38 protein-coding genes and 1 pseudogene (1 of these 39 running past the window's edge) are annotated in these 57,671 nt (G+C 38.0%); 35 read left to right on the forward strand and 4 right to left on the reverse strand.

Translation table 11 applies throughout. The features are described 5' to 3' along the window. The first annotated feature begins 129 nt into the window (after positions 1–129). The 3 genes from H6G68_RS27885 (at position 130) to H6G68_RS09980 (ending at position 5,119) form a co-directional block, all read left to right on the forward strand. Complete coding sequence (locus H6G68_RS27885; protein ID WP_422595860.1) at positions 130–396, forward strand: helix-turn-helix domain-containing protein; 267 nt, start codon at positions 130–132, stop codon at positions 394–396. Between the two features lie 676 nt (positions 397–1,072). Next, positions 1,073–4,576 carry an SBBP repeat-containing protein gene (locus H6G68_RS09975; protein ID WP_190906506.1) on the forward strand — a complete coding sequence of 1,168 codons (3,504 nt, stop codon included), beginning with the start codon at positions 1,073–1,075 and terminating at the stop codon, positions 4,574–4,576. A 30-nt stretch (positions 4,577–4,606) separates the two neighbouring features. Beyond that, entirely contained in the window at positions 4,607–5,119 is a 513-nt protein-coding gene (locus H6G68_RS09980) for a hypothetical protein (protein ID WP_190906507.1), read from the forward strand. A 108-nt stretch (positions 5,120–5,227) separates the two neighbouring features. On the opposite strand, the gene H6G68_RS09985 is transcribed toward H6G68_RS09980, so the two are convergent. Further along, positions 5,228–6,565, reverse strand: coding sequence for a helix-turn-helix domain-containing protein (locus H6G68_RS09985; RefSeq protein ID WP_190906508.1), 1,338 nt, complete (start codon positions 6,563–6,565; stop codon positions 5,228–5,230). A 446-nt stretch (positions 6,566–7,011) separates the two neighbouring features. Between H6G68_RS09985 and H6G68_RS26875 the strand changes: the two genes are divergently transcribed. The 7 genes and pseudogenes from H6G68_RS26875 (at position 7,012) to H6G68_RS10020 (ending at position 18,701) form a co-directional block, all read left to right on the forward strand. Next, the gene (locus H6G68_RS26875) at positions 7,012–9,729 is read left to right on the forward strand and encodes a Calx-beta domain-containing protein (RefSeq protein WP_199332561.1); all 2,718 of its coding nucleotides are present in this window, start codon (positions 7,012–7,014) and stop codon (positions 9,727–9,729) included. Positions 9,730–9,981: 252 nt separating this feature from the next. Continuing rightward, a complete protein-coding gene (locus tag H6G68_RS09995; RefSeq protein ID WP_190906509.1) occupies positions 9,982–11,238 on the forward strand; it encodes a vWA domain-containing protein in 1,257 nt (418 codons plus the stop codon). Then, positions 11,235–12,515 (forward strand): vWA domain-containing protein, encoded by a 1,281-nt coding sequence (locus H6G68_RS10000; RefSeq protein ID WP_190906510.1) that lies wholly within the window; start codon positions 11,235–11,237, stop codon positions 12,513–12,515. The genes H6G68_RS09995 and H6G68_RS10000 overlap by 4 nt, the downstream gene beginning before the upstream one ends. A 135-nt stretch (positions 12,516–12,650) precedes the next feature. Continuing rightward, positions 12,651–13,031 (forward strand): annotated as a pseudogene (gene gloA2, locus H6G68_RS10005) (SMU1112c/YaeR family gloxylase I-like metalloprotein); the annotation flags it as partial. 48 nt (positions 13,032–13,079) lie between these two features. Continuing rightward, complete coding sequence (locus H6G68_RS10010) at positions 13,080–13,505, forward strand: GNAT family N-acetyltransferase (protein WP_190906588.1); 426 nt, start codon at positions 13,080–13,082, stop codon at positions 13,503–13,505. Between the two features lie 321 nt (positions 13,506–13,826). Next, positions 13,827–13,982: a hypothetical protein gene (locus H6G68_RS10015; RefSeq protein WP_190906511.1), complete on the forward strand. Its 156-nt coding sequence runs from the start codon at positions 13,827–13,829 to the stop codon at positions 13,980–13,982. A 21-nt stretch (positions 13,983–14,003) separates the two neighbouring features. Next, positions 14,004–18,701: an nSTAND1 domain-containing NTPase gene (locus H6G68_RS10020; protein WP_190906512.1), complete on the forward strand. Its 4,698-nt coding sequence runs from the start codon at positions 14,004–14,006 to the stop codon at positions 18,699–18,701. Between the two features lie 98 nt (positions 18,702–18,799). On the opposite strand, the gene H6G68_RS10025 is transcribed toward H6G68_RS10020, so the two are convergent. Then, positions 18,800–19,936: a LysM peptidoglycan-binding domain-containing protein gene (locus tag H6G68_RS10025; RefSeq protein ID WP_242045211.1), complete on the reverse strand. Its 1,137-nt coding sequence runs from the start codon at positions 19,934–19,936 to the stop codon at positions 18,800–18,802. Positions 19,937–20,104: 168 nt separating this feature from the next. Next, positions 20,105–20,596, reverse strand: coding sequence for a CAP domain-containing protein (locus H6G68_RS10030; protein WP_190906513.1), 492 nt, complete (start codon positions 20,594–20,596; stop codon positions 20,105–20,107). A 657-nt stretch (positions 20,597–21,253) separates the two neighbouring features. On the opposite strand from H6G68_RS10030, the gene H6G68_RS10035 reads away from it, so the two are divergent. The 8 genes from H6G68_RS10035 (at position 21,254) to H6G68_RS10070 (ending at position 35,360) form a co-directional block, all read left to right on the forward strand. After that, the gene (locus H6G68_RS10035; RefSeq protein WP_190906514.1) at positions 21,254–22,765 is read left to right on the forward strand and encodes a hypothetical protein; all 1,512 of its coding nucleotides are present in this window, start codon (positions 21,254–21,256) and stop codon (positions 22,763–22,765) included. A 70-nt stretch (positions 22,766–22,835) separates the two neighbouring features. Continuing rightward, positions 22,836–23,948 carry a DUF1822 family protein gene (locus H6G68_RS10040; protein ID WP_190906515.1) on the forward strand — a complete coding sequence of 371 codons (1,113 nt, stop codon included), beginning with the start codon at positions 22,836–22,838 and terminating at the stop codon, positions 23,946–23,948. A 333-nt stretch (positions 23,949–24,281) separates the two neighbouring features. Next, positions 24,282–25,463 (forward strand): DUF4159 domain-containing protein, encoded by a 1,182-nt coding sequence (locus H6G68_RS10045; protein ID WP_190906516.1) that lies wholly within the window; start codon positions 24,282–24,284, stop codon positions 25,461–25,463. A gap of 163 nt (positions 25,464–25,626) precedes the next feature. Further along, the gene (locus H6G68_RS10050; RefSeq protein ID WP_190906517.1) at positions 25,627–27,999 is read left to right on the forward strand and encodes a WD40 repeat domain-containing protein; all 2,373 of its coding nucleotides are present in this window, start codon (positions 25,627–25,629) and stop codon (positions 27,997–27,999) included. Next, positions 27,983–30,790 carry a hypothetical protein gene (locus tag H6G68_RS10055; protein WP_190906518.1) on the forward strand — a complete coding sequence of 936 codons (2,808 nt, stop codon included), beginning with the start codon at positions 27,983–27,985 and terminating at the stop codon, positions 30,788–30,790. Before H6G68_RS10050 ends, H6G68_RS10055 begins: the two co-directional genes overlap by 17 nt. 59 nt (positions 30,791–30,849) lie before the next feature. Next, complete coding sequence (locus tag H6G68_RS10060; protein WP_190906519.1) at positions 30,850–32,850, forward strand: ATP-binding protein; 2,001 nt, start codon at positions 30,850–30,852, stop codon at positions 32,848–32,850. A gap of 49 nt (positions 32,851–32,899) precedes the next feature. After that, positions 32,900–34,033 (forward strand): glycosyltransferase, encoded by a 1,134-nt coding sequence (locus H6G68_RS10065; RefSeq protein WP_190906520.1) that lies wholly within the window; start codon positions 32,900–32,902, stop codon positions 34,031–34,033. Positions 34,034–34,355: 322 nt separating this feature from the next. Continuing rightward, positions 34,356–35,360 (forward strand): eCIS core domain-containing protein, encoded by a 1,005-nt coding sequence (locus H6G68_RS10070; RefSeq protein ID WP_199332562.1) that lies wholly within the window; start codon positions 34,356–34,358, stop codon positions 35,358–35,360. A 204-nt stretch (positions 35,361–35,564) separates the two neighbouring features. On the opposite strand, the gene H6G68_RS10075 is transcribed toward H6G68_RS10070, so the two are convergent. Further along, positions 35,565–36,902 carry a Pvc16 family protein gene (locus H6G68_RS10075; protein WP_190906521.1) on the reverse strand — a complete coding sequence of 446 codons (1,338 nt, stop codon included), beginning with the start codon at positions 36,900–36,902 and terminating at the stop codon, positions 35,565–35,567. A gap of 521 nt (positions 36,903–37,423) precedes the next feature. On the opposite strand from H6G68_RS10075, the gene H6G68_RS10080 reads away from it, so the two are divergent. The 17 genes from H6G68_RS10080 to H6G68_RS10160 all read left to right on the forward strand — a co-directional run. Continuing rightward, entirely contained in the window at positions 37,424–39,082 is a 1,659-nt protein-coding gene (locus H6G68_RS10080) for a phage tail sheath family protein (protein WP_190906522.1), read from the forward strand. A gap of 387 nt (positions 39,083–39,469) precedes the next feature. Continuing rightward, positions 39,470–39,940 (forward strand): phage tail protein, encoded by a 471-nt coding sequence (locus tag H6G68_RS10085; RefSeq protein ID WP_190906523.1) that lies wholly within the window; start codon positions 39,470–39,472, stop codon positions 39,938–39,940. Between the two features lie 79 nt (positions 39,941–40,019). After that, entirely contained in the window at positions 40,020–40,511 is a 492-nt protein-coding gene (locus H6G68_RS10090) for a phage tail protein (RefSeq protein ID WP_190906524.1), read from the forward strand. Between the two features lie 15 nt (positions 40,512–40,526). Further along, on the forward strand, positions 40,527–40,874 hold the full coding sequence (locus tag H6G68_RS10095; protein ID WP_190906525.1) for a hypothetical protein: 348 nt from the start codon (positions 40,527–40,529) through the stop codon (positions 40,872–40,874). 140 nt (positions 40,875–41,014) lie between these two features. Continuing rightward, positions 41,015–43,414, forward strand: a complete 2,400-nt coding sequence (locus tag H6G68_RS10100) for a substrate-binding domain-containing protein (RefSeq protein ID WP_190906526.1) — start codon at positions 41,015–41,017, stop codon at positions 43,412–43,414. Between the two features lie 21 nt (positions 43,415–43,435). Further along, the gene (locus tag H6G68_RS10105) at positions 43,436–43,582 is read left to right on the forward strand and encodes a hypothetical protein (RefSeq protein ID WP_190906527.1); all 147 of its coding nucleotides are present in this window, start codon (positions 43,436–43,438) and stop codon (positions 43,580–43,582) included. A gap of 5 nt (positions 43,583–43,587) precedes the next feature. After that, a complete protein-coding gene (locus tag H6G68_RS10110; RefSeq protein WP_190906528.1) occupies positions 43,588–44,088 on the forward strand; it encodes a phage tail protein in 501 nt (166 codons plus the stop codon). Positions 44,089–44,174: 86 nt separating this feature from the next. Continuing rightward, entirely contained in the window at positions 44,175–47,870 is a 3,696-nt protein-coding gene (locus H6G68_RS10115) for a hypothetical protein (RefSeq protein ID WP_190906529.1), read from the forward strand. 41 nt (positions 47,871–47,911) lie between these two features. Then, positions 47,912–48,562: a CIS tube protein gene (locus tag H6G68_RS10120; RefSeq protein ID WP_190906530.1), complete on the forward strand. Its 651-nt coding sequence runs from the start codon at positions 47,912–47,914 to the stop codon at positions 48,560–48,562. Positions 48,563–48,645: 83 nt separating this feature from the next. Continuing rightward, a complete protein-coding gene (locus tag H6G68_RS10125; RefSeq protein WP_190906531.1) occupies positions 48,646–50,568 on the forward strand; it encodes a VgrG-related protein in 1,923 nt (640 codons plus the stop codon). A 205-nt stretch (positions 50,569–50,773) separates the two neighbouring features. Beyond that, entirely contained in the window at positions 50,774–51,211 is a 438-nt protein-coding gene (locus tag H6G68_RS10130) for a GPW/gp25 family protein (protein WP_190906532.1), read from the forward strand. 44 nt (positions 51,212–51,255) lie between these two features. After that, a complete protein-coding gene (locus H6G68_RS10135) occupies positions 51,256–53,487 on the forward strand; it encodes a putative baseplate assembly protein (protein WP_190906533.1) in 2,232 nt (743 codons plus the stop codon). 22 nt (positions 53,488–53,509) lie between these two features. Next, positions 53,510–54,505 carry a phage tail protein gene (locus H6G68_RS10140; RefSeq protein ID WP_190906534.1) on the forward strand — a complete coding sequence of 332 codons (996 nt, stop codon included), beginning with the start codon at positions 53,510–53,512 and terminating at the stop codon, positions 54,503–54,505. Positions 54,506–54,751: 246 nt separating this feature from the next. Then, on the forward strand, positions 54,752–55,180 hold the full coding sequence (locus tag H6G68_RS10145) for a lipocalin-like domain-containing protein (protein WP_190906535.1): 429 nt from the start codon (positions 54,752–54,754) through the stop codon (positions 55,178–55,180). 202 nt (positions 55,181–55,382) lie between these two features. Continuing rightward, entirely contained in the window at positions 55,383–56,627 is a 1,245-nt protein-coding gene (locus H6G68_RS10150; RefSeq protein WP_190906536.1) for a cytochrome P450, read from the forward strand. Between the two features lie 173 nt (positions 56,628–56,800). Then, positions 56,801–57,550 carry an SDR family oxidoreductase gene (locus tag H6G68_RS10155; RefSeq protein WP_190906537.1) on the forward strand — a complete coding sequence of 250 codons (750 nt, stop codon included), beginning with the start codon at positions 56,801–56,803 and terminating at the stop codon, positions 57,548–57,550. Positions 57,551–57,560: 10 nt separating this feature from the next. After that, on the forward strand, positions 57,561–57,671 hold the 5' portion of the coding sequence (locus H6G68_RS10160) for a hypothetical protein (RefSeq protein ID WP_190906538.1). The gene runs 57 nt beyond the window's last position; 111 of the gene's 168 nt are visible here — the first part of the coding sequence; the start codon lies at positions 57,561–57,563; the stop codon falls past the right edge of the window.

Consider the following 57,671-nt stretch of genomic DNA (forward strand, 5'->3'; position numbering starts at 1 on the left):
GTGAGGATTGCTCTGAATATATTCAAATATACTGCCCATAACGTCTTACCAAAAAATACACTTTTATATTCTTATACCATAATTTAATTCTTTTTCGGAGATGTCTATTTTAATAAAGAAGTAGCAAAAATTCTAGAAATCCGTGAACATCAAATTACAACTTCTTTAAAGTTATGGGGTAAAACGCCTAAGCAAATTTATTATCAACAATGTCTAGAAAAGGCAAAATATTTGTTGATAACTACATCTGAAAGCATAGCAATAATTACAGGTTTATGTGGGTTCAATGATGCGGTTTCTTTCTCAAAAGCATTCAAAACTCAAGTAGGGCTAAGTCCCAACAAATTTAGGCAAAAATATGGCTCCAAAAAAATCTATATTGATTTACAGGCGTGATTGAGGTGTTGCTGTTGGGGACTTGCAATTTAATAATGTACCAATTTGTAGTATTGGTGTAGGGGTCTAGCACTGCTAAAAAAATTGGATAATTTATTTTTTGGTACTCCCTAACGCACATTCCGCAGTTGCATAGAGGAAAAAATAATTATGCCCAAAAGCCATTTTTTGCAAGGTTTTTCGCTATATTAGCTCAAATGAACTAATATCCCTCTATTAGGAATTTATCTCATTTATTGAGAATATTTATTGAGAAAAGTTTGTACAATCCTCAATCCTTCCTGATAATTATTTATTCTGAAGTGGATTTAATCTGCGGAATGTGGGACATAACCGAAAAAGTCGAAAAAATACAAGTACGAAGTCGGAAAAGTACTTGTGCATTTTCTTAGTATTCGGCTATGTTGTTTAACAAGTTAATTTTAGACATAGAATTGCTGCGTGGGGAGTAAGAAATACATACTCTGTATGTGGAAGTTCAGGTTTGAACATCTCCAGGACAGAATGTAGATATGTTGCATCCAGCATCTTTACAAGAGTTCCACATAATGCATATTTAATTTTCACTCCCACGTCTATTGCTATAATTCGTCTCTTTCTCAGACGAATCGCATGATTTTTGACTAGCTTTGACTTTTAAAACATCCTCTAAAAGCGAAATACTAGGAGTTTACTAATGCTTATTAATCAAGATTTGAATAATCAGGATCATATGAATCCTCTTTCTGGATTGGGTAATCATAATTTGGGAAATCCTATTCAACCCGATTGGATAGGATTCGGTTCACAAAAACTTTTTACCTTAGCAGATGAAAGACTAATCAGCAGACGGGAAAACTATACTGATTCAATTCCAGTATTGACTTACACTCCTGAGAGTGTTTTCCGAACTGTTAATATAGTTAATCAGGCAATTGATACTTTTCCTAATCTCACGGAACAATGGAAAAGACAACTAGGAACTTCTAATAATGATTATACCTATGATGTAGCTAATGACCAGAATGGTAATATCTATTTAACTGGTTCTACTGAAGGAAATTTAGGCGGTACTAATGTTGGTGGTTATGATGCTTGGGTCGCTAAATATAATAGTAGTGGTACTTTGCAATGGAAAAAGCAACTAGGTACTGTGAATAACGATGAAGCTTATAACATAGCTATTGATAGTAATAGTAATGTTTATTTAACAGGTTATACCACAGGAAATTTAAGTGGTACTAATGTTGGTGAATATGATGCTTGGGTCGCTAAATATGATACTAGCGGCACATTACAATGGAAACAACAAATAGGTACTCCTAGTTATGACAGTTCTATGGGTATAGCTATTGATAGTAATAGCAATTTTTATTTAACAGGTTATACCTATGGAAATTTAGGAGGAACTAATGCTGGTAGTTATGATGCTTGGGTCGCTAAATATAATAGTAGCGGTACTTTACAGTGGAAACAACAATTAGGTACTAGTGGGGATGATTCCACTTATGGTATAGCAGTTGATGTTAATAGCAATATTTATCTAACAGGTTATACCCAAGGAAATTTAGGAGGGACTAATGCTGGTGATTATGATGCTTGGGTAGCTAAATATAACAATAGCGGTACTTTACAGTGGAAACAACAATTAGGTAGTGATAGTTTTGATGCAGCTTATGATTTGGATTTAGATAGTAGTGGGAATATTTATTTAACGGGGGAAACTTACGGAAATTTAGGAGGAACTAATGCAGGTATTGATGATGCTTGGATAGCTAAATATAGCAATAGCGGCACATTACAGTGGAAAGAACAATTAGGTACTCCTAGTTATGATTATAGCAATGATATAGCAATTGATAATAGTGGTTATATCTATATAACAGGTAGTACAAATGGAAATTTAGGTGATACTAGTTTTGGTAATTATGATGGATGGATTGCTAGGTATGATAGCAGTGGAACACTTTTAGGTAAAGAACAAATCGGTACTGCTGATTCTGATGGCTCATCTGCAATCACAATTGATGCTAATAATAATATCTACTTAACAGGTGTTACTTATGGTGATTTTGGTGGTACTAATGCTGGGGTCTGGGATGCTTGGTTACTAAAATATCAAAATGCAAGTATTTTACCTACTATTACCATTAATGCTACAGATGCGAATGCAGCAGAAACTAATACTGGAATTACAGCGAATCCTGGTAAGTTTACAATTACTCGCACAGGTAGTACAGCTTCAGCATTAACAGTTAATTACACAGTAGCTGGTACTGCTACCAAGGGAACAGATTATAACAACTTAACGGGTAGCGTAGTTTTTGCTGCGGGTGCAAGTACTGCCTTCATTAATATTAATCCCATTAACGATGCTTTAGTTGAAACCAATGAAACTGTCATCCTAAATTTATCTGCAAATAATGCTTATACTTTAGGAACAAATAAAGCAGCAACGGTGATAATTGCTGATAATGACAATCTAACTAAACCAACAATTACCATTAATGCTACAGATGCGAATGCAGCAGAAACTAATACTGGAATTACAGCGAATCCTGGTAAATTCACAATTACTCGCACAGGTAGTACAACTTCCGCATTAACAGTTAATTACACAGTAGCTGGTACTGCTACCAAAGGAACAGATTATAACAACTTAACGGGTAATGTAGTTTTTGCTGCGGGTGCATCAACGGCAGTTATTAACATCAATCCCATTAATGATAGTTTCGTTGAAACCAATGAAACTGTCATCCTCACTTTAGCAGCCAATAATGCTTATACTTTGGGAACAAATAAAGCTGCAACGGTGATAATTGCTGACAATGACAATCCCACTAAACCAACAATTACCATTAATGCCACAGATGCGAATGCAGCAGAAACTAATACTGGAATTACAGCGAATCCTGGTAAATTCACAATTACTCGCACAGGTAGTACAACTTCCGCATTAACAGTTAATTACACAGTAGCTGGTACTGCTACCAAAGGAACAGATTATAACAACTTAACGGGTAATGTAGTTTTTGCTGCGGGTGCATCAACGGCAGTTATTAACATCAATCCTATTAATGATAGTTTAGTTGAAACCAATGAAACTGTCATCCTCACTTTAGCAGCCAATAATGCTTATACTTTGGGAACAAATAAAGCTGCAACGGTGATAATTGCTGACAATGACAATCCCACTAAACCAACAATTACCATTAATGCCACAGATGCGAATGCAGCAGAAACTAATACTGGAATTACAGCTAATCCTGGGAAGTTTACAATTACTCGCACTGGTAGTACAACTTCAGCATTAACAGTTAATTATACAGTGGCTGGTACTGCTACAAAAGGAACAGATTATAACAATTTAACAGGTAGCGTGGTTTTTGCTGCGGGTGCATCAACGGCAGCGATTAATATTAATCCCATTAATGATAGTTTCGTTGAAACCAATGAAACTGTTATCCTGACTTTAGCAACTAATAATGCTTATACTCTAGGAACAAGTAAAGCCGCAACGGTGACAATTGCTGATAATGACACAGTTTCTGACTATACTTTTATTTATGGAGATAACAATAATAACTTTCTTAATCTAAGTATTGCTCCATATGACAAATATCACATCTACGGATTTGGTGGAGATGATAAAATATGGGGATCATACCAGAACGACATCATTGAAGGAGGAGATGGTAATGACATATTAGGAGGATATCGCGGTAATGACATCATTGAGGGAGGGAGTGGCAACGATACGATTGTTGGGTATCGTTATTCTGATTTAGATGGATCTGGTGATGGCGAAATTGACACATTAACGGGAGGAACTGGTGCAGATTTATATATACTCACATACCGTGCTATAGGTGGACTATATGTACCTTACAGAACGGGCGTAAATGATGACAACAAGGACTATGCTCTAATTACTGATTTTACAATTGCTGAGGGCGATTTAATTCAACTACGGCAACCTAGTAATGGCATTGTATCAAGCTATGCTTACGAGATTACCGCTTCTCCAGCAGGGCTACCAACTGGCACCGCAATTTATGCCGGTCGTTCTGGTGATCTAGGGTTGATAGCGATTGTTCAAGGTGACGCATTACCATACGGCTTATACACGGCAAACAATTCTAATAATAGCCCTGCACCTGCTGGAATTACCTATACACAAACACCGTATTCTGATTTTTAATGTTTCTTCAGCTTTATTCAAAGGGTGTAGGTGAAGAAATTCTCGCAACCCACACCCTATTTTTGCATTGAAAACCTTGTTCAAGCGGTTTTCCGTAGCCCGGAAGCTACCTCTGGTGGTTGGGGTGGTCCAAGGATAGGTGGCTGGAATGCAACAGACCCCCTTACAAAAGTGGGAATGTTGACCATAAATGCTCAAGTAAGCTGGACTGATTCATACTTGTATTCAGCTATTTCCCATGAATTAGGTCATGTTCTGGGACTGTTAGGGTTAAATTCACAAAGTAGTGAACTAATTGATGATAGCAGTCCAACAACAGCAGTTTTTAGAGGTGAGTACGCGAGGGTTGCTAATGGTGGTTCTTATATTCCACTTCAATCTCAAGATGGACCGAATCCTATAACAAATGAGTATGATTATTTCCATCCTGCTGGTAATGTAAATTCGATCATGTCTTATGGTAACTTAGCTACTGCACCTACTAATATTGATTTTGCAATGTTAGCAGATAGTGGCTATCGAGTTTACGGTGTTAATGCTTGATTTCAGTCTTCGGAAAACATTAAATTCTCATACCATTTCTTGATGAAGATGCGCTTTATTTCTGACGGTAGAGAGGTTAAATATAATAACCTCTCTACTTCCCGATCTTCAACAATTCTCTGATAGCTTATTGACAAAAGACTTTTGAATTAGTGGCTGAAGAGTAAACATAAATTCGCCGTGTTCAAGATTTTTCTCAATGAGCGATCGCATGACTAAAGACTCCAGAACTGTTATTATTTGGGACTTAGATATATTTTTTTGCTCTAAATATACACATAACTGAGCAAATTTTACAGGTTCTTTTATATTAGCTAAACAGTAAAGTAGTTGGATTTCTAAATCAGATAATCGCAAGAATTGTTTATCTAAAATTTCAGCAATTTGACCAATAAATATAGTATTCTCTGCCAAAAAATCACTGACCTTACCATTAAATAATTCTAAAATCATAGTCGCCACTATTTTTAATGCTAAAGGATTACCGCGATATAAGTTGATTAACTTTTCCCAATCTTCTTCTTCAGTTAATGCTCTGTTGCGGAGTATTTGTTTAGCTTGCTGAATTGCTAAACCTTGAAGAGGCAATAAGCGTACAGGACTATGATTGCCTACTAAAAAAATAACTTCTCTAGGAATTTCGATACTTGTTAATAATAAACAACTTTGATGTTGAGATGTACTAATTTGTTTGAATAAATTGCTATATGATTCATAACCCTGAAGATATTTACCTGCTAAACTATCTTTAGCGAAGATATTTTCTACAGCATCAAAAATAATTAAATAGCGATCAGATCGCAACTTATCCAGCAGATTGTCAATAGACGGAACTAAATTTTGTTGAGGTGAAAGCAAATCAATAATTTCTGTCAAAATACTTTCTAATGTTGGGGCATTTTTCAACGAAAGCCAGATAATATTTGCAAATTTCGTCTCTTGATTACTCGCCAAATTTTTCAAAAGATTTGCAGTTAATGTGGTTTTACCCATTCCTCCCATTCCCAAAATTGCCACCAAGCGACATTTATCTTGTAAAACCCACTTTTGTAAAGTTGCCAATTCCTCACCACGTCCAAATATTTCTAAATCGGACATATTTTGCCAATTTTGGGCAAAACTACTATTAGCTGATCCTTTTTTATGAACAAATTCCCTGGGAGTTTCTAACTTTGTTGACAACTTCTCCCGTTCTAAATTATACAACACTACCCGTAAATTCTTTTTTCCTACAGTCACTCCTAAAACCTTAGAGATTTTTTTCCACAATTCTGGTGCAATATTAGTCTTAACGTAAGCAGAAGAATAGCCAGCGATTTTCATATCTTTATATTCTCTACCTTCCCAGCTTTGACGAATAATCTCTTGTTCAAGAGGAGTCAAGGGCATATCGTACTTAGTAGTAAATAGGTTACATACCAAGCTTAATGCTTCTTCACTATTCATAGCTAAACTTTTACCCTGTGCTGAAATCTGTTATTTATATTAATTTTATACACATATATGTATTAATGCCTGAACTTTCTGTATTTACTCATAAATATGTTTGTGATTATGATGGGTTGGACACGTAAGTGTACACGGGCAAAAACACAATCAATAGGAATTACACACACAATATCCAACAATATTACTGTTTGAAACACCTACTCTGAGCCAGAGTACGTAACTCCTTTTAGATCAAATGTACATAAATTAAAAATCTGTATCCAGAGTCTGGATCTGACACCAGTACAGAATTATGTAGCATTTATGCTCAATAGAATATAGTGTCACAAAAATAATTTAAGTGAAATTGTGACATTAATGCCTGCTGGCAACAATTCTAAAACCAATACAAATTCATTGCAATTTGACTTCTCAGACAACCATTTACCCAATTATTCAAGTCTATGAATAGAATCATCAAACCATTGCTCGATTTGACCCATGACCAACTCAGCAAATTTGCGAATTTAGAAGACTTTGGGCAGCAGTTCAACACCGTATTTGGTACACAATACGACCGTACAGTTGCCGTAGATCTGCGTTCTCAGTCGCAAGCGAGTGATTTTAGTCAACTTCCTGAAGTGGAGATTCTTGGCAACGCAAATGGGGCTGATGCCAGTAACAGTAATAATAAGATTTATCTCTTAGATAACTTTGTTGCCTCTGGTACCCCGGAAGCAAATATTGTTCCTTCCAGTGGGACCATAAGTAAATCAGGAGATAACCGCATTGATTCCCTTGTTGGCGGATATAGACTATTTTCTAGTGGTAGTGCCAATGTTACCTTTAGTTTTGTTAATAGTACCACGGCCTCCTCTTATGTAGGACAAGGTGAACTTGTTTCTGAGCTAAGTGATACCATTAAAAATGATGTGCGTACCATCCTCAAAAATTTGATGGAACCTTTGTTCGGCGTTACTTTTACTGAAGTCACAGAAACTTCAGGTAACTACGGGCAACTTCGTTATATGTTCTCCAATATGGGAGGAGATGGTAGTTATGCTTATGCTTATGATCCCGCATCAGATAGCACTACTAGCGTAGCCAGTGATGTCCATTTCAGTAATGCCTTCATCGATCCACTCTATAATACCAATAATAACTTTGCATCTGGTCCTGGTAGTCATGGATTTACAACTCTGATTCATGAAACTGCTCATGCTTTAGGCTTAAAGCATCCTGGCAATTACAATGGTACTAGTGGTACTGCGGATGGTCCATACCTTCCTTACAATCAGGACAACTTAGACAACACGGTGATGAGTTACAACCTTCCAGGTAATTCTCCTGCAACCCTGATGCCTTATGACATAGCCGCGTTGAGGTATATCTATGGTTCCAAGAGCTTTAATTCTGGTAGCACGTCCTATAATTTTACGTCTACTTATGCATTCACCACAGATGGTAACTCTCCGACAACTTGGGGAGGAGCAGCAAATCAAAAAATAACCCTTGTTGATGACGGTGGTATCGACACATTAAATTTCTCAGCCTTGCCGTCTAACGCATCAGGCTATCGTTTTGATATGAATCCAGGTGGTGTGTTCACAGCCCAAAATGATTACAATGCTAGTTCATACAACGCCATTAACGATACTAGTGGCGAAACTCTGTATGCTACAACCAAAGGTACTTGGATTGCTCTTGACGCAACGATTGAGAATTTCATTAACTCTTCCAGTGATGATGACATAATTTCCAACTCTGCGGCAAATGTGTTCGGTGGTTACGGTTTTCTAACTACAACAGGTAATGACACCATAGAAGGAGCAAATAATCTAGATACCCTAGACTTATCAGCTTTTACTTCTGCTAGTGTTACCCAAACCCAAAGCGGAAATAACCTATTGCTGGGACTGGGATCTGGACGTTCTGTAACAGTCAAAGATTACTACGTTGTACCTGCTAGTAGCCGTATCAACCTTCAGTTTTCTAGTTTGGGGACGCTATCCATCCTCAAAACCACAGATGGAGCAGAAACAGGACTAGTTGGCAGCGTCTTTACCCTCACTCGCACAGGCGATCTGACAGCAGCTTTAAACGTCAGTTATAGTCTTGGTGGTACAGCCACAGTTGGCTCAGACTATACCGACTCTAGTGCAGGAACAGCCACCTTTGCCGCAGGTTCAGCCACAGCTACCATCACCTTACCAACCATTGATGATGCTGTTGTCGATCCTAACGAAACCATCATCGCCACGATTACTGCTCCCACTGGCTATACTATCAGTGGTTCAACTAGTGCTACTGCCACCATTACTGATAATGATTCTTTGACGACATCCGTCACCCTAGCGGTAGGTCCTAAGAGTGTACTAGAAGATGGAACAACCAACCTGGTTTATACCTTCACCCGTACAGGAGACACTACCAATGCCCTAAGCGTGAACTATATAGTTGGGGGTACAGCTACCTTCAATACCGACTATACCCAAACTGGTGGACAAATTTCCACATCAACTTTCACGACCCCAAGAGGTACCATTACTTTTGCGGCTGGTGCAAATACAGCAAATCTGACTATTAACCCCACAGCAGACACTACCATTGAAAGTAATGAAACTGTGTCTTTAAGACTAGCTAAAGGATTGGGTTATGACATTGGGACCGCAACTGCTGTTGTGGGAACTATCATCAACGATGATTTGAATGATTCTTTGAAGGCATCAGTCACCCTAGCAGTCGGTCCCAGCAGTGTCACTGAAGATGGAACAACCAATCTGGTTTATACCTTCACCCGCACAGGAGATACTACCAATGCCCTAACTGCGAACTATGCAGTTGGGGGTACAGCCATCTTCAACAGCGACTATACCCAAACTGGTGCAACAAGTTTTGCCTCAACAAACGGTAGCATTACTTTTGCTGCTGGTGTAAATACAGCCAATATCATTATTGACCCCACCGCAGACTCCATCATTGAAAGTAATGAAACCGTTGCTGTCAGACTAGTTGCAGGAACTGGTTATAGCATTGGGACGACGACTGCTAAAATTGGAACTATCATTAATGATGATTTTTCATCTGTATTAACGTCATCTAGCGTATTTGGTAGTGATCAATCTCTGTTTCAAAGTGCTGGACTCTTGACCAGTCCTAGGGATTTGAGTTTGGTTGCGTAGTTTGTTGACGGGGAATGGGGAAAAGGAGTTTTTGCATTTTTCCCCAATTACCGATTAGCAATTACCAGTCTCAACTAGATAACTAGCAAAGTAGCAAAAAATAGCTGTAGTCAAAGGGTGTAGGTGAAGAAATTCCTGCATCCTGTTTTTTTTTGCTGACAACCTTGAGAAAACTGTTTTCCGTAGCCCTAAAGCTGCGTTTTGAAGTTATTTATAAATAGATATAGATATCTTTGATAGGAAACTTGGCTTATGAAGGTTAATTTGCAGCCTACTCTTAATGATGCTAATGTAGACGCGCATCAACCAAGCAGTCAACGCCAGTTAGCGATTTCGATTTCCGCAATTGGGGAAACTCTGGATCGGGCTGTACCACTAAATTTATGCTTAATTCTTGATCATAGCGGTTCGATGAAGGGGCGATCGCTGGAAACTGTGAAAAAAGCAGCCTGTTTGTTGGTTGATAGACTCAGTTCTGAAGATCGTCTTAGTATCGTCGTTTTTGACCACCGGGCTGAGATTTTAGTCCCAAATCAGGTGATTTCAGATCGAAACCACATCAAAAAGCAAATTAATCTCCTGACTGCGGATGGTGGGACTGCGATTGATGAAGGCTTGCGTTTAGGGATTGAGGAATTAGCCAAGGGTAAAAAAGAAACTATCTCCCAAGCCTTTTTGTTAACTGATGGGGAAAATGAACATGGTGATAACAATCGCTGTTTGAAATTTGCCCAATTAGCAGCCAGCTATAATTTGACTTTGAACACATTGGGTTTTGGTGACAATTGGAATCAGGATATTTTAGAAAAAATAGCTGATGCTGGACTGGGGAATTTGTCTCATATTGAACAACCAGATCAAGCTATGGATAAGTTCGGTCGCTTGTTCAGCCGGATGCAAACAGTGGGATTGACTAATGCTTATCTGATATTTTCACTGTTACCGAATGTGCGTTTAGCTGAACTCAAACCGATTGCCCAAGTAGCTCCAGACACCATTGAATTACCAGTGCAACCAGACGCTGATGGACGGTTTTTGGTGCGATTGGGAGATTTAATGAAAGATGTAGAACGGGTGATTTTGGCTAATATTTATTTGGGACAGTTGCCAGAAGGTAAACAGGCGATCGCTAATGTGCAAGTCCGCTACGATGACCCCGCCCAAAACCAAACCGGATTATTTTCCCTAAATATGCCAGTTTATGCCGATGTTAACCAGCTTTACCAACCAACTGCCAATCCCCAAGTCCAACAGTCGATTTTGGCTTTAGCCAAGTATCGTCAAACCCAGTTAGCCGAAGCAAAATTACAACAGGGTGATCGGGCTGGGGCAGCGACAATGCTACAAACGGCAGCGAAAACGGCTTTGCAAATGGGAGATAAAGGTGCAGCAACGGTATTGCAAACCAACGCCACGCGCTTACAGGCTGGGGAAGAGTTATCCGAAAGCGATCGCAAAAAAACCAGAATTGTCTCAAAAACCGTGTTGCAGGATGCTCCTCCTAAATGAAAGTTGAATTACTGTCGGCACTAAATGATACTAATGTTGATGCCGCTCAATCGAGTAACCAACGTCAACTAGCAATTTCCATTTCGTCCCTTGCCAATGAGCTTGACCAAAGTTTACCGCTGAATTTATGCCTGATGCTGGATAAAAGTGGTTCCATGCATGGGGAACCCATGAAAACCGTGATTCAGGCAGTAGAACAATTATTAGCTCAACTTAATCCAGGCGATCGCATCTCCATTGTCGCTTTTGCGGGGACTGCTGAGGTAATTATCCCCAACCAAATCGTCAAAGACCCCGAAAGCATCAAATCTCAGTTACACAAAAAACTGAAGGCTGGTGGTGGCACAGTCATTGCTGAAGGGTTATCTCTGGGAATCACAGAATTACTCAAAGGCACAAAAGGCGCTGTTTCCCAAGCCTTTCTACTCACAGATGGGCGTGGTGACAACGGGTTAAAAATCTGGAAATGGCAAATTGGCCCCAATGACCACAAGCGCTGTCTAGAACTTGCCCAAAAAGCCACCAGAGTAAACCTAACAATCAACACCTTCGGCTTTGGTAATGACTGGAATCAGGATTTGCTGGAAAAAATTGCCGATGCTGGTGGTGGTACTCTCGCTTATATTGAGCGTCCAGAACAAGCCGTAGACCAATTTAGCCGCTTGTTTAAGCGCATTCAGTCTGTGGGGTTAACCAATGCCCATCTGTTGATCTCTCTAGTACCGGGTGTGCGACTAGCAGAACTGAAACCCATCGCCCAAGTCGCCCCAGAAACCATTGAGTTACCAGTGGAAATAGAAGCCAATGGTAGCTTTATTGTTCGATTGGGAGATTTAATGAAGGATGTAGAACGGGTAGTTTTGGCGAATATTTATCTGGGACAGTTACCAGAAGGAGAACAAGTAATTGGACATATCCAAGTTCGCTATGATGATCCTGCTGAAAACAAAGAGGGTTTATTTTCCCCCCTGTTACCGATATATGCCCATATCTCCAAGACTTATCAACCGGCTGTGAATCCCCAGGTGTTACAGTCGATTTTAGTATTAGCTAAGTATCGCCAAACTCAAATAGCAGAGGCAAAATTGTCACAGGGCGATCGCGCTGGTGCGGTGACAATGCTGCAAACAGCTGCTAAAACCGCCTTGCAAATCGGTGACACCAATGCAGCCACGGTGTTACAAGTCTCTGCCACTCGCTTGCAAGCTGGTGAAGAACTAACGGAGAGCGATCGCAAAAAAACCAGGATTGCATCAAAGACTATTTTACGGGAATAATTAATTAGGGGTTTAGCAATCTTAAACCCCTACTAAAAAACCTAATAAGTAATACTTAGATACCCGACTTTTCCCATAATTCGGGTATCTATCTCTTAATTAATTAAATATTAACAATTAACAATTAACAAATTTATGAAAATTTCCGGTGTTCATCATGTTGCTATTATTTGTTCTGATTACCAAAAATCTAAACATTTTTATGTGGAAATTTTAGGACTTGACATTATTCACGAGACATTCCGCAGCGAAAGAAATTCTTATAAATTAGATTTAAAAGTAGGAAATACTCAAATTGAGCTTTTTTCCTTTCCCAACCCTCCCCAAAGATTTAGTAATCCAGAAGCCTGTGGTTTAAGACATTTAGCTTTTGTCGTTGAGGATATGGAAAAAAGTGTTAATTACTTAAAATCTCATCATATCGAAGTTGAAAATATCAGAGTTGATGAAATTACAGGTAAAAAATTTACCTTTTTTAAAGATCCTGACAATTTGCCATTAGAAATTTATGAATCAAGTACATTGAATCTCAACATCAGAGAATATAGCTCATCTGACACTGAGATGATCATGAAATTGTTTTATGATACAGTTCATGAAATCAATATTCGTGATTACACCCAAGAACAAGTTAATGCTTGGGCTGTGGAAACGATGGATTATGAATTTTGGCAGAAAAGATTACAAAACAAATCACCATATATTGCTGAAAATAACGGTGAAATCGTTGGATTTGGAGAATTAGACCCTGATGGACATATTGATTGTTTTTATTGTCACAGCCAATACCAAAGAAAGGGGATTGGTTCAAAACTTTTAAAGCACATAGAAAATATGGCTAAATCACAAGAAATTAAGCGACTATATGCAGAGGTTAGCATTACCGCAAAATCATTTTTTCAACATCATGGATTCACCATAGTTAAGGAACAACAAGTAGAACGTCGAGGCGTTTTATTTACAAACTATTTAATGGAAAAATACTTATAATTTACACAGGACTTACGCAACTGGCACAGCGATAGCGAAGCGCTGCTGCAAGCAGTTCGCTAAAAACCACAGCAACAGTTATGCTCACATTGTGGTAAGAAATTATTGCATAAAGATAAGTAGCCATCATGAACTGCGTACACCAGAACACATGAAAAAACTTCTTATTCCCCTCCTCGCAAGCGGTGAACCAGCGCTGTAGGCGGGTTTCCCACCGTAGGCGACTGGTGTATCCCTTACGGGAGCCGGAGGCATCACCCGAAGGGGGAGGGATTAGGGGTGGGGTCTTATTTTCAAGTCAGTTGACAGAATAAATAAAAAATGTATTGTTTAACTATCAAGCAGTATGCAATTATCTGCTCTGTGACAGGCGAGCAAGAACATCCAGATTATGGACAACTGCTATACGTCGTAGGTCAAAGAGATTTTTGCGCGTGGCAAGGTAATGATCGGTATCACCTTGCCACCGACCAATAGCGAAATTATCTAGGGTGTCTTATGGAAATATGGGTAAACTTAGAGTTGGGCGATGGGAATTTTGAGCGCGGATTTGGCAAAACTCAACTAAAAGTGAACATACCAAATGCACAGGGGAACATCACACAGATAGAAGTTCAATTACCCGCAGACAAAGAAATTCCAGGTTTTTATCAACGATGGAAAGAACAATACTACTCCTTACTTAATAATTCCAGAGGTGGGTTTAAAAATAACCAGATAACTCATATATCGAAAACAGATTGTGGCGATCATGCAGAGTCTTTACGCCATCGACTTCATCAGTGGCTTTACCCTATCCAGTCAAAATTAGAGCAAGTATTGCTACCATACCCTAACCCCGAAATTCGTCTAGTTATCCACACAGAAAAAATTAGATCAGAAGCAACCAAAGATATCTTACATCGACTACCTTGGCAAGAATGGAATTTGTTTGCTGGAAATTCTGCCTGTGAAGCAGCTGTTTGTTTTAACACTTCCGATGTTACTCATACAACCTCTGAACAATCATTGACTGTTAGTAAAATTAGAAGAGCAAGAATTATCAGTATTTTCGGAGACAGTACCAATATTGATACTAATATAGATCAAGAATTACTCAAACAATTGCAGAAACGAGCAGCAGAACTTATAGTGCTTACAGAACCAAATCGTTCTGATTTTAATGCCCTGTGGGAAGAAGCTTATGATATCCTATTTTTTGCCGGTCATAGCGAAACTAAAGGTAATGGTCAAACAGGTATAGTTAATATTAATCCCGATGATAGTTTAAGCTTGGCAGAAATTAAAATAACTCTCAATGCAGCAATTAATAAAGGTTTAAAATTAGCAATTTTCAATTCCTGTGATGGACTAGGTTTAGCCAGACAATTAGCAGATTTAAATCTTCCCTACATTATTGTCTGGCGTGAAGTTGTTCCTGATAAATCAGCACAAAAATTTCTCCAGTATTTTTTAAGTTCTTTTTCCCAAGGAGAATCTTTATTTAATTCAGTTAGACAAGCAAGAGATAGACTCAAAGAACTTGCTAATCACAAAGATATTGAAAAGCAGCTACCGGGGGTCAGCTGGTTGCCAATTATTTGTCAAAATACTATATCCCCTCCACCAAATTGGGAAGATTTGGGAGGACTATCAGGTGAACTTCCTGAGTGTCCATATCAAGGTTTATCTGCATTTCATCAAGAAAATGCAGATTTCTTTTTTGGTAGAGAAAAGTTTATTAATAAATTATTGGCAGCAGTAAATAGCAATCCACTAGTACCTATAATTGGTGCATCTGGTAGCGGAAAATCTTCTGTGGTTTTTGCAGGGTTGCTTCCTCGGTTACAAACTGCGGATAATGTAGAAATAGTTAATTTTCGTCCAGGTAAAAATCCGTTTGATGCTTTGGCAATCGCATTAAGTAAATATTGTCATGCTTTGTCACCAAAACCTACAAAAGTATCAGAAAAAAATGCTGTCAGATTAAATGAAATTGAATTTGAAGTCAACTTGCGACATAATGAGAAAGTGTTATCTCATCTTGTCGGAAATATTATTAAGTCTGCCAAATATCATCATTTTGTATTAGTAGCAGATCAATTTGAAGAACTTTACACTCTTACCAACGAAGCCGAATGTCACAGCTTTTTAAAAGCACTGTTGTTTGCAGTCAATCATGCACCTAACTTTACCTTAGTGCTAACCTTGCGAGCCGATTTTTTAGGTATTGCCCTTGATTATCCACCAATGGGGAAGGCTTTGCAACAATACACCCCCTTGTTATTAACTCCAATGGAAAAGGAAGAATTACAAGAGGCAATTGAACAACCAGCTTTAAAAATGAAAGTAGAATTAGAGGAGGGATTAACTAGCAAACTAATTGATGATATGGACAATCATCCCGGTCGTTTACCTTTGATAGAATTTGCACTAACACAGCTTTGGTATAAACAAAAAAATTGGTATTTAACTCACCAAGCTTATCAAGAAATTGGCGGTTTAGAAAAAGCTTTAGCACAACAAGCAGATCAAGTTTTCCAATCCCTATCTACAAATGAGAAACAACAAGCCGAAAGAATATTTATTCAGTTAGTACGTCCAGGAGAAGGAACAGAAGACACCAGACGTATAGCGACTCGCATTGAAATCAGAGAAGAAAATTGGAGTTTAGTAAAACGTTTAGCGGATGAACGCTTATTGGTAACAGGATGGGATGAAATTGAGAAAATAGAAACAGTAGAAATTGTTCATGAAGCATTAATTAGAGAATGGGTAACTTTGCGCGAATGGATAGAAGTTAACCGCGAATTTCGCATTTGGCAAGAAATAATCAAACCAGAAGTCCGTGATTGGGAAAAAAGTAATTACAATCCCGATGCCTTATTGCAAGGAACACGGCTAGATATAGCAAAATATTGGTATCAGCAACGAGGAGAACAATTAACACAATCTGAGCAAAATTTTATTACAGCCAGTACAGCACGGCAACAACAGCAGCAATACCAACAAAAACGTAGACAAAAACTAATTATTTCAGGACTTAGTGGTGGTTTAATATTAACTTTAATACTCGCTGGCGCAGCTTGGTTTCAATCACAAAATGCGCGTTTGAATGAAATTAAAGCTATCAGTTTATCAAGCAAAGCTCTTTTAGCTTCAGGTCAAGATTTTGATGCCTTAATAGAAGGTCTAAAAGCATCTATAAAACTGAAGCAAGTAACCAAAAATTTAATACATAGACCAAAAGAAAAAAAAGAACTTCAAAATCAGATTAATATTGTTTTACAGGAGGCATTATATAAAGTTAGTGAACATAATAGATTAGAAATACATAAAGAAGAAGTAACAGACATTAGTTTTAGTCCTAATAGTAAAATTATTGCTACTGCCAGTAAGGACAAAACTGTGAAGCTTTGGGGTTTGGATGGAAAAGAAATTACAACTCTGCAAGGACATCAAGATTTAGTCAGTAGTGTAAAATTTAGTCCCACAGGCCAGATAATTGCCACAGCTAGTTGGGATGGAAATGTTAAACTTTGGACATGGGAAGGTCAATTAATTATTACCCTAACAGGGAATAAGACAAAAGTTAATAGTGTTATTTTTAGTCCTAATGGAAAGATCATTGCTACGGCTGATGCCAACGGATACATTAAACTATGGACTCAAAAAGGTCAATTAATCAGAACCTTCAAAGGACATGATAAACCTGTTTTGAAGATAAATTTCAGTCCCAATAGTAATACTATTGCCACTGCTAGTCAGGATGGAACAGCTAAATTATGGAGTCTAGAGGGAAAATTACTACAAATTTTAAATGGAAAAAATGGACATAAAGATTGGATTTGGAGTGTTAATTTTAGTCCAGATGGGCAGAAAATAGCTACTGCCAGTCGAGATCATACAGCTAAAATTTGGAGCCTTGATGGTAAGTTAATAAAAACCTTAAAAGCTCATAAAAATTCCGTTACTAATGTGATTTTTATTCCAGAAAGTAAACTTATTGCTACCTCCAGTGCAGATAAAACAGTCAAATTTTGGAATGAATCTGGAGATGAGTCTGGAGAAGAAATTCAAACTTTCCAAGGACATCAAGATTGGATTTGGGGTCTTAGTTTTAGTCCAGATGGAAAAATGATGGCCACTGCTAGTAAAGATGGTACAGCTAAAATTTGGCAATTAAGAGGCAAGAAAAATCAAATCTATCAATCTCATATTGGTGCGATTTATAGTATTAGTTTTAGCCGTTATGGGAAGGAGTATGCTACCGCTAGTCAAGATAAAACTGTGAAAATATGGCAGCGTTCAGGTGAATTAATTAAAACTTTTGAATGGGATAAAAGTAAGTTTAAAAAAAGCACCGATCACTTTTTCACCCATGTAAATTTTAATCCCAATGGACAAATAATTGCTACTGCTACTAGCGATGGAAATGTCATACTTTGGAATCGGCAAGGAAAGGAAATCACAACTTTTCAAGGACATGATAAAAAATGGATTTGGCAAGTAAGTTTTAGCCCAGATAGTAACACTATTGCCACTGCTGGACATGATGGTACTATTGAGATTCGCAACTTGGAAGGCAAATTAATCCAAAGTATTAATGCACATAAAAAATATAAAGATGAAGATGAAGATGGGGAGGGCGTTAATAGCGTCATATTTAGCCCAGATGGAAAAATTATGGCATCTGCTGGTTGGGACAAAACAGTTAAACTTTGGACGATTGAAGGCAAATTAACTAAAATCCTTGAGGGGCATAATGATGGAGTTCATAGTGTCAGTTTTAGGCCAGATAGCCAAATGATTGCGACTGCTAGTGAAGATAAAACAGTCAAACTTTGGACGCGGGAAGGTAAACTGATTAGAACCATTGAGGGGCATAATGCCGGAGTATTTCGTGTGAGATTTAGTCCAGATGGTAGAACAATTGCCACTGCAAGTTTAGATAAAACAGTTAAACTTTGGAGTTTAGAGGGTAAGGAACTGAAAACCTATCAAGGACACGATGATTCCGTTTGGAGTCTAGATTTTAGTCCTGATGGTCAGACTCTTGTATCAGCAGACAATACTGGAAAATTAATTCTGCGGGATTTGAATTTGCAGTCTAATCAGCTACTAGTTAATGCTTGCGATTGGGTGCGCGATTATCTGCAAAATAATATTACAGTAAATGAGAGTGATCGCACTTTATGTACAAGAGTTTTAAACTAAAAATATTCAATAGACATCTCCAGAAAAAGCGTAGGGACAATTCATGAATTGTCCCTACAAAGGGTTTCAGGTAATGCAAATTTAATTGTCAGAGATGTCTAATCAAAAGGAGTTCTGAATCCCCCAAATTCATTTAAGTAAGTAAAAATTGAAGTGCCATTTTCATCCCGATTATCTCGATCAAACAGTAGCATTTCCGCAGCTGCTCTTGGCCCACGTAGATGAGCAGCAGCCAGCAGTCCAGAACTAGTTATAACTATTCCTCTTTGTCTGCGTCCAATAAAATCTCTAGTGGAACTTCCTCTCTGTTGGAGTTCCCCGTTAAGACGACTCCATTTCAAACTCATAGCCTCGCTAATCGCCTTTTCTTGCACATTTTTCTTGTTATTTAAAAAATCTTGCTTGCTCCCAACTTCGTTTTTTCTTGTCCATTGACCGAGCCAATAATTCTTGGCAACACCAGGTTGTCCGTAGTAAGTATTAGCTGTGTAATATCCAAGGTCAATTAATAGAGCTTCACCGAATTGATACTTGCCAATAAAACCTAACGGGTTCTCAATATTGTAAGGAGGGTTTTGTTGTCCTGTTTCCCTTCGTCCCAGAGCTAGTAGCATATCCTGAAAACTTCCTCTGGGAGAAACAGTAACGGGCTGAGACTGATTAATTCCAGGTATAACTAGTACCATCCCAGCCTTTAGTTGAGTAGGATCTGGTCCAATGGCAGACCGATTAGCCTCATAAATTCTTCTCCATGAAGCTTCACTACCATCACGATAAAATCTCTCAGCAATATTTGATAAAAAATCACCAGCTTGTATTGTATATCGAGTTCCTTGAGAACTTCCTGGGTTAGAAATAGGAGTAGACGGAGCCTGATTAATTCCAGGTATAACTAGTACCATCCCCGCCCTTAGTTGAGTAGGATCTGGTCCAATGGCAGACCGATTAGCCTGATAAATTCTTCTCCAGGAAGCTTCGCTACCATCACGATAAAATCTCTCAGCAATATTTGATAAAAAATCACCAGCTTGCACTGTATATCGAGTTTCATTACTCTGTTGTGCTTGTGCGACAGAATCGCTTTTTTGCAAAACAACATCGCTCAATTCAGGTAATAGAAATGATGTAGTGAAAGACGAGAAGATTATTAGCCCAATAGCAGATATGTTACTGATTTTTCCTGGGACTAATTTTTTGGTTAGTAATGAAAGCATGAAATTTTTTAAATTAGACATGATTTGTTCTCCTGATTTAGAGCAAAAACAGTGTGTATCCCAATACTGCTCGGTTAAGAGGGAAAGGGAAAAGTAGGAAGAAAAACCTTTACCCTTTAACTTTTCCTCAAACCAATTTACAACTTTCAGGTTCTTAAACAACAAGTACACTTGTGCAAGCTAATTGATTTAACGTCTACCGTAAACCATTGTCCAATACAACTTATTATCACGACCTTGAACAGCACTGACACCACCTTCGTTATAATTTGGATTCATAATGTTCTTGCAATGGCCAGGACTATTTAGCCACCCTTGAACTACAGCATTTGCAGATTTGTAACCAACAGCCACGTTCTCAGCAATACCTCTCCATTGATATCCTGCTTGCTTTGCGCGCTTTCCAACAGAACTGCCATTAGAACCTGTATGACTCATTTGTCTCCTTCCAGCCATGTCTGCACTATGAACCTGTGCAGCACGAGTCAAGCTACCATTTGCAGATAATGGTCGTGCAGAAGCAAATCTCTGATTACCACACACACGCCCTTGAGACCTAGCTTGATTAACTAATTGAATTACTTCGTTGTCAACAGAAGCTTGTGCTTGTTGTGCAACACCAACATTAAGCAAAATAATAGCGGCAGATAGCAAGCCTGTTGTGACTGTGAATTTAGTCATGTTTTTATTTCCTTTGTACTAATGACAGGTAGAATATTTTCCAAATTCAAGAAAGAAATTGGGCATGGTACTGTACTTATAAAAACTAAAAAATTAGTTATTATAAGACTCCATATTTTATGCCTGTAGGTAGCCAGATTTAGTCCACATAGATGTAGACTGCACCTTAATATCCTGTGGGTCAAAATTTGAATGCACAACTGTGAAATTTTACCAAGGAATAAAAAATAAATTTTTATCCTGATTTTGTGTGAGCTTATTGAGGAGAATCAAATTTTTGATTCACTTCTCTACTACTCGTAGATAGATGCGGGAAAAAATTACTTATACACTTCTGACTTGAACCTGTTTACCAACTTTATTTTATATAAATATCTCTGTACTAATACCTCAGCTATGTGAATCCTGATATTTTAACCAACATAGGACTTACGCAAGATGTGACTGAAAACCTTATTCCTGTGTAGCGGTAATTCATGAATTACCGCTACTTTAGTTCTGTTTTGCGTAAGTCCTACAACAGCATCTGTATAAGTTCAAAAAACTGCAATCTATATATAGATGTAGCTTTCCAAAAGATTAATCAAAACGGTCTGTGGTGAAATATCTGTGTTGTTGATATCATGTTTGATGAAAAACGAGCTAATTTGAGGAACTATGCTAATTCCATCAAGATACTGGACAATTCAGGTAATTGATTCTCCCATAGTCCAACAAAACAAGCTAAGAGGCGGCTACAAAGTTAGGAACATCAATCAAGCACAGGAGTTTTTTAGGATAAATTTTCCCAAATTAGTCAGCAAACCCACACTATCGTCAGAAGAAAACAAACATATTCAAGCTGTGCTGTGGGAAATTTTTCATTCTGCTGCCGATATCTACCAACGCGCCTGCGCTGGACTTTCTTTGAGATGCTATATTTCTGAGACAATTCTTATCGTCTGTAAAAAAATCGCTCAAACTCATAAACCTAAAGTTGAGGAACTGCTTTTCACCTATATTGATTTGCTGCCATTCGTTTTAAATGATGATGGTAAAACACTTGTGATTTTCGATAGTACGGGACAAACTCAGCAAATATTAAATAATGACGGCACAACTCAACCACTTGCTAAAGAAGGAGAGTTATTTACTGTTGAAATTTTGCGAACATTTAATCCTAATTTAAATTCTAGCGAAAGCTTAGATAATTGGACTTGGAGACTCACAAAACAAAATCATAATTTAACTTTATTTCTCTGGGAATTCGGGATACACACTCCCAGTGATTGGGGGTTATTATGTAGGGAGATTCCCCATTCTATCAAACCGCGTCTTGAAAAAGGAGACTATGAAATTGTAGAGGTGTTTCATGCAGTCTACCGTCGAGATAGACGTAAGTCAAACGACAAAGGACGTTGTTCTGAACCAAAAATCACCCAACTGCAAGAAATGATGGTTTTGTTGCAGCAAAAAAATATGATGTTGAATTCTTATAGAGAACTCATTAATCATCTGCAAAGAATTGCCGAAATCTTGCGTCAGGATAAACTTTACCAAAAAACAGGTATTCTGAAAACAATACCTACAGAAGTTTATGATACATCAATTAATGATTATGTCCCTAATCGAGAATTACCTTATCATACTGACCCAGATCCAGAGGAGATTGAATTACAGCAATTACAAGGTGTGTGTAATGCCTTGTTTGAAAAGATTTTATATCAAGCAATAGCAGAAGTTATTTCTCAACATTTTGAATATTTAAAAAACAGCAAAGGTTACAAAAGTTTTGCCCAACAATTATATGGAGGTTTGCAGCTTTACTACCGAGACAATATGTCTTTAGGAGAGATTGCTAAAGTATGGGAAATACCTTGGTGTAAAGCTAGACGTATATTTAAATTAGAAAACCTTCTCGATAATGTTCAGTATCGCACAGAAGAGAACTTTCTTGGAGAAATTTCTAAAGTTTCAAGCACATCGGATTTAATAACTAGGTTAAAGACAATTTCTAGCGACCCAGACTATTTAAAAAACCTGGCTGAAGAAATTAGAAATTATGCCTTGAATAAAACTTTCTTAGAAGCACGTGCAGAAATACAAAGCGGTAAGAAAAAGAGTAAAAACAGCTTATTTGCTCAACTTTTATGCCGCTATATCAATGATTCAATTAACAACGTAGCATAAGTAAATTACGGTTATCAACATCATAATATGACTTATCACAGTTTACCAAATCAGCAGGAGATTGGATATAATGAATACCTTAGTTTATTCACAATACTGGAGATGTAAATTGTCACCCAAATTTATTTGGCTAGAACCAGAACATTTTGAGGAAGCTAAAAAAATTAGCGCACATAACTTAAACGAAGCGCACCAGTGGAAAATTTATTTAAATGCACTAGCATTACTAGGCTTTGAACAATGGGTAAGCGAAAGAACTCGAAGCATTAAGATTAGTCGAGATCATTGCTCTATATTTCACCCCGAAAATGCAAATGTAACTGATGTTGTTTCTAATTTAAAATTAGGGTATTTTAACCTCTGTTTAATTACTGTAGATAACCTAATTGATGATTTTATTGCTATCCCAAAAGAATTCATTAATTCACCAAAATTACCACCCCATTTTTATGTTTTATTAGAAGTATTAGAAGAAGAGGAAAAATTAAATATTTATGGTTTTTTTCGTCAAGATAAAATAATTGAATATTGCCAGTTGACTCATTTAAAAAATCAGAATGATGATTGTTATTTATTACCTTTTGCTTGGTTAGACCCCGAAATAAATAACCTTTTGTTATCTGCTCGTTTCTTGGACGTAGCAGCAATTCCTTTAGCTGCAACAGTTACAGGTAATAACGCAGTTGTCTTGACTCTTAATCACGCCAAAGATGCAGTTAGTAAAACAATAGTAAACCTGAATGACTGGTTAAGTGGAGTTTTTGCAGAAGGTTGGCAATCTACAGAAATCATTTGGAAGACGCTGCCAATTAACTTAGATGTGGGTTTTGCCAGGAGCGTAAACAAGTCAAATAATTATGAAGTATCAGGAACTAAAATATTTGATTTTGGGCTAATGCTAAATGGCGAAAATTTTGCTTTAATTATCAACCAAAAAAGGGAAGAAAATAATGAAAAAGATATCCTTGTGCAAGTTCTTCCTCAAGATAAACCATATCTACCACCTGGTTTGAAACTAAAAGTTACCCTGAATCCCAATACCTTGGAGTCAGAAAGTCAGGAAGTCACTGCCAGGAAAGCTGATAATGCCATTCAGTTAGAATTTAGTGAATCTCCTGGTAAACAATTTCAGGTTGAAGTCAGCTTCAATGATGCCGTTGTGACTGAGAAATTTTTGTTGTAATAAATATAAAATTTATTCCTGTAAATTTTACACAGCAAGGTTTATAGCAGTTGGATGACGGTAAACGTCAGCTTTGATGATCTGACCCCTAAACAGATAAGTTTACGATTTACTGAAATTCAGGAAGTGCATAAGTTAATTTATCTGGCATCTATCAAGGATATAGATGAAGAATTTTGGTTTTAGCCGTCCTCTGGTGAAACCATCTAAGTACCAATTTGAAAAATGATGGCGACAGATGTAACTACTCCAAGCCATACAGAGATAGGGATTCCCAATCCAAAATGGTATAAACTGCTTCAGCTTGCGGTGTTTTTATTGTGAGATTAGTTTATGGGTCATCAATCTTTTTCCTCGCCACCTATTAACCCGTTACAGCGCCTTCATGTCTACGATAGCTTGATGATGAACGCTGAACGCTGGCAATTAGCGCATCAATATCATCGGCATCGTCAAAATGTCCACTACCAGTCCCTCAACGAACCGGGTATAGTCTGTGGTTTGGGTGTACGAGTGATTACTCCACCAAGTGATGCACCGGCAAGATTTCGAGATCAGCGTTGGTTAGAAATTCAAGCAGGAATTGCCATTGATGTAGAAGGTAATCCAATTATTGTTGATCCATCAATTGATCGCAAGTTTAGAATTGCCACAGCAGTTCCCACAACTGGAACTTTAACGGTATATTTAGTTGCTAGTTATGTAGAACCTCAAAATTTAGGGCAAAAAAACACCTCCACCCTAATGAGAGAATGGTTTCGGTTTGATGAAAAAACCAGCCCACCGACGGAAAAAGAAGTGGAATTGTGTCGCATCAAGTTACAACCGAATAAAGTCCAATTAGCAAATCCGCGAGATGCGTTATTTCCTGATGTTAACGAGTTGGATCTCCGCTATCGTTATCAAGCCAAAGCTAGACCAGAAGCGGTGGTTAGTATTGCGACTGCTTTCAATACGAGCGATCGCAATTATCACAACCTTTCCTATTTTATCCAATCTGTAGAAACACTTTATCCAGCTTTACAGGGAGCAGCACAAGTTGGACAAATAGATTTACAAACAAACCCCACAGAATATGACTTAATACATCTCACGGGTTGGCAGGTATTGAATCTGGAACAACAACAAATAGATACTTGCAATCAATACTTACAAACAGGTGGCGTAATTTTCATTGAAGTTCCTAGCGATAGCTCTATGTTAATAGAAGATATCAAAAATCTCATTGCATACCATTTTGAGATGCCTTTACAATCTTGGCAGGAATTAAACCGCACCCATCCCTTAAGAACAAAACCCTTTTTATTTGCAAAACTTCCCAGCATCAATGAACAAACTCTTCATATTTTCAATGCCGGAGGAATTATTTTAGTCGAAGGTGAACTTTCCTCAGCTTGGGGATTAGATGATGACTTGAAACTTGAACGCAATGATATTCGCACAGCCCAAGAATTAGGTATTAATTTTCTTCATTTTGCCCTGCGCCGACGACAAATGACACAGTGGTTACAATAATTAATTCGTAATTCTTAATTCGTAATTCTTAAGTCTTAATTAATAACAGCGGCTCCCGCTTTTATAAGAGATACATAATTAAGTTTTTACGGATATTTCTACCCCTGTGAATTAGTTAAAATCATGTGTTGCTTCAAAATTTATTCCCTTTTTATCTTTAATTATGGCAGGTAATGTACAAGTTATAGTTTCCAAAAAAAATCTTGAATTTACCCCAGATGGTCACTCAGGAACAGTAGACGATTTAAACATCAAAGACGAAAACAAATTTGATGTCATTGTCGTTAATGAAAGTGATAAATTTGCCAGCTTTCAAATAGAACTTTCCACACCTGGTTTAGATGAAAATAACCAGATTAAATGGTATCAGGTACAGCCAGAAATTTGTGCTAAAAAACCACCAGGTAGTCAAACAACATTTCATGTTGAAATTACCAAAGTTCCCATTCCAGCTTACGACACTACCATTGACTTAATCTTAAAAGTTATTTCAGTCGAATATGAGAAATTATATACGAGTCAAAAACTCAGATTAACTATTAAAAAGCCCTTGAGATCCTTGCGGTTAGAATTACCAGTTAAAGAACTCAAAGCTAAACCACAAGAAGTAATTGAAATTCCTGTCATCGTCTATAATTTAAGTTCAAAATTTTCAGAAATAACCCTGACTTGTGGAGGATTAGATCCAGACTGGTTGTTGTATGATCCAGATTGGTTAAATCAAAAAACTCAACGTACATTTACTATAGAACCAGGAGATGTACAGAAAACTCGTTTTTTGTGTCAACCACCGCAAGATACCTTGAGTAAAGAATATACATTTATAATTACGGCCAAGTCAAATACCAGTCAATATACTACAAGAGAACAGGGAAATTTTAAAGTTACTCCTGATGGAGTTGTACAATTTCTCTGTGAAGATAAGGAAAAAACAATACCGGGAAAAGGAAGAAAGAACTCCCAGTTAGCAACTTATGAATTATTATTTAATAACTCCAGTAATTTACCCCAACAAATTAAGGTTAATATTCCAGAAATAAAACTAGAAAAATGCGATTTTCAAACAGTTCCTGAATGTATAAATTTACTTTCAGGAGAAGCTAAAATTATGCAGATATTAGCCAAAAAGAAACGCCCTTTATTTGGGTTGAGAAAAAGATTATTATTTGAAGTATCAACAAGTTTAAAACATCCCAGTTCTGGAGAACCTAGCACAGAAATCTTTCCTGATCCCAATACCCAAATATTGACATTAAAGGTATTACCAATTATTCCTGTTTTTCTGCAATTTTTGGGGGGAAGTTTACTTTTGCTGATGTTGATATTGTATTCGCTAATTCCCAAAGCTTATCATAAAGGGAATGTTAATTCTGTGCGTTTATTTGGCAATGGCAACCTTGTATTTAGTGGTTCTAGCGATCAGACTATTCGACGTTGGCAAGTTGATGATAACCCTTTTTTGATCAACATTTTTCGGCTGAAACATAAACAACCTTTGATAGCAGGAAAAAACCAAACTCAAAAAGCAGTTCGTGTAATTCGTCAAAGTCCCAAAGATAATGACAGAATAGCAGTTGGTTTAGAAAATGGCGAAGTAAAATTGTGGGATATTTCCAAAAATACAGAAATCAAAAGTTTAAGGAATGATAAAGATAACCGTGTTTTTGATCTAGTATTTACTCAAAATGGTCGTTACCTGTTTAGTGGTCATGGTAGTGGACTTGTGAATATTTGGGATTGGGAAAAAATCAAATATATTAAAAACCCATTACCACAAGGTTATGTCAATGTTAAATTTACAATTTCCGCCCTAACTATTAATGAGACAGTACAAAATAATCCTTTAATTTTTGTAGCAGGTCAGTTCAATCAATTTGTAGTATGGGATTGGAATAATAAAAATAAATATGAACTTAAATATCTATATCTATGGCAAGACTGGGAGAAAAGAGGAGATAAGCCAGTATTTGGACAGCAACATTATATCACAAGTTTAGCAACATCTGGTGATATTTTAGCGAGTTCTGATAATCAAGGTTATATTACTTTATGGAGCATTAAAGAAATATATAAATGTTTCCGAACCAGTAAACAATTATCTGCTCAAAATAACCAAAATACCGTTCTGCAAACATCTCGTCGCCGAAGAAACATTAATCGAGCTATTAACCAAGTTTCCCCAAAAATAAATCAAATAAATTCATTTGTAATTACATCATGTAAGAATGCAATTATGGATCAAAAAAATGATGGTCATGGAAATCAACCTGTACGTTCAGTAGCTTTAACAGAAGATGGAAATTACTTAACAACTGGAGGTGATGATGGAAAGATTATGCTTTGGGATTTAACAGTAAATAAAGAACAAAATAAATCGCTGAAAACAAGGAAAATTGTTGCGAAATCTGATGCCAAAATCAATAGTGTTGATATCAAAGTTTTACAAGATTATCTTCTCATAACCAGCGGAGATGATAACTATAATGTGAATCTATATCGCGTTAATGAGAGCAAAGAAAATGACCGTAGCAAATAACCCAATCTTTATAGAAGAAATTCCGGGAAATAGCAATGATATTAGACGTGGTTCTACTATCAAACGCACCATCATTATCAAAAATATTGGTGATATCAAAGCAGACGTGGATATCTGGATAGCTGCAACAGATAACAACTCAGATCCCTTATTAAGATGGTGTACTTTTAGTGAAAAAAATCCTTTAACCATCAATGCTAAAGAATCTAAACAAATAACATTTAATTTTCAAATACCTCAACAAGCAATTCCCAACATATATAATTATGAAATTTTAGTTGAAGCTGCATCTCAATACCCTGGTAAAATATTCCGTCGTCCTCAGCAGTTGCGGATTTTACCTTCAAATCAAGATGCTGAATTTGGTAATGAACCAGTTTATAGTATACAGCCTGTTACCGCCTCTGCTAACCCTTTACCTCTCCAAGCCGGAGAAAAATTAGAACTAAAAATTAAAGTTGAAAATCGTTCTAAAAGAGTAGATCGTTATTATTTAAATTGTGCAGAATTAGTTAAAGAATGGTATACGGTATCATATCCAGAAAGTAGCTTAAATCTTCCAGGATTAGTTAAAGAAACTGATGGTTTAGAACTCAATCCTGGTAATGCTGGTGAAATCACTTTAATTTTGCATCCACCACAATATACACCAGCTGGCAATTATTTTCCTACCATTAACTTGGTTTCTAGCAACACAGAAGATTTGGTGTTGTTGGATGTAGTGTATTTGCAAATTTTACCTGATGATAGATTAAGTCTAGAATTGCTTCCTTTAGAACGCAAAGTACCCTTAGAAGCTGGAGAGTTTGAACTTGAGATAATTAATCATGGTAATATTAGGCGAGAACTTAGCATTTTTGTTAATGAATTAGAGGAAATTTTTAGTTATCAATTAGAACCTCCCGAAGTACAACTTGCACCAGGAGAACTGCAAACAGTTTTCTTAAAAGCAAAACCTAAAAAATGGTGGCGACGCAATTTATGGAAAAAAGATTTAACATTTAATTTTGATATTGAATTAGAAAACACACCATCACAAACCGGGGAAATTCCTGATTTAGCACTACCTAAACAACTACCCCAAGGAACTTTAGTATGGGAACCCCGTCCAGCTTGGTTATTATGGCTAATATGTCTATTATGCTTAGGTGCGATCACTTCTATAGGAATATTCTTTTTGTTGAAATATCTCAACAGTCAAAAACCCTCTCCTGAAGTAGTGAAATTGGCAACAGAAGCCAAAGAATATCAAGAATATAAAGAAAAAGATATTCCCGTTAATTTAGAAATTAAACATCCAGAACAAGTAAGCAAAATTGCCTTAGTGCGTATACAAGGTAATGTAGAAGTTGATCGAAAAAATTTATTATTAGAACTAGATAAAACAACTAAACAGTTTAAAATAGAGAATAGCGACTGTAAGACTAATCATCAATCCTCAACCACAAACCGACCAAAATCAAATACTTCTTTAATATCGGGAATGGGTTTAAAATTACCTTTTACAGAACCCAGTACCGCACCCAAATCAAATATAAATGTTTTAAACTGCGAAATTAAAATACCCAACAATCAAAAAGCAGGAACTTACACCTTTAAAGTAGAAGTTTTCCCTAAAAATAACTTACAACAAATTGCCTCAACACAAATCACAGATAGCTTCATTATTAAACCGTCAATTCTGCCAATAATTACAGAATTATCTTCTACATATTCTACTTATCAAGAAGTCAATACAGAATTACCAAAAGCTTTGGGTATTTCCGCATCAGCACCAAATATTTCAGAATTACCCACAGTATTGAAATCACCACCTATTCTGCTGAATTGGCAAATTAGTAACTTCGATAAAATTAAACAAATAAAACTTATTGGTTTGGCTGATGACGGTTCAATTGGTAGTCCTGAAACTAGCTATTTAGTATCTAAAAATAGCTTACCTAACGAACTGAGTAAATACTGTTTTTTAGCGAAAAACAATCTTATTTGTAGAAATATAGCGACAAATGTAATTCAGCCTGGTAACTATACTTTTAGAGTCACAGCAATTCCTAACATAGGAGAAGGAAACCCAGAAATTATCAAAGAAACAGCTAAAATCAAAATTTTGCCGAAGCCACCAACTCCACCACCCCCACCAATTCCACCAACACCTGTAAATATTCTTTCTTTTACAGTCAATGGTAAAAGTGCTGCCACTACACCCAGCTTTATTTGTGAACTCAGTGAAGATAAAGTACCAAATGAAATTTCTGTAGGTTGGCAAGTACAAGAAGGTGAAGATATTAAAGTCGAATTGCTACCTTTTGGCAATGTAAATAGACAACAAGATTCTCTACTTGTGGCTGTCAGTCAAAGACCTAGCACTTATTTATTAACACTAAAAGTAACAAATAAAGCTGGGGAACAAAAAACTCAAGGGGTGATGATTGAAACTGTAGAGGGACCATTGACAAGTCTCTCTAAATTATCATCTTGTGTTAATAAGACTGCAAAAAAAACACCAGCAAAAGTTTCATCTCCATCACCAACCATTTCCCCAACTCTTAAACCAACTCCTAAAGCATTACCAACTTCTTTACCAACAGAAACTATTTCTCCAATTCCTACACCATCACCAACCATTTCCCCAACTCCTAAACCAATTCCTACACCATCACCAACTTCTTCTCCAGCAGTAACTATTTCTCCAATTCCTACACCATCACCAACTCCTTCTCCAGCAGTAACTATTTCTCCAATTCCTACACCTGTAGAAGATAAGCTACCGCGAATTGAGTCTAAAATATAATTTGCTCACACTAACAAACAACTAAATTTCCATGTTAAATACCCAGCATCATAGAAAATATGAGCATAACAGCAAACAATTGGCAAGCTAATAATCATGCTTATCTGACAGCATCTCTAGCTAAAATTAGAGAGGCTTTGGTGCAGCATATTGATCCTAGTTTGCTAGATGAAGAATTCATAATTGGGGAAAAATCAAAATCAAAAACTTCCACACTAGATGCAATTTCTTCTGAACAATCTGCTTTAGAAGAACTTTGTAGTATTTTTGGTTTGAGTGATTTTGAACACGATTTACTATTGTTGTGTGCTGGTGTAGAACTGGATGCGAGTTTTGCGGTACTTTGTGGTGCAGCTTGTGGGGATGCAGAAAAATCCTATCCTACCTTTGGTTTAGCGATAACGGTATTAGAAAATCTGCACTGGAGTGCTTTTAGTCCCAGTGGAATGTTACGCAAATGGCGATTAATTGAAGTTGGTTCTGGCAGTGGATTAATGAATAGCCCTCTACGAATTGACGAGAGAATACTGCATTATTTAATGGGTGTGCAACATCTAGATTCACGCCTATTAGGGATGGTAGAACCTGTAGAAATAATGGAAGAATTAGTCCCATCTCACCAACAATTAGTCGAAAAAATAGTAGCTGCTTGGACAGTAGAAATTACAGATTTATTAAAATTGCCAGTATTACAATTGTGCGGAACAGAAGTAGCTAGTAAACGCCCTATTGCGGCTTTAGCTTGTGAATATTTAGGACAAAATTTATATACTATCGCTGCCCATAGTATACCTACTACTCCCATTGAATTAAATCAGTTTAAGTTACTTTGGGAGCGAGAAGTGGCATTAAGTAACAGTGTATTGTTAATAGATTGTGATGATTTAGAAACAGCAGATACAGCCAGGGAAGCGGCTATTGCCCATTTGTGTGAATGGCTGCGTTCTCCGGTGATGATCACAACGAGCGATCGCAAACGAGCTAGACTGAGAGCTATGTTAGCCTTTGATATTGAACGCCCCACCAGCAACGAACAATATCAAGTTTGGCAAGCAGCATTAGGAACAAACACCTCATCTTTAAACGATCAAGTTGATACTTTAGTATCCCAATTTAATCTCAGCGCCCCCATCATTCAAGCCGCTTGTTCTCAAGTTCGTAGCGAGTGGCAACAGGCACAGGAATCACAAAATAATGTAGATTTTAACCTGCTGCTTTGGGATACTTGCCGCGCCCAAGCCAGACCCAAATTAGACGACTTAGCAGAACGAATTGAATCAAATGCAAACTGGGATGATTTAGTATTACCAGAACCACAAATGAAAGTCCTCAAAGAAATAGCTTCTCATGTTCAACAAAGAACAAAAGTTTATCAACGTTGGGGTTTTGGCAACAAAAGCGGTAGAGGTTTGGGAATTAGTTCTTTATTAGCTGGTGTTAGTGGTACAGGTAAAACCACAGCAGCAGAAGTGTTAGCACGGGAATTGCGACTAGATATATATCGCATTGATTTGAGTGCGGTGGTGAGTAAGTATATTGGGGAGACAGAAAAAAATCTGCGGCGGGTATTTGATGCTGCTGAATTAGGAGGAGTGGTTTTACTTTTTGATGAAGCTGATGCTTTGTTTGGTAAACGTACAGAAGTAAAAGATTCCCATGATCGTCATGCCAATGTAGAAGTAAGTTATTTATTACAACGTATGGAAACTTATCGGGGTTTGTCGGTTTTAACTACTAATCTTAAGGATTCTTTGGATCAGGCATTTTTGCGCCGTATTCGTTTTGTGGTGCAGTTTCCCTTTCCAGATGCGGCCACAAGGGCAGAAATTTGGCGTAGGGTTTTTCCCAAAGATACACCAACAGAAGGATTGGATTTTCAGAGGTTGGCACAGTTAAATGTAGCAGGAGGAAATATTCGCAATATTGCACTCAACACAGCATTTTTAGCGGCTGATGCCGGAGAAGTGGTGACAATGAAGTACGTTTTACAAGCTACGATGAGTGAGTATATAAAATTAGAACGGGCGTTGACGGATGCGGAGATTAAAGGTTGGGTTTGATTGATTTTTGTGGCAGTGAATTTTTGTTTTACTTATTAATAAGAGGAATATGTCTATGGGAAGCCGACAACTTACTAAGAATAAAAAAAGTCAAGGTGAAACTTTAGCTCTAACTTCGGGGATGTTTGAGGGGCGATCGTTTGCAGTACAGGGGAAACTGGGGGGGAAGGTAAAAAAGCCTGATTTTAATACTTCTTTGATACGGGCTGAGAGGTATGGGCATAATTTGGATAGGATGCAGCCTACAAGTATTTCAGCCTCACAACCAATTCAAGCAGCGAGAACTAGCAGAACTACTCAAACAGGGCAATCTTCAAGTTTATTTGCGACTAATTCAGTGACAACAGAAGAGCAAGCTCACCAACTTCAGGTAGGTCAGCAACAACAACAATACCAGATACCTCAAAGACTACACCATTTTTGGGCAGGAGGAAATTTAACTCAAGACGCTCTTCAAAACTTAATAGCTTGGCAAGAAAAAGCACAAACTAATGCATGGAGTCAAACGCTGTGGACAGACTCAAAAGTAAACAATCATTTTAATAATCCAGGATTACCACAAAACCTTGAATTTCTAAAGGCACAAGGAATTAATGTCCAGGATATGGCGCATATTGGCTTGATGAATCAAGAAAGTGATATGGCTTATTTCAACTTGCGAAAACAACTACTACAAACAGGTGATACATCTGTACTGCCATATATGTCTGACCTAGCCCGCTATACACATTTATACCGTCAAGGCGGTGTGTATGCCGACGTAGATATTAACCCTGGAAGGGTTGATCTATCAAATCCATTAACGCATCGAGATCCAGTGGGGGAAGTTCCACTTCTAGGTCCAGGATTTCGGACTCAGCAAGATGCAATAAGTTTAGGATACGATCCATTACAACCGAGTGATTCACCAAGCAATTTGGCAGCTATTAATAACAGTTTTAGTACATATCAGATTGGCAATCACTTTATTGCTACTCGACCCGGAACAGAAATGATGAAAACAGTTTCCGGTATAGCGGCTAAAAATCTAAATCAAAGCAGCGTAACTAATGGCCCTTCCGATGTGATAAGAGCCTTTGCTAAACAAGATCTCGATCTAGATCAGGTGCATGAACAAGCAAACGGACCGTGGAATCCTCATATCAAATGGATAACAGATGAGAGCAATAACACGGTGAACTGATTGTTGAAGGGAATAATTTCTCCCTTGACCTATATTAAGTGAATGAGGATGAAGTGCAATCACAATAATTGCTTTCAAAGCTTTAGACAAGAGGAAATGTGTAAGTGATTAGCGCATTAATTTTTAGCAAAATTTTTCCATAAATTTATCCCAAACTTACTAATTATGACGTATGGCAATAGTAAAGACTACAACTTCTTAATTAGAGCCAGAGAACCCCCATTTCTCATGCTCTTTTTACCTTAAAACAGCAGTAACAATCCTCTGTTTTACTCAGAAAAATCACAGCAACTACCTCTCCTAAAAAGAGAAAGTTACCAATATGCAAAAGCAAATTCAAAAAAAACCGATGGCGAACAACCCCGCAGCGAAATCATCGCATAGTGGGTTTGCCAGTCAAGGCTTTACAGTCCAGTCAAAATCAGATAAAGCCTCTCCCGACTTGAAAACTCAATTGAGTCGAGCCACACGCTTTGGTCATAACATGAGCCAAATGACCGCAATGCAAACCAAAGCCGCAGAACCAGCAACTCAGGCTATTCAACGTCAAGAAGAACATGAAGAAGCTGGACAGATGAAGTCTGAGCAAAGCTCTCAACCTTCCATCCAACGTCAGGCTGCATCCCCTACCCCTAGTTCTGGTAACTCCATACCTGGGGGAGTCAGGGCAAAAATGGAAAACTCATTCGGGACGAGTTTCTCTGATGTGAATATCCACACTGATAGCATCCAAGCCAAGTCAATTGGAGCTTTAGCCTATACCCAAGGAAGCAACATTCACTTTGCCCCCGGACAATATAACCCCCAAAGTCCATCAGGACAGTCATTGTTAGGACATGAACTCACTCATGTTGTGCAGCAGAGAGCCGGAAGAGTGGCAGTACCTACCCAAAGTAAAGGCGCACCTATCAATGCTGACCCATCCCTAGAAAATGAGGCAGATCAAATGGGAGCAAAAGCAGCACGGGGTGAAGTCGCTCAAGTTCCCGGTGCAGCAGGAGGTATGGCAAGTAGTTCATCACCAATCCAAAACAGCACCCAACCCGTTCAGTGCTTTCTGCCGCTATTATTAGGTGGTCTACTTGGTGGCATTGGCGGAGGAATGGGTGACAGCCTCTTCAGAACAATTACAGGCGGTGGTGGTGGTGGTGCTGGGGGCGGGGGCGGTGGCATGATGCCGCCTCCAATGCCTATGATGCCGCCTCCAATGCCTATGATGCCGCCTCCAATGTCGATGATGCCTCCTCGAATGCCTATGATGCCGCCTCCAATGTCGATGATGCCTCCTCGAATGCCTATGATGCCTCCTATGATGGAATGTTATTAAGCGGTTTACTGCATAGTATTGGCAAGTCACGCCAGTAGAGTTATTTCTCGTTTTCTCGTTCCCATACTCTGTATGGGAATGAATTCTAGAAGGCTCTGCCTAACGCCAAGCTGTGCTATTAATAACTGTAGAGGCAGAGCCTCTGTGATAGTATTCCCAGTCAGAGACTGGGAACAAGATAATTCACGAATTAAGAATTACGCGCTACCCAATCATTACTATTGGGCTAACATACTGCTCTAACGTATTGCTGTCGGGATTTGTATCTACCTCTAAGGGACTTTCCGCACCATCTATTTGCACTCGCACTAAATATTGTCCCCCTTTAACTTCGTAGATGGGAAATATCACCTCATTTGTCTCTTCACTACGAGACTTGGCAATAAAGATATATGATGCCGGATTTGATGCGCGTTCGTTTAAAAACATTAAAACTCGTTGGGCAGTACCAACGATTAAATCAACTTCCACTCTGAGTTGGGCTGTATAAAATCCATCGCGGTTGTCTTCTAGTTCTTGTACTTCTATTTCCATCAATGTCGGACACAACACGAAAGGCATGACATTAGAACCAATTGCTAGTTCTGGTTCAAATCGCAATCTTTTGGGAATTGTATGTAATATTTGTAAGCTTTGTACCCCGGCTCTGAGGTAACGGACTTGTTCTGTTGGTAAAGCAGATAACTCTAAACGGATTTCGTTTTCACTAATCTTTGATGGTGCGAGTTTGGCATCACCAATTCTAATTTGAATGCGATCGCGCAGCGCCTGGGGAACTGATTCCCGCATTGTTTGTCTAGAAGATTCCCGTAATGAAGCCGAATCAGTATCACCGTCTAAATGCTGACCACGAATAATAATATTACTACTAGTTAAAATTGGTTGATTAGCCCCAGTTTCTGACGCTACTTGCAAAATTTGCGGCTGGTTGGGAGTTGTGTAAAATTCCACCCGCCGGACTGGTAAGGCTCTACCACTGGTTTTGTTACCTTCTATTAATACGGCACTACCCTGACAAGCAAAAGATAAGGCATAGGGAGTCTGGAATAATACTGACCAGATTTTTGATAATTCTTCGATATCCATCATGCTGGGAAGAATAGTCACTCGTTCCACTTGTTGCTCTAGGGTGGAATCTGCCAAATAACTATAAGTCGGGTTATTGACTGTCTCTCGAATCATTTCTGGTGTGATGATCGGATAGTCAACAATAGTACGCACAGTGCTACCTAGTAGGCGTTGTGGTTCCAACTCAACTTCATTACCATAAAAGCTCATTAAATAATAGAGGTCTAATCCAGCTTGTGCGTGTTTGATTAATTCTCCTTTTGGACGACGGCTGCGTAAATCATGATTTCGCCAAGCCGGATTGGGGGTAGCTTGGTACAAAAAAATATTTACTCCCACCTCTGGGGTTTTACTTCCCGAAGTTTCTGGACGAACTGTAGTGACTCTTGCTCCGGGTACATCTACTTGGATGGTAGACTGTATAATCCTGCGTAAAGTTGCGGTTACAGTGGCGATCGCTAGGTAATTACTCATAATCTTTGGCGTTGATGGCTATTTTGTTAATTGGTAATTTTCTGGCACGAAATCGGTAATAAAAATTTACAACCATGATTTCTGGTCACGTCTTACCTAACTAGCAACTGACTCTGTTAGGACTTACGCATAAGTCACGGAATAACTAACCGCAGAGAACACAGAGGAAAGGTCGGAGTAAGAATTTGGAAGAGTTTTTGCGTAAGTCCTATCTGTATATAGATTTCCAAAAATTGGACTCATGCAGATAAAAAATAATTTTTCCTGAGCAACTGCATAAGTAAAATTCACCAACATCTATTACCACTTAAGTAGTAATAGTCTAACTAGTGGAAGATGTCAAAAATATCTAGAAATTATACCCAGACTGAGGTCTTGAGGTTTTCTCCTCCTACCTTGTTCCACTGGTGAGACATTTAACTCGGAAATAAAGCAACTTAGATTTTGGGTGTGTCTATGTATTACACCAATAAGATGCCATCCGTACTACCTGGATAATTCCATTTAAGGACGACCATAATATGGGCAGACTTGATTACTTTGCTCCTGGTGTATACGTCGAAGAGGTTGACCGTGGTAGTCGCCCCATAGAAGGGGTGCAAACCAATATTGGCGCATTTATTGGTTTTTCCGAAGCAATACGCAATGGTGCTGAAATCGGTAAGCCGATGTTGGTTACTACCTGGGATCAGTATCTAGAATATTTTGCTAGGGAAAATTCCGATGGTTATACAGACTTTGACGCTTATTTACCTTTTGCCGTCAACGGCTGGTTTTTAAATGGGGGCGCTCGCTGTTGGGTGGTTAGTATTGGTACGCAACTACCAAAACCAGCCGAAGAAACTACTCAACCCAGTCCTGACTCTACTGCACTGACCCTCAAAACTTCTGGAAAGCGCCAATCTTTGCAATTTAGCCTCAAACCAGAAGAAGCACAACAGGGTGCAGTCAATGTAGAAATTCTCCCAGGAGAGCCGAAAACCAACACACCGTCTGACCCCAATGCTCCAGTCCCAGTACCTGCGGAGTTTTTCACACTCAGAGTCAAGCGGGATGGAGAACAACTAGAAAGGTTTGACAATCTCACCATGAACCGCGAGGTTCAGGAAGAGATAGGAACCTATGCAGTAACAGCGCTGCAAGAGTCACAGTATGTTAATGTGGTTGACCTCACACAAACAGGACTCCCCCTAGTCCGTCGTCCTTTAGATGGGCAATTTGAGGTCAGTCCTCCTCCTATATTACCTACCCAAGAAAATTTGGCGCGGTATGTACAAGGCGATCGCAATGACCGCAAAGGAATTCAAGGGCTATTTGAGATTGATGAAGTGACCATTATTGCCTGTCCTGACTTGATGCGAGCCTATCAAGCTGAACTGCTAGATCAAGATCAAGTCCACGGCATTATGGAATTGATGGTTGGTTTGTGCGAAAACTCAACGCCAAATCCACCCAACCGCATGGTAGTTTTAGATGCACCACCAGATAAAGTCAAACCCCAGCACGTCAGCAGCTGGTTACTGAATGACTTTCAACGTCGCTCCATGTTCGCGGCTTTGTACTATCCCTGGCTGAAAGTTGCCAATCCCCGCAAAAACGGTAAACCAATTTTTGTCCCTCCCTGTGGTCACATGATGGGCGTGTGGTCACGCACCGATGAAACCAGAGGTGTATACAAAGCACCAGCTAACGAAACTCCTCGCGGTGTCATCGGTTTAGCTTATGACTGTAACTTCCGCGAACAAGAATTATTGAACCCCCAAGGCATTAATTGTATCCGTACCTTCCCCGGTAGAGGAATCAAAATCTGGGGTGCAAGAACTTTAGTAGAACCAGAAAAAACAGAATGGCGCTATATCAGCGTTCGTCGTTTGATGAGCTATATCGAAAAATCTATCGAATTAGGTACTCAGTGGGTTGTATTCGAGCCAAACGATCAAGACTTATGGGCAAGAGTGCGGCGCACCATCAGTAACTTTTTAGAACGACTGTGGAGGGAAGGTGCATTATTCGGAGGCACACCCGAACAAGCATTTTATGTCAAATGTGACGAAACAATTAACACACCTGAAACCATGATTTTGGGTCGGTTGTATGTGGAAGTTGGTGTTTGTCCCGTCCGACCAGCAGAATTTGTCATTTTCCGTATTAGTCAATGGACTGGTCAAGAAGACGAATAAAACCATTCATCCTGAATATTCTCATTAGTTACTATTAACCCCAATAGCTAGTCATCTAGTTAAATTTGGTAATGGCAATTAAGAATATGCAAGATGTGAATTTAGTAATTATAGGAATCATATTTAATTTTTGAAAAAATAGGTAAGGTGGGCATTGTCCACCATATCTATGTTTTCTTTGGCATTGCCTACGCCACTGTAAGGTTTCAGAAATGATTTATGATTCCTAGAGTGATTTTTCATTAAAAATTACTAAATAATTGATCATCAATGGCAAATGTGCAGCTAAAATAATGAAACTTTAAAAATTATGACAAAACCAGAAACGTAAAAACTTCAATCATCAGGTTTTTCCAAATCCAATAAACAGTAATTAGGAGTTAAATCGTGGCGACATCAACAGATGAATTATTAGTCAGTTGTAGGTTTTACTTTGAGGCTGATGGTCTGGTAGATAAGCAAATCCTAGAAGTTTCAGGTTTAAGTGCAGAAAATCCAGCCGCAGGAGGTGACAAAGTATTGGGTTCAGGCAAAAATGCTGTTAATTTACGTCAGGCCGCTCCCACTCGTGTCAAATTTACTCCAGTTGTGATCAAGGTTGTAGCAACTACTAATACAGACCTTTATAAGTGGTATGAAAACTGCAACAAAAATGAAGGTGGTCAATCGCAATGGACATCCAATCGTAAAGCAGCTTCAGTAACTGTATATGACCAAGCTGGAGCAATGAAAGCACGTTGGGAATTGCAGAATGCTTATCCCACAAAATATGAAGGACCCAAACTAGAAGCAAGCTCCAATGATGTAGCTAATGAAACTATTACCCTAGTTCACGAAGATATCAAGCGAGTGCAGTAATAGTCAAAGTGAGGAGTTAAAAATTCTCAAAAACTCCTCATTTTTTAGCCTTAACTTCTATCTTTAAAGCGGAGTTTCGATGTCAAACCTAATACAAAAATTTCCAGAACTTCTCACAAATTCACGTTTTTATATAGAACTCAAACTTGATGGTAGTTCAGAACCAGTCGATGCTTACTTTTTGGAATGTAAAGGGTTAAAAAATACCCAAGATGTCATAGAAATTTGTGAAGTAACACCTTTGCGTTGGGGAAAAGCAAAATCAGGTCAAATGGTGAGAACTAAAGTTCCTGGCAATTTTAAAGCGAATAATATTACCCTCCGTCGGGGTATGACTAAATCCAAAACTTTGTGGAAGTGGTTTGAAGAAGTTCAAAAGGGAAATTGGGCTAAACAACTTCGTGATGGTTCTTTGAGTATTTATAATCAGTCTGGAGAAGCAGAAGCAAAATTTCAATTTCGAGGTGCTTGGCCAGTTAGTTATATGGCTTCTGATTTACTATCTAATAGTACCGAAATAGAAATAGAAGAAATGGAAATAGCTGTAGAAATGTTCAGACGGGAAAACTAAAAAAAGTAAATTCTTATGTTGCAAACAGAGTTTGAGTTTCGTTTACCTAAAGGATATCTGGATGAAGATGGCAATTTACACCGCATAGGAGTAATGCGTTTAGCCAAAGCAATGGACGAAATTGTGCCACTACGTGACCCCCGTGTTCAGTCAAATCCTGCCTATTCTACTGTGATTATTCTTTCTCGCGTAATTACTTGTTTAGGAGCTTTAGAAGAGGTTACACCTATGATAATTGAAGGACTTTTTGCTGCTGATCTCAACTATCTATATCATTTTTATCGTCATATTAATGAATTAGATCAAGATGAAAAAACCATCTTAACTACTAGAACATCCGAATCATTAGAATCAGACAGTTAATTTTGGCTTTTGTGGTTGTCAATTAAATAAACATATATTAAGTAGTTCTATCATATCAAACCGCTAGAACGTCAAGTATGTATTCAGCAATAACAACCAAAAATGATTTTAGAATCAAGAATATCTGGGAAATAAAATTAATGAAACTCAATGATTTAGTTAACTCAATTAATTCCAAAGTAAGAGAAGTTGCTAATTTTATTCGCTACCCTTTAGAAAATGTTTCTCGAATCATGCGGCAAAAGATTCAGGGAGAGTATAGTAAAATTGAGATTCCTTTTATGGGTCAAGAACATGATCAAAAAAAGCAATTTGTTGAAGAGATTAAAGTCCAATGTTCTGCCAAAAATAATAGAGAAAGCAGTCTGACAGTTAGAGATAATTATGTATCTAATGGAGCATTAGCTCAAAAAGTAGATTTGCTATTACCACCAAAATCAACAAATAGAATTGAAATTCTACCTCTAAAAAGAAATGATGAAATTCGAGGACGTAGAGGCAGGTATAGAGTTAATAGTAATAGTATAATTAAAACTTTAGATAGAGCGCGTCTGTATGAAGGTATTCAAATTACAAATAATAAACAAATTTTAATTAAAGAATATCTACTACCTGAAGCAGATTTTAATCTCAAAGAAGCGAGAAAGTGTAAAGAAGAATTTGAAGAATTGGCGAGTGTAAATCTCAAAAAAATTGGAGGACAGGATTTCCGGTTAATAATTCCTTGGGATGCTATCGCACCTAGAGATGAAAGACGCTGTTATCTCATTACTGAACCGATTGAAAATAGTATAACCCTGAGAGAATATCTAGAACAAACAAATCGTCCGATGATTTCTCTACAGGTGCGAGAATTATTAAAACAGGTACTACAAACTCTGTGGTTTATCCACAACCAAAAAATCCGTTTACCTAATGGTGAAGTCCGTTATGGTTTACCTCATGGAAATCTTTCGCTTGATAGTATATTCATTGTCCAAACTGAAGAAAAATCCCTAGTTGAAACCCCGCAATTTTTTATCTATTTAGGTGATTTAGCTCTTTGGGAAGATTTGTTTAAACCGCGTAATTTACCACCTGTTAATCATTCAGTCACCAAAGATTTAAATGACTTGGGATATCTTAGTTTTTATTTATTATTAGGAGGGAATAAAGACCCTTTATTTGGACAAGCATTTAATCCTAAAAATGAACAACATTGGTCAACAGTAGATGATATTTATCTCAAAATTTTTATTCAGTCTCTTTTAGGTATTAATTCTCCTTTTGCTAATGCGGAGCAAGCCCGTCAATCTCTTTTAGCAGCGCCATTTTTCCAAAAATCAAGTGTTCCAAAAACCCAAATAGAAATAGAAGAAACTCAAAAAAAATTCGCTCAAATATTTAATTACAAAATTTTTAAGATTGGTATAATTAGCTGCGCTGTTGGTTTGATAAGTTTTTTATTAATACAGGCATTTATAAATAAATCCTCTATGGAAAAATCGACTATTTCAAATGCAAGTTCTCCCCAAACAAAAAAGATAAAAGATGTAGATATAAAAGGTATTCCACCTTATAAATTTAGATATACCGCATCAAAATCAGAAGGGACATGGGATTCAATAATATATGATGTGAGTAGAAGTAAGCGTACTAGCCTAGTATCTTTTGGTAAAACATTTGAACAAGAGCTTCAGGAACGTGGTATGACATTAAATCTGACTTATCAGACTGTTGCAGCTATTGATAACAATACTTTTACTATGTTGAAAAACAAACAAACTGATTTTTTAATAATAAATTTAGTAAATAATTTTGACAAAAAACTTCAGCAGAATGAATTTAGTTATTCAAAAATTGCTTATGATGGCATAGTAATATTTGTACCCTTTAGCGATTCACAAAGAAACGAAAGTATTTCTGAAGGTTTGAAGGGAAAGATTACCTTTGCTCAATTGCGTAAACTCTATACTCGTCAAATAACTTCCTGGAAACAACTAGATAGGAGATTACCGGATTTAAAAATAACGCTGTATATACCAAATGAAGAAGAAGTAATTGATCGATTTAAAGCAGCAGTATTCAAGGATTATCCCGAAGAATTGAACCGTTTCCGAGACTTAATTGCGACAGGAGAAATTATCAAACAAGACACAAGAAAAACACTAGGGAAACAAATATTAGGTGAGTTTGAAAATGAAGATAAGGCTGGAATTGGCTTTGGACTTTTAAGCAAAGTTTTTGGTCAATGCTCAGTTTATCCTCTAAGTTTAGGTCAACCCGGTAAAGAAATACAAACATTAATTCAAAATAATGGCCATGACATAAACCCAAAAACTGATTTATGTAATGACAAGGGAAGTTATCGGCCAAACATTGATGTTTTTGAGAAAAATAAATATCCTCTAGGATATGAAATTACAGTGATTTATCCCAAACCTCCTGAAACTTCTACAGTTATACCAGTGGGTGAAAAATTTGCCGAAATTTTACTAACTGATGAGGGACAATATTTAATACGTGAAGCTGGCTTAGTACCGATTGTTAAAAAAAATTAGGAATTTAAATTTTTAGCTATTATGAATGAACAATCATCAATTTCTCAGTTAGCAAATAAAGCCTTACAAGACAGATTCATTATCCAAAAATTGAGTGATAAAGTTTATGAATTAATGCTACAGGATTTAAGACTACAACGAGATCGGTCTCAAAATTATCAGGTGTAATTGTCATGGTAAGAAATAATAGCACAAATTACGAACTAAATTACGTTACAGCCAATCGTTTTTATGTGGAAATGCAGAGTAGTATTACTGCTTCATTTAGCGAATGCACTGGTATAGGTTTAACAATTAAGAAAGAGGTTTTTTCTGAAGGTGGTGTTAATGAACAACAAAGAGTAATTTTAGGACAACCCCAATTTTCAGATGTCACACTCAAAAGAGGTATAACAGATGATTTAGCATTTTGGGAGTGGATCAGTAATGTCAAAATTAAACGTCGCAATGTTAATATTCTATTATTCAATCAAGCCGGAGAAACTATGCAGTGTTGGACACTAGTAGCGGCTGTTCCTATTGGTTGGAAAGCGCCAGCATTACAAGCTTCTTCCACTACAGTAGCTATTGAAGAATTGACTCTAGCATACGAAGGATTAAAAATTACAAAAAGTGGTGGTGGTGGTGCTTTAAACCTCTCTAAACGCCATACATCAGGATATTTTATTAACTAATATTACTATTCATAAATAGCTAGTTTTTACTGGTTCTAATCAGGGTTAAATTTTATTATCATTTCCCCTTTAATCAGGGAAGAATTATGACTCCCAAACCACTTGGAATTCAAAACTATTCACTGACTCCTCCGACACTTGGACAGAAATTTCAATTACTCAAACCACAGCTTCCGTTGGGACACAACTTGAGGAAAACAGAATTTTTGTCACCACTAGTTCAAACTCAACCAGAACCTTTCAGTTTTAACGAAACCACAGAATTAGAATGGTCAAGATTTTCTGATGTACCAAGCGCAGATTCTACTACAAATAAAGTTGAAACTTCGCCTACACTTCCAACTTCTACATCAGCAAGTATAGATGTAGATGAAATTGCTGTTCAGCCGAAATTACCAACTCAACCGCAAACTGAAATACCTGCGAGTACAGTAGATGAAATCGCTGTTCAACCGAAATTACAACCGCAAACTGAAATACCTGCGAGTACAGTAGATGAAATCGCTGTTCAACCGAAATTATCAACTCAAACTGAAATACCTGCGAGTACAGTAGATGAAATTGCTGTTCAGCCGAAATTACCAACTCAACCGCAAACTGAAATACCTGCGAGTACAGTAGATGAAATTGCTGTTCAACCAAAATTACAACCTCAACCGGAAATACCTACAAATACAGTAAATGAAATTGCGATTCAACCGCAGTTACTAACTCAACCGCAACCGGAAATACCTACAAATACAGTAAATGAAATTGCGATTCAACCGCAGTTACTAACTCAACCGCAACCGGAAATACATACAAATACAGTAGATAAAATTGCTGTTCAACCAAAATTACAACCTCAACCAGAAATATCTACAAATAAAGTAGATGAAATTGCTGTTCAACCAAAATTACAACCACAACCGGAAATACCTACAAATACAGTAAATGAAATTGCGGTTCAACCGCAGTTACTAACTCAACCGGAAATACATACAAATACAGTAGATAAAATTGCGGTTCAACCAAAATTACAACCACAACCGGAAATATCTACAAATACAGTAGATGAAATTGCTGTTCAACCAAAATTACAACCGCAACTGGAAATATCGACAAATAAAGTAGATGAAATTGCTGTTCAACCAAAATTACAACCACAACCGGAAATATCTACAAATACAGTAGATGAAATTGCTGTTCAACCAAAATTACAACCACAACCGGAAATACCTACAAATACAGTAAATGAAATTGCGGTTCAACCAAAATTACAACCTCAACCAGAAATACCTACAAATACAGTAAATGAAATTGCGGTTCAACCGCAGTTACTAACTCAACCGCAACCGGAAATATCTACAAATACAGTAAATGAAAATGCTGTTCAACCGCAGTTACCAACTCAACCGCAAACGGAAATACCTACAAATAAAGTAGATGAAATTGCTGTTCAACCAAAATTACAACCACAACCGGAAATATCTACAAATACAGTAGATGAAAATGCTGTTCAACCGCAGTTACCAACTCAACCGCAAACGGAAATATCTACAAATACAGTAGATGAAATTGCTGTTCAACCAAAATTACAACCACAACCGGAAATATCTACAAATACAGTAGATGAAATTGCTGTTCAACCAAAATTACAACCTCAACCAGAAATACCTACAAATACAGTAAATGAAATTGCGGTTCAACCGCAGTTACTAACTCAACCGGAAATACCTACAAATAAAGTAGATGAAATTGCTGTTCAACCGCAGTTACTAACTCAACCGGAAATATCTACAAATACAGTAGATGAAATTGCTGTTCAACCAAAATTACAACCGCAACTGGAAATATCGACAAATACAGTAGATGAAATTACGGTTCAACCGCAGTTACTAACTCAACCGGAAATACCTACAAATACAGTAGATGAAATTGCTGTTCAACCAAAATTACAACCACAACCGGAAATACCTACAAATACAGTAAATGAAATTGCGGTTCAACCGCAGTTACTAACTCAACCGCAACCGGAAATATCTATAAATAAAGTAGATGAAATTGCTGTTCAACCAAAATTACAACCTCAACCAGAAATACCTACAAATACAGTAGATGAAATTGCGGTTCAACCAAAATTACAACCACAACCGGAAATATCTACAAATACAGTAGATGAAAATGCTGTTCAACCGCAGTTACTAACTCAACCGCAACCGGAAATATCTACAAATACAGTAGATGAAATTGCGATTCAACCGCAGTTACTAACTCAACCGCAACCGGAAATACATACAAATACAGTAGATGAAAATGCTGTTCAACCAAAATTACAACCACAACCGGAAATATCTACAAATACAGTAGATGAAAATGCTGTTCAACCGCAGTTACCAACTCAACCGCAACCGGAAATATCTACAAATACAGTAGATGAAAATGCTGTTCAACCGCAGTTACCAACTCAACCGCAAACGGAAATATCTACAAATACAGTAAATGAAAATGCTGTTCAACCAAAATTATCAACTCAACCACAAACGGAAATACCTGCGAGTACAGTAGATGAAATTGCGATTCAACCAAAATTATCAACTCAACCACAAACGGAAATACCTGCGAGTACAGTAGATGAAATTGCGATTCAACCAAAATTACCAACTCAACCGCAACCAGAAATACCTGCGAGTACAGTAGATGAAATTGCGGTTCAGCTAAAATTATCAACTCAAACTGAAATACCCACAAGTACAGTAGATGAAATTGCGGTTCAGCTAAAATTATCAACTCAACCGCAACCAAAAATATCTACAAGTACAGTAGATGAAATTTTTGTTCAACCGCAGTTAGAAAATAAAAATATCTCTACTATCAAATCCTTGGGTCAATTATTACCATTAGTAAAAAAATCAGATTTTCTAGTTTCTCGATTGGTAAATGACTTTTTAGACAAGCCTAATAATTTTCCTGATAAATCACCAAAAAACACTGATATTGCTTCCCCAATACAATTATTAAAAAATGAAAATTTACTACAAAATGATAAACTTAACGAACAAACTAACAATTCCAATTTTCATGAAGATATAACAGAATCATGGTCTAGTATTGATGATTTACTGAGTTTAACTTCTAATCAAAATAATATTCCTTCTCCCTCTCTCCAATCCTCAGATTTTAATAATAATTTTCTAGCAAAAGATAGCCTAAAATCCAAAAATATTGATCCTCATGCAGACAAATCATTCCGTAGTGAATCGGTTGAAAAAATTGATAATAATGCTGGTCATAATTCCAATACAGAACCTAATAATATATCATTAAATTCTCCAGAATTAATAGATAAAAATAGCACAAAATCAGCAGATACTAGTGAAATTAAAGAAGACGAATCAAAAAATGAATCTCTCGTATCTATTGAACAGCCTCAATCTACTAGCTCATCAAATTTTGCTATTAACGATGAAAATTTAGAAACTTTAGCTCACTATATTTATACAATACTAAAACAAAAATTACAACTAGAACAAGAAAGACAAGGAAACAAACTTATGGGAAACCCGCTTTGGATGAGCAATTTTACTTCAAGTCATGGAACTTATGCTAAATATAACTTAACTTCTCATACGGCTAATTCTGAAGTTGGGAAAGTAGGTACATTAGAAAAAATGAATGAAGTAGCTCTTCTCGATAATAGATTACAAACTCTTAGCAATGAAGTCTATATAATGATCAAAAGGCGCTTTGAAATAGAGCGAGAACTACAGGGTAATTACTACGCTGGACGCATTAATTGGTAAGAAAAAGCTACTGAATTTAAATCTTTCACACGAAAAAAAATATGTCATTACCAACATCAACCAAATCAAGTAATTTACAAAAAGCTAAGTTGATCTCAAAAGATGGAGTATCACCAATTAATTTTATGTTCAATCCCAGTGAGTTATGTTTCAATGGAATTGTTGAAACCGCTGAAAATTCTGGTGCGCGTACTCAGAGCAAAGGACAACCGAAAGTTAGTTTTTCTCATACAAAAGCTTACAAAATTACCATTAATAAAATCATATATGACACCTATGAAAGTGGAGAAGATGTTGTTCGTAAATATATTCAACCACTTAAAAAAGCTCTTGAATTTGTTAGTGGGTTAGAACGACCACCTATTTACAGTTTTACTTGGGGAAGTACAGAATACTTACGGCGTTGTTTTGTAGAAAAACTAGACTACAAATTAACTATGTTTTTACCTGATGGAACTCCAGTCCGCGCCATTATTGACAGCTTAACTCTCAAAGAAGCTGATGAAGAGCAACCAAATGCTCCTGTCTCTGCTCAATCTCCTAATGCTGCAACTAGACAAACTGATACTCCAGCTAATCGTCAAGGAGCAAATAAGCAAGCTAATGGAGGACAAGGTTCTCAAAATAAAGGTTCTAAAGCTAAAACTTCTCAAAATAAGGGTGCTAAAGGTAAAAGTACAAAAAAACGATGATATTTACAGTTTTGCTAATGTTATAAACACTTTTGCAGATTTTTTAAAAAACACAAAAAAATATTTGGAGTTTTGCATTAATTATGGCTACTTATCGTGCTTTACCAACATTAACTATAGATGGTGCAAATGCTCCTGACAAATTGATGGATGATATTCTTCAGATTTCTATAGAAGAAAGTCTTCATCGTCCAGGGATGTTTACTTTAGTAATTCAAAATGATTACTATCCAGGTCATCAAGAAGATCAAGTTTGGCGTTATAAGGATTTATTACAAATTGGTAAATCTATCAAGATTGGATTTAAGTCTAGTACCACAGAATCCGTAGATTATAGTGATGAACAACCAGGAGATATTATAGAGGGAGAAATTACAGCTATTGATACTCATTTTACCGATAAATCTCAAGCTCCTATCATAGTTCAAGGTTATGATGTTTCCCATCGCTTACATCGTGGCCGTTATAACCGTTCTTTTGTGGAAATGACTGATAGTGATATTGTCAGAAAAATTATTCAACAAGTAGGCATAAAACCTGGCACTATTGATCCTAGTGGTGTTGTTCATAAGTATGTTTTTCAAGAGAACCAAACTAATATGGAATTTTTGCGGGAAAGAGCCGCACGCATTGGTTTTGAAATGTATATTAAAAACGGTCAACTTTTCTTCTGTAAACCTAAAGCTGATTCTCAAGAATTAAATCTTCAATGGTTAGTAGATTTACATAGTTTTCGGATCAGAATCACCAGTGCAGAACAGGTGAAAGAAGTTGAAGTTAGAGGTTGGGATTACACTACAAAAAAATCAATTGTATCTACAGCAAAAACTGCAAAAGTTATTACTAATACCAAAAATGGCAAGGGTAGTGATACAAGTAATAAGTTTAAAGGAAAACCACCAACACCAAAAATGATAGTGGTGGATCAACCAGTTTTTAATACTAAAGAAGCAGATGCAATGGCGCAAGCTTTGTGTGATGAACTGGGAGGACAATTTATCTATGCTGATGCTAAAGCTGAGGGTGATACTTTAATTCGTCCTGGAAAAACTGTTAACCTGACAGAAATGGGACAACATGATGGTAAATACTACATTACTGAAACTCGTCATACTTACCACGACCGTATTTACAGCACAGAATTTAGTGTGCGGGGTTTGCGGGGAGGAGACTTGCTGAGTACCCTTGCACCTCAAACAAAATTACAACCAGGACAAACACTTTTAGTCGGTATTGTTACTGATAATTTAGACCCCGACGGCTTAGGTCGAGTCAAAGTCAAGTTTCCTACACTTAACGAAAAAGAGGATAGTAACTGGGCGAGAGTAGTTGCTTTGGGGGCGGGGAAATCTCGCGGAATGTATTGGCTTCCAGAAATAAATGATGAGGTGTTAGTAGCATTTGAACACGGAGATATTCACCGTCCCTATATTATTGGTGGTGTTTGGAATGGGAAAGATCCTACCCCTAGAAAAATAAATGAAACAGTTGTTAAGGGTCTAGTACGTATCCGGGAAGAAAAAACCCGTCATGGTCACAAAGTCACATTTGTTGATGAAGATGGTAAAGAAAAGCGGGGATACTATATCAAGACTGCTGGTGGACACTCTCTACACTTTAACGACACGCAAAAATTTATTGAGTTAAAAACTATTGGAGGCCATAAAATCCGTCTGGATGATAAAAAGAAGAGTATAGAAATTATTACATCTGGACGACAGAAAATATCGATAAATGACAGGGATGGTAGCATCAGTATAAATGCGAGGACTAGAATTAATAATAATGCTGCTACTTCGATTAGTTCTACTGCAAGTTCTATTAACACTAACGCAACCGCAAATTTAAATATGACATCTGGTGCTATGACTGGAATAAAAGCTGGTGGTGCTATTGATATTAGTGCTGGTGGTGCAATTAGTATCAAGGCCGCTGGTAATATTTCCCTCACGGCTCCTACTATTACACTTACTGGCTTAGTGCTGCGGAATGGTTTACCTATTTAAACAACTGCATAAGTTGAATTTAAGTAAGAATTCAGGAGTCAGAATGTCTGATCAAACCGTAGATTATCAAATGGTGATTTGTGGCGTAATCATTAAAAAGCTGACTGCTCAATACTAATAGCTGAACGCTTACGAATTTAATTGCAGTTATTAAGAAGGTAAAAAGTTGTTAATCTTTGGAAACATCAATTGAAAATTAATTGCTATGCTTGACGAAAGTTATAACTTACAAGAACCTGACTATATTGGTGCAGGATTTGGTTTTCCCTTACGAGTCAATGTCCAGGGAGGAGTCCAACTCAGCGCGGCTACATCAAATATTGAAGAGTCTATTATGATCATTCTCCGCACAGATTTAGGGGAACGGGTATATCGACCTAATTTCGGTTCGCGCTTGTCTGATTTAGTCTTTGAGCCATTAAGTACCCAAACTTTATTATTAATTCGTCGCTACGTTGAAGAAGCTTTACAAATGTGGGAACCACGCATCATTTTAAAAGAAGTACGTGCTGATCCCGATCCCATCAGGGGCAAAGTCGATGTGGTAATAGAATATCAACCCAAAAATAGTTCCGATCCTCGTAGTTTGGTATATCCCTTTTATTTAGAATCACGGGAATCAGTAGAAGAAATAGAGGAATAGAAACAAAAAATCGTGAGAATAATTAACAAATTACTGAACTAAAAATGGACTTTGACTTTTTACCTAAACTACCAAAATCAAATCTTGATGACCGTACTTTTAAGGATTTAGTAGAAGAGTGTATTCTCCGCATTCCTCGTTACTGTCCTGAGTGGACAAATCACAATCCTAGTGATCCAGGAATTACGTTGATTGAAATGTTTGCTTGGTTGACAGATCAAATGTTGCTGAGATTCAATCAAGTTCCCCGTCGCAATTATGTGACTTTCTTGGAATTGCTGGGAATTCGTCTGAATCCTCCCACACCTGCTAGATGTGAACTGATATTTTACTTATCTATATCTCAGTCGTCTGATGTGAGGATACCTTTTGCTACTGAAGTAGCCACAGTACGGACAGAAACTGAAGAAGCAGTTATTTTTACTACTGACCGTGAATTAGTGATTGGTAATCCCCAAATCAAACATTTACTAACAGCAGATATAGAAGAAGAAATACCTCAACAATTGCGCGATCGCACTCCCGATGATAGACAATGGCAGAACTTAGAAGAAACATTCCTCTTTGAGCAAGTCACACCTGGTAACTGTTTCTATCTCATATTGGCAGACCCAGAAAACTCCATAGCCGGAAATGTCATTGCTATCACCTTCAAAGGAGAAGCTGCGATTACTACCGGCATTAACCCCGATGCTCCCCCCCGTCAGTGGGAAGCGTGGAATGGAATTAATTGGCAGCCAATTCTGCGAGTTAAAGATGATGATCAAACTAAAGGTTTTAGTTTTAGCGATATTTCCGATCCATTAGAAGGCGCAGATGTAATTTTACATTTACCTCAGCAATTACCAGAAACGGATTTTGGCACTAACTATAGAGGTAATTGGATACGCTGCATTTACACTGCTCCTAACGAAACTCAACCCAGCTATAGTCGTTCTCCCAGCATAGTTGGTTTGGCTGCAAGTAGCATTGGCGGTGCGGTTGATGCTACCCAATGTATCCGGGTAGAAAATGAATTTCTGGGGATTAGTAATGGCAAACCAGGTCAGTCATTTGAATTGCAAAGCCAACTTAGTTTAGAGCGAGTCCGAGAACAAGGAGAGTACATTCAGATCACAACAGTAGAGGGAGGAATCGAAGATTGGATAGAAGTTCCTAACTTTGGTGGATCTCGTCCTGAAGACCAACATTACACCATTGATTCTCAAACGGGGATAGTCCAATTTGGCCCCCTAGTTCGAGAACCAAGCCAACTGCAACAAGCTACACAGCAAAGAAGTCAAGTGCAATCAGTCGGGAGAATTATCAGACGCGAAAATGTAGATACACGCAATTTCGCCTATATTCAACCACAAGCTACTACTAGCGGTGGTAACGTCGTTTTGGAAAGACAGTATGGTAAAGTTCCTCCATTAGGGTCAGAAATTTACATCATGGCATACCGCACAGGAGGAGGTAGTTGGGGTAACGTCCAAGCGGGGAAAATTACAGTCATTAAAAGTTCTATTCCCTATGTGAAAAGCGTGATCAATTATCAGCCGGCTCGTGGTGGTACTGATGCAGAATCTTTAGATGAAGCGGTGATTAGAGTGCCGGAATTACTGCGTACCCGTGAATCTGCCGTTACTCCAGAAGATTTTGAGCGCGTAGCAAAAGCAGCAGCTAATAGAGGTGTGGCTCGTGTTCATGCTCTGACTAAACCTGAACATACTACAGCCGGGATCGTGCGGTTATTGGTTGTACCGAAAAAAGTCGATGTTGATAACTTTGATTTTGATCGGGGGATGCACCCTGATGAATATTTTGATTTGTCTAATCAACTGAAAACAGAAATTTTGGACTACATGAGCGATCGCAAACCTTTGGGTGTACAAGTAAAATTAGAAGCACCAGAATATGTGGGCGTAAGTGTAGAAACTGAAGTAATTTTAGAACCACAGTACAATAACCCACGGGATCAAGAAGCCATCCGTTCTCAATTACTATCAGCCTTGTACAGCTTTTTAAATCCACTCATCGGCGGACTTGAACATCAAGGTTGGGAATTAGGTAGGTGTGTCTATCCTTCAGATATTTTTGCTATCTGTCGTCAAATTCCTGGAGTGCGTTATCTCGGAGCCGTAAAATTATACAGTTTGCGTAAATTTGGCGGCGACTGGTTTCGCGCAGACATCCCAGAACTAGAAATTGATCCAGGATCTTTGGGACTGATTTGTTCTTGGGACGATCAAAATCCTCAACTAGCATCAGGCCACATCATTGAATTTAGAGATTAAGTTGGGGCAGAATTAAGAAAGTATGAGTCAAGCAATTTCCCGTGAAATTTTAGCGATATCGTTGACTTCTATGCAACCTCCACAAGAGGCTGCATCAAACAGCTTAACACTCAAAGATAGTAAAACTGACGAACCAATTAATAACGAACTGCTGCTCCGACCTGGAGAAGTTGGTCAAATGTTGCTGAGGCTGGTAAATGTGGCAAATCGTCCACTACGATGGCAACTTAGAATTGCGGGTGATTTTCCCTATGAATGGTGTGAATGGAATCAACCAGATTTTGAAGAAATTGCGCCTAACCAAAAAATTGAAAGAGAGATCGCCTTCAAGGTTACAGAGGACTTTTTTGAAAATCAGTTAATCTTAAATCCAGAAAACCCACTACTACAAATTAATTACCAGAGTCAAATTTATATTTATATAGATGAAGGTAGAGAACCACAACTCATACAATATCGAATCTTTAACCTTTTAGTCCGTCCCAGTCATACCTACCTGGATTTCTTACCTGCACTCTATAGAGAAGTAGACTTCATCGGGCGATTTGTCAGCATTTTAGAGCAAGCTTTTGACCCCGCAGTCCAAACTCTCGATACACTTTGGGCATATCTAGACCCGATCACAGCCCCCAACGCCTTACTTCCCTTTCTCGCACATTGGGTAGGCTGGGAAATGGATAGCCGTTGGGATATAGAAAGACAACGGCATCTCATCCGCAATGCGATCGTCCTTTACCGTTGGCATGGTACTCGGTATGGTTTGCGTTTGTACCTGCATCTTTATACAGGCTTACCTTTAGAGCAAATTCAGATTAGAGAAATTTTTGAGCAAGGTTTTGTCCTGGGGTCAACACATATAGGTGAAGACTCAATGCTGGGAGGCGGTCGTCCCTATCATTTCATTGTAGAAATATATCTGGAACAGTCCACAGAAATTGATGAAGAATTAGTTAGAGACATTATTGAACGTCAAAAACCTGCTTTTTGTACGTATGACCTAGAGATCAGGAACTTGTGAACTCAAAGAGCAAAAAATTTTGGGGGTTCATTTGCCGCATTGCTGTAGCATTTATTTGCGGTAGCAGGCATTGTAACACCGATAGGATGTTGAACATGGGCGAATTGTAGCTTTTGAGTTATTGTTGTGAGAGATAATAACTTTACTACGGAGCGCCTTATCTTTTATACTTGTTTTTAGGCGAAAGTATTGATATATGTATAACTTTTGTTCACAATCTCTTAGTACTTTATACTCACCCAAGTCATGACAAAAGAAAAATTTGTAGGAACTTGGAAACTAGTATCCTGGGAAATCCGAGATGAAAATGGTAATGTGGCTTACCCCTTTGGTAAAGATGCTTACGGCTTGCTGATGTATACCGAAGATGGATATATGTCTTCAAGTTTAGCAACAGCTAACCGCCCCAATTTTACTGCTTTTGATTTGCTTGGAGGAATTATAGAGGAACAGGTAAGGGCAGCTAAGACTTACTTCTCGTATTGCAGCAAGTATGAAGTTAAGGAAAAGAGTGTGATTCATTACGTTGAAAGTAGCTTATTTCCAAATTGGGTTGGTACTGTTCAGGAACGCTTTTTTGAATTTAATCAAGACAATCAAATGATATTGAGTACAGAGCCAATGTTAATAGAAGGTAAGCAGCAGACTAACTATTTGATTTGGCAGCATGTTTAAAGCAAGAAATGGAAGGATAGAGAGTTACTGTATTTCTACAAGCTTTGAGTCATAAAATACTCTGTCACCTCCTTGAGCAAGATATCTGAAATGGAAGTTCTTACCTGCTATCAGTATCATGTAAGTTTTTCTGACAAGATGATCGGCTTTATGAACAAACAGGAATAAGCCTTATAAATTCGTTTTCAAAGAGGAGAGAAATATGGAGATTAGTCAACAAAAGCCAAACATAATGCCCTATAGTTTTGTTTCTGAAGAGTTCTTGAATAATCCTTATCCAACGTATGCTTGGTTGCGTGAAAACGCTCCCGTGTATTGGAGTGAGGAACTTCAGGCATGGGTTGTGTCACGATATGATGATGTGACCAAAGCTCTTGCATGTCATCAAATAGCAGCAGATAGAATCACGCCACGCTTTCTGCAACTACCAAAGGCTGAACAGAAACGCTACAAAACATTCGCCGAAAGAATGAAAATGTGGATGCTGCTCTTGGACAAACCTGAACACTCTCGACTCAGACGATTAGTTAGTTCTGCGCTGGATAGTAGTGTCGTGTTGAGATTTCAGTCGAGCATTACTCGCTTGGTTGACGAGATGCTCAAGGACTACAAAAATGGTGGAAGCATGGATTTCATTGCTGATCTTGCTTCCCCATTACCACTTTATGTTGTATCGACGATATTGGGTATCCCAGAAGTTGGTTGGTACAAAGCAAAACTTTGCGCTGAAGCTATTGTCAACTTTGTGGGAACATCACCTAATAGCTATATTGAACGGCTTGAAAATGCTAAAGTTCATGTTGATGAGATGACCGAGTACCTGCGTGGCATTCTGCACTGTAGGAGAAGCCAACCTCAGAATGATTTCCTCAGTGCATTTCTCAACGCAGAGGCTGAAGGACAGGTGATGAGTGAAGAGGAGATACTTGCCACTTGTATTATGATAATTTTTGCCGGTTTCGAGACTACTATGAACCTTTTAGGTAACGGACTTTTAACGCTTTTGCGATACCAAAATGTCATGGAGGACATCAGACGAGATCCTAAACTAATCCCTCTTGCAGTGAGGGAGATGTTGCGTTATGAGTCACCTGTCCAACGACTATCACGTATGGCGCTTGAAGATATCGAGTTTCAGGGCCAAAAAATCAAAAAAGGTGATTTGATCTTTTTGCTGATTGGATCGGCCAATCGCGATCCTGAAGTCTTTTCCGACCCAGATACATTTAACATAATAAGGAATAACGATAAGCAATTAGCCTTCGGCTTTTACATCCATAAATGTCCAGGAGCTTCGCTTGCCAACATGGAAGGAGAGATTGTTTTCACTGAGTTATTGCGGCGCTTTTCTCATATTCGTGCAGTAGATGAAAAACCGTGCTGGCAAAATAATTTATCAGTGCGATCATTGAAGACATTTCGTATAGAACTTACGGCTGCACAGTAACATTCATTGATCAGCCCGCAGTCTACGGAGAACTTAACATGAGCTTCTCAAAGAGTTAGCAACCGTCCTGCTACAGTTTCGCAACAAATCCCATATCTGAAGATAGGGGCTTGATATAAGAACGCCTTGCAAAGGCGTAGTCTCAAAGGTTAAAAAAAAAAGGGAGCAAACGTATGACACGGCAATTGGATGGAAAAGTCGGACTTGTCACTGGAGCTTCATCTGGAATTGGTAGGGCAACAGCGATCGCATTTGCACGTAGTGGAGCGAAGGTCATAGCTGCCAGCCGTCGCGTCATTGAAGGCGAGGAGACGGTACGGTATATACAAGAGGCAGGAGGTGAGGCTATTTTCATCAAGACCGATGTGTCAAAAGAGGCGGAAATGGAGATGCTGGTTAACAAGACCATAGATACTTATGGTCGTCTTGACTGCGCTTTCAACAACGCTGGAATTGCAACTTTCAGTCCACTCTGCGATATGTCGGAAGAGGACTGGGATTACATGATCGACGTGAACCTGAAAGGAGTATGGCTTTCTCTCAAGTACGAGATCAGAGCAATGCTCAAACAAGGTGTCGGCACAATAGTCAACATGGCTTCCATCGGTGGTATCGTTGGTTGTGCAGGTTATACCAGCTACTGTGCTAGTAAAGGTGGGGTCATCGCCTTAACCCGAGCGGCAGCATTGGAATATGCTCAATTCGGCCTTCGTATCAATGTTGTGAGTCCTGCTTTTATTGAGACCAATATGCTGGCTACTGTTCCCGCAGATATGCTCCCTCAAATCAAGGCAAGGCATCCCATAGGACGTGTTGGCAAGCCGGAGGAAGTCGCAGAAGCGGTAGTGTGGTTATGCTCGGACGCGGCTTCCTTCGTTACGGGGCATAACATGATGATCGACGGAGGATATACCGTGCAGTAAGAAGGTGATTATGCAAATGGCACTTCGGATAAAGCGATCGCCTACCTTGGGATCGCGTAGAGGCGAAGTTCACCCCGCTTCAAATGTTCAGCTAAAGCTAACAAACGAACGATTACGCCCC

The sequence above is a fragment of the Anabaena catenula FACHB-362 genome, assembly GCF_014698735.1.
GTDB classification, from domain to species: domain Bacteria; phylum Cyanobacteriota; class Cyanobacteriia; order Cyanobacteriales; family Nostocaceae; genus Anabaena; species Anabaena variabilis_A.

Coding starts and splice junctions, on each gene's coding strand:
- H6G68_RS09975 (WP_190906506.1), top strand. CDS start 1,073: ATGCTTATTAATCAAGATTTGAATAATCAGGATCATATGAATCCTCTT.
- H6G68_RS09985 (WP_190906508.1), bottom strand. CDS start 6,565: ATGAATAGTGAAGAAGCATTAAGCTTGGTATGTAACCTATTTACTACT.
- H6G68_RS26875 (WP_199332561.1), top strand. CDS start 7,012: ATGAATAGAATCATCAAACCATTGCTCGATTTGACCCATGACCAACTC.
- H6G68_RS09995 (WP_190906509.1), top strand. CDS start 9,982: ATGAAGGTTAATTTGCAGCCTACTCTTAATGATGCTAATGTAGACGCG.
- H6G68_RS10000 (WP_190906510.1), top strand. CDS start 11,235: ATGAAAGTTGAATTACTGTCGGCACTAAATGATACTAATGTTGATGCC.
- H6G68_RS10010 (WP_190906588.1), top strand. CDS start 13,080: ATGATCATGAAATTGTTTTATGATACAGTTCATGAAATCAATATTCGT.
- H6G68_RS10015 (WP_190906511.1), top strand. CDS start 13,827: ATGTATTGTTTAACTATCAAGCAGTATGCAATTATCTGCTCTGTGACA.
- H6G68_RS10020 (WP_190906512.1), top strand. CDS start 14,004: ATGGAAATATGGGTAAACTTAGAGTTGGGCGATGGGAATTTTGAGCGC.
- H6G68_RS10025 (WP_242045211.1), bottom strand. CDS start 19,936: ATGTCTAATTTAAAAAATTTCATGCTTTCATTACTAACCAAAAAATTA.
- H6G68_RS10030 (WP_190906513.1), bottom strand. CDS start 20,596: ATGACTAAATTCACAGTCACAACAGGCTTGCTATCTGCCGCTATTATT.
- H6G68_RS10035 (WP_190906514.1), top strand. CDS start 21,254: ATGCTAATTCCATCAAGATACTGGACAATTCAGGTAATTGATTCTCCC.
- H6G68_RS10040 (WP_190906515.1), top strand. CDS start 22,836: ATGAATACCTTAGTTTATTCACAATACTGGAGATGTAAATTGTCACCC.
- H6G68_RS10045 (WP_190906516.1), top strand. CDS start 24,282: ATGGGTCATCAATCTTTTTCCTCGCCACCTATTAACCCGTTACAGCGC.
- H6G68_RS10050 (WP_190906517.1), top strand. CDS start 25,627: ATGGCAGGTAATGTACAAGTTATAGTTTCCAAAAAAAATCTTGAATTT.
- H6G68_RS10055 (WP_190906518.1), top strand. CDS start 27,983: ATGACCGTAGCAAATAACCCAATCTTTATAGAAGAAATTCCGGGAAAT.
- H6G68_RS10060 (WP_190906519.1), top strand. CDS start 30,850: ATGAGCATAACAGCAAACAATTGGCAAGCTAATAATCATGCTTATCTG.
- H6G68_RS10065 (WP_190906520.1), top strand. CDS start 32,900: ATGTCTATGGGAAGCCGACAACTTACTAAGAATAAAAAAAGTCAAGGT.
- H6G68_RS10070 (WP_199332562.1), top strand. CDS start 34,356: ATGCAAAAGCAAATTCAAAAAAAACCGATGGCGAACAACCCCGCAGCG.
- H6G68_RS10075 (WP_190906521.1), bottom strand. CDS start 36,902: ATGAGTAATTACCTAGCGATCGCCACTGTAACCGCAACTTTACGCAGG.
- H6G68_RS10080 (WP_190906522.1), top strand. CDS start 37,424: ATGGGCAGACTTGATTACTTTGCTCCTGGTGTATACGTCGAAGAGGTT.
- H6G68_RS10090 (WP_190906524.1), top strand. CDS start 40,020: ATGTCAAACCTAATACAAAAATTTCCAGAACTTCTCACAAATTCACGT.
- H6G68_RS10095 (WP_190906525.1), top strand. CDS start 40,527: ATGTTGCAAACAGAGTTTGAGTTTCGTTTACCTAAAGGATATCTGGAT.
- H6G68_RS10100 (WP_190906526.1), top strand. CDS start 41,015: ATGAAACTCAATGATTTAGTTAACTCAATTAATTCCAAAGTAAGAGAA.
- H6G68_RS10105 (WP_190906527.1), top strand. CDS start 43,436: ATGAATGAACAATCATCAATTTCTCAGTTAGCAAATAAAGCCTTACAA.
- H6G68_RS10110 (WP_190906528.1), top strand. CDS start 43,588: ATGGTAAGAAATAATAGCACAAATTACGAACTAAATTACGTTACAGCC.
- H6G68_RS10115 (WP_190906529.1), top strand. CDS start 44,175: ATGACTCCCAAACCACTTGGAATTCAAAACTATTCACTGACTCCTCCG.
- H6G68_RS10120 (WP_190906530.1), top strand. CDS start 47,912: ATGTCATTACCAACATCAACCAAATCAAGTAATTTACAAAAAGCTAAG.
- H6G68_RS10125 (WP_190906531.1), top strand. CDS start 48,646: ATGGCTACTTATCGTGCTTTACCAACATTAACTATAGATGGTGCAAAT.
- H6G68_RS10130 (WP_190906532.1), top strand. CDS start 50,774: ATGCTTGACGAAAGTTATAACTTACAAGAACCTGACTATATTGGTGCA.
- H6G68_RS10135 (WP_190906533.1), top strand. CDS start 51,256: ATGGACTTTGACTTTTTACCTAAACTACCAAAATCAAATCTTGATGAC.
- H6G68_RS10140 (WP_190906534.1), top strand. CDS start 53,510: ATGAGTCAAGCAATTTCCCGTGAAATTTTAGCGATATCGTTGACTTCT.
- H6G68_RS10145 (WP_190906535.1), top strand. CDS start 54,752: ATGACAAAAGAAAAATTTGTAGGAACTTGGAAACTAGTATCCTGGGAA.
- H6G68_RS10150 (WP_190906536.1), top strand. CDS start 55,383: ATGGAGATTAGTCAACAAAAGCCAAACATAATGCCCTATAGTTTTGTT.
- H6G68_RS10155 (WP_190906537.1), top strand. CDS start 56,801: ATGACACGGCAATTGGATGGAAAAGTCGGACTTGTCACTGGAGCTTCA.